Here is a 55,556-nt window from a genome sequence, read left to right as displayed (position 1 = left end):
ACGCCCCCGTTCCTTCGACGATGACCTTTGACTCGAATGGCAAGTTGGTCCAGGTCAGCACCCCGCCTGCGACCATCAACAACGATCTGGTACTCACTGGCTGGGTGCCTGGCACCGTGACCAACGGTGTGTGGACCGCCAACGGCGCCGGTTCGTCGACTATCACCGTCTCCATGGCCAACACCACCCAGTTCAACGCCGACACCGCGCGTTCGATTCCTGCCCAGAACGGCTACGCCACTGGCCAGATCACCAACCTGACCATCGACGGTAGCGGTGTACTGCTGGCCAACTTCAGCAACAACCAGACCAAGCCGATCGGTCAGCTCGCCCTTGCCAGCTTCACCAACGAGCAAGGCCTGCAACCGGTAGGCGGCAGCGGCTGGAAAGAAACCTTCGCCTCGGGTATCCCGGGCTACGATGCTCCGGAAACCGGCACCCTGGGTTCGATCGTCTCCAACTCCCTGGAAGAGTCCAACGTCAACCTGACCAATGAACTGGTCGAGCTGATCAAGGCCCAGAGCAACTACCAGGCGAACGCCAAGACCATCTCCACCCAGAGCACCATCATGCAGACCATCATTCAGATGGCCTGATATCGATGGTTGCCTGAACGCTGCACAAGAAGCCCCTCGCAAGAGGGGCTTTTTTGTGGGTGGGTGTTTTCGGGGTGGCTGTCCCGGCCTCATCGCGAGCAGGCTCGCTCCCACAGGTGGACGCATTCCAATGTGGTCACTGGCTGAACCAAAGCCGCTCCCACAGGGATTTTCAGTGAGCGCAAATCTTGCGAACGAACCGGAACATATGTGGGAGCGAGCCTGCTCGCGATGGGGTCAGCCCAGTCGCTACTTTTCTCAAGGCAAAAGAAAACCCCCGATAAACCAGCGGTCTATCGGGGGCTTCTTTAGCAAGCGCCTTGCAGCGCCCACCCACTCAGCTTATTGGCAAGCTTCGCAATCCGGCTCATCGATCGCGCAGGCCTTTGGCACGGGTGCCGGGCCGGCTGGAGCCGCCAGGACCGAATCGTCACCGTGGTTGCCGCCGCTGGAAACAGCGTTCAGCTTGCCGGTGTTGATGGTCGACTTCTCGGTGCTGGTGGCGGCCAGGGCACGGAGGTAGTAGGTGGTTTTCAGACCACGGTACCAGGCCATGCGGTAGGTCACGTCCAGCTTCTTGCCCGAGGCACCGGCGATGTACAGGTTCAGCGACTGAGCCTGGTCGATCCACTTCTGGCGACGGCTGGCCGCGTCGACGATCCACTTGGTGTCCACTTCGAACGCGGTGGCGTAGAGCTCCTTGAGCTCCTGCGGGATGCGCTCGATCTGCTGCACCGAACCATCGTAGTACTTCAGGTCGTTGATCATGACCGAGTCCCACAGGCCGCGGGCCTTGAGGTCGCGAACCAGGTACGGGTTGATCACGGTGAACTCGCCCGACAGGTTCGATTTCACATACAGGTTCTGGTAGGTCGGTTCGATCGACTGCGACACGCCAGTGATGTTGGCGATGGTGGCGGTCGGTGCGATGGCCATGATGTTGGAGTTACGGATGCCTTTCTGTACACGGGCGCGAACCGGCGCCCAGTCCAGGGATTCGTTCAGGTCAACGTCGATGTACTTCTGGCCACGCTGCTCGATCAGGATCTGTTGCGAGTCCAGCGGCAACACGCCCTTGGACCACAGCGAACCCTGGAACGTCTCGTACGAGCCGCGCTCGTCGGCCAGGTCGCAGGAAGCCTGGATCGCGTAGTAGCTGACCGCTTCCATGGACTTGTCGGCGAACTCGACCGCAGCGTCCGAACCGTACGGGATGTGCTGCAGGTACAAGGCGTCCTGGAAGCCCATGATGCCCAGGCCGACCGGACGGTGCTTGAAGTTGGAGTTCTTCGCCTGCGGCACCGAGTAGTAGTTGATGTCGATCACGTTGTCGAGCATGCGCACAGCGGTGTTCACGGTGCGTTGCAGCTTGGCGGTGTCCAGCTTGCCATCGACGATGTGGTTCGGCAGGTTGATCGAGCCCAGGTTGCAGACGGCGATCTCGTCCTTGTTGGTGTTCAAGGTGATCTCGGTGCACAGGTTCGAGCTGTGGACCACGCCCACGTGCTGCTGCGGGCTGCGCAGGTTGCACGGGTCCTTGAAGGTCAGCCATGGGTGGCCGGTTTCGAACAGCATCGACAGCATCTTGCGCCACAGGTCTTTGGCCTGGACGACTTTGAACAGCTTGATCTTGTTGTACTCGGTCAGGGCTTCGTAGTACTCGTAGCGCTCTTCGAAAGCCTTGCCGGTCAGGTCGTGCAGGTCTGGAACTTCGGATGGCGAGAACAGGGTCCACTTGCCGTCGTCGAAGACGCGCTTCATGAACAGGTCAGGGATCCAGTTGGCGGTGTTCATGTCGTGGGTACGACGACGGTCATCACCGGTGTTCTTGCGCAGCTCGATGAACTCTTCGATGTCCATGTGCCAGGTTTCCAGGTAGGCACACACCGCGCCCTTGCGCTTGCCACCCTGGTTGACCGCGACTGCGGTGTCGTTGACTACCTTGAGGAACGGTACGACGCCCTGGGATTTGCCGTTGGTGCCCTTGATGTACGAGCCCAACGCGCGAACCGGGGTCCAGTCGTTGCCCAGGCCGCCGGCAAATTTGGACAGCATGGCGTTGTCGTGGATGGCGCCGTAGATGCCCGACAGGTCGTCCGGTACGGTGGTCAGGTAGCAGCTCGACAGTTGTGGACGCAGGGTGCCGGCGTTGAACAGCGTCGGGGTCGAGGCCATGTAGTCGAAGGACGACAACAGGTTGTAGAACTCGATGGCACGGTCTTCACGCTGCTTCTCTTCGATCGCCAGGCCCATGGCCACGCGCATGAAGAAAATCTGCGGCAGTTCGAAACGGATACCGTCCTTGTGGATGAAGTAACGGTCGTACAGGGTTTGCAGACCCAGGTAAGTGAACTGCTGGTCGCGCTCGTGGTTGATCGCCTTGCCGAGCTTTTCCAGGTCGAACTCGGCCAGTACCGGGTTCAGCAATTCGAATTCGATACCCTTGGCGACGTAGGCCGGCAAGGCCTTGGCGTACAGGTCGACCATCTCGTGGTGGGTCGCGCTCTCGGCGACTTCCAGAAAGCTCAGGCCTTCGGCACGCAGGGTGTCCATCAGCAGGCGGGCGGTCACGAAGGAGTAGTTCGGCTCGCGTTCCACCAGGGTCCGCGCGGTCATCACCAGCGCGGTGTTGACGTCCTTGAGTGCGACGCCGTCATAGAGGTTTTTCAGGGTTTCGCGCTGGATCAGGTCGCCGTCGACTTCTTCCAGGCCTTCGCAGGCTTCGGTGACGATGGTGTTCAGGCGACCCATGTCCAGCGGCGCGAGGCTGCCGTCGGCGCGTGCGATGCGGATCGAAGGGTGGGCCTGGACCGGTGCGTCGGCCGGGGAGCGGGTGGCACGTTCCTTGGCGCGCGAATCACGGTAGATCACATAGTCGCGGGCCACTTTCTGCTCGCCGGCACGCATCAGGGCCAGTTCGACCTGGTCCTGGATTTCTTCGATGTGGATGGTGCCACCCGACGGCATGCGACGCTTGAAGGTTGCGGTGACTTGCTCGGTCAGGCGGGCCACGGTGTCGTGGATGCGCGACGAAGCGGCGGCGGTGCCGCCCTCAACTGCGAGAAACGCTTTGGTGATGGCGACGGTGATCTTGTCATCGGTGTAAGGAACGACAGTGCCGTTACGCTTGATCACACGCAGCTGGCCAGGCGCGGTAGCGGCCAGATCCGAGTTCGAATCAGCGGCCAGCGGCGCGGTGCCCTGCGGGTTCTCGCGAGTTGTGTCGGTGTGCATGGGTGTCTCCACATTCTCTATGTTTGTTTGGGCACCATCACGGTGCCCACCGTTCCGTCCTGAAGCACTACAACCGACTGGCGCCGGGTATAACAACTTCGGGACAGTAGGAAGCAGGCCTGAATACCGCTTCCTTCCGAAGTTCTGGGCTTCGAGCCTGGGCTCGAAACCGGATTGCAGAGGTGCCTGCAATGGACTGCAACACCCGTACCGTTCTGGTCGTTTTGACCTTGAAACGATGGCCATCCGCAAGGGGCGGTCTGGTCTTGGGGGAATGCGGTGTTTCAGTCGGACAAAGGCAAGAAAAGCGCTTGAATTATCTGTCCGACTTGTGTTTGGTTTTTGGTCGAAAACCCTACATGTAGGGGTTTTTACGCGACGGGCTACAAGATAATGCGTTTTGGGGGATGAATGCAACGTGCTACCTGTGGATAAGCCTGTGCGTAATTTGTGTGCGAAACGTGGAACAGCTCTGTAGGCCGCGACCTTGCTGGAGTGGACCTTTTTTCATCGTTTTAACGATCCGAAAACAGCCCGATGGTTTTTGCGGGCGCGGACGTTACCATACAAGTCCCGCGCGACCGAACGCATTTGTCCGCTTGTTTTATGCAGGGCCGGCGTTTATACAATCGGCCCGTGCATGGGCATGCTTATCCTCCTTTAACATGACAAAAAGATGGGGGAGGTGCATTCGAAGTGGGTACCACCCTGTGGCGAGGGGATTTATCCCCGCTGGGCTGCGGAGCAGCCCTGAAACGGGCGGCTATGGTGTGTCAGACGGAATGCAGGGGCCGCTTCGCGACCCAGCGGGGATAAATCCCCTCGCCACAGGTAAGTGCTCATCTGATAGTGCCCATCTAGATGCCGATCCCTCCTTATTCTCACAACAAGACGAGGCCCCCCGTGGAACAAGAAGCCTGGCAGGTATTGATCGTCGAGGATGACCAGCGGCTGGCCGAGCTGACTCGCGAGTACCTGGAAAGCAACGGCCTGCGCGTGGCCATTGAAGGCAACGGTGCGGTGGCGGCGGCGCGGATCATTGCCGAGCAGCCGGACCTGGTGATCCTCGACCTGATGCTGCCCGGCGAGGACGGCCTGAGCATCTGCCGCAAGGTACGCGAGCATTACGACGGGCCGATCCTGATGCTCACCGCCCGCACCGACGACACCGATCAGATCCAGGGCCTGGACCTGGGCGCCGACGATTACGTCTGCAAACCGGTGCGGCCACGCCTGCTCTTGGCCCGCGTCCAGGCCCTGTTGCGACGCAGCGAACCGGAACCGGCCACGCCGCAAAAACCACGGCGTCTGCAATTCGGCCCGCTGGTGGTGGATAACGCCTTGCGCGAAGCCTGGCTGCAAGACAACGGCATCGAGCTGACCAGTGCCGAGTTCGATCTGTTGTGGCTGCTGGTGTCCAATGCCGGGCGCATCCTGTCCCGGGAAGAAATCTTCACTGCCCTGCGCGGCATCGGTTATGACGGCCAGGACCGCTCCATCGACGTGCGCATCTCGCGCATCCGTCCCAAGATCGGCGACGACCCGGACCATCCACGGCTGATCAAGACCATCCGCAGTAAGGGTTATCTGTTCGTTCCTGAAGCTTGCGTAGACCCGACGCCGTGAACTCGATCTTCCTGCGCATTTACGGCGGCATGTGCGCGGCCCTGGTGCTGGTGGCGGTACTCGGCGTGCTGGCCCTGCATTTGCTCAACCAGACTCGCAGTGAGCAGTACCGCGAGCGTCTGGCCCACGGCACGTTTTCCTTGATGGCCGATAATCTGCGGCCCATGAACGACACCGAGCGACGCCGGGCCCTGGCGGTGTGGGAACGCCTGCTGGGCATTCCCCTGGCGTTGCAGACTTACGCCCAGACCGATCTGGATCTCGGCCAGCGCACCCGTGTCATGCGCGGCCAGGCCCTGGTGGAGCAGACCGGGCCCCATGCGGCGAAAGTTTATCGGCTGGTCAGCGACGCTGAAAAACTGATGCTGGTCGGGGAGGTCCGTCAGATCAGCGAGCAACTGGCCCGGGCAACTATCTACCTGCTGGCCGATGAGTTGGTGCGTTACCCGGTGGCCGAGCAGCCTGAACGCCTGGCGCAACTCAAGCAGGAAAAAGGCTTCGGGTTTGACCTGCGGCTGATGCCCATTACGCAGGCGGACATGGACGAAGACCAGCGTCGGCGCGTGGCCGAGGGCGACACGGTCATGGCGCTGGGCAAGGGCGGTGACTCGATCCGGGTGTTCGCCGGCATGGTCGGTACGCCGTGGGTGCTGGAAATCGGCCCGTTGTACCAGATGAACCCTTATCCGCCTGAGTGGCTGGTGCTGATCGCGGCGCTGGGGTTGAGCCTGATCGGGCTGATCGTTTACCTGTTGGTGCGCCAGTTGGAGCGGCGTCTGCGTGGTCTGGAATCGGCCGCCACCCAGATCGCCCAGGGCAGCCTGGAAACCCGGGTGCCGGCTCGCGGTGCTGACTCGGTAGGGCGATTGGCCGCCGCGTTCAACGGCATGGCCGAACACTTGCAGCAGTTGTTGGCGATTCAGCGGGAGCTGGTGCGTGCGGTGTCCCATGAGTTGCGCACCCCGGTGGCGCGCCTGCGTTTTGGCCTGGAGATGATCGGCAGCGCTACCACGCCCCAGGCCCGGGACAAATACCTGGCGGGCATGGATCACGACATCGAAGACCTGGATCGGCTGGTGGACGAGATGCTGACCTATGCGCGACTGGAGCAGGGATCGCCGGCCTTGAACTTCCAGCGCGTGGATCTGGATGCGCTGGTCAATCAGGTCATTGAAGAGTTGGGACCGCTTCGGGCCGGGATTACGGTCGAGCGCGGCCTGTGCCTGTCTGCCGCTGATTGCGATGGCGCCTGGGTCGAGGCCGAGCCGCGCTTCCTGCATCGGGCCCTGCAGAACCTGGTGAGCAATGCGATGCGTCACGCCAGCTCCCGGGTGACGGTCAGTTACCAGGTGGGTCAGTTGCGTTGTCGGGTGGACGTCGAGGACGACGGGCCCGGCGTGCCGGAGGCGGCGTGGGAGCGGATCTTCAAGCCCTTCCTGCGCCTGGACGACAGCCGTGCCCGTGCTTCAGGTGGTCATGGGTTGGGGTTGTCGATCGTGCGGCGGATCATCCACTGGCACGATGGCCGGGCGTTGATCGGCAAGAGCAAGAGTCTGGGTGGGGCCTGCTTCAGCTTGAGCTGGCCGCGGCATCAGGACAGGTCTTGAAGGTGTGGCGCCTGTGCGGGCCTTATCGCGAGCAGGCTCGCTCCCACATTGAAATGCAGTCTCCTGTGGGAGCGAGCCTGCTCGCGATAAGGGCCTGAAAAACGCGACAAATCTCAGGCCTTGATCCCCACCAGACTCAACAACTGCCCATCCTTCACACCAAACTGCGCCGACAGTTCACTGCCATGACGCCACTCGGCCGACAGGTCGGTGAGCAACTGCAGCCGAACCTGTCCGCTATGGGTCCATTCCAGCACTTGGGCATGTTCGAAATAAAAGCGCTGCCTGACGATCGGGTACAGCGCCTTGAACAGGCTTTCCTTCACGGAAAAGGTCAGGGTCACCAGCAAGGCTCGGTCATCTTGCGCGGTCGCGGCCATGCGCAGCAGTTCCGGCGGGGTGAGGATTTCACCGGCCAGGCGCTCGGCCCGCTCGGGATCGAGCAGGTTTTCCAGGTCCATGCCCAGCCCTTGCCAGTGGTGTTTTCTGGCGACGATGGCCGCGGCCCGGCCGGTGCTGTGGGTGATCGAGCCACTGACATGGGCCGGCCATACCGGGGCGCGGTCGTCACCGATGGCCGGCACACAGGTCTGGCCGTCCAATTGATGAAGGGCCGCTCGGGCGCAGATCCGCCCGGCAAGAAATTCCGCCTGACGCTTGGCCACCGAACGCTGGATGCTCGCGGGCGGCTCGATGGCACTGTTCGGAAAATCATCAGCGCTTAGCAACAACGGATCGAAGCGGGTGCTCAGCAGCAGGGTATCGGGCAGGGCTTGAGGCAACAGCCATTGATCGTCCAGGGGCGTGCAGCAGGCGGGCAGGGCGGGGAGAGCATTCATGCCCGGCATTTTGCCGGGTTGGCTTGAGGCTGGGTAGTGGGGCATAAAGATTGTGAGCGGGTGAGGCTTTTGTGGCGAGGGAGCTTGCTCCCTCGCCACAGGGGGGTGTTTCAGCTGAAGGATGGGGTTCAGCCAAAAATCTTCTTGAAAAACTTCTGCATGTCCGCCCAGGACTTTTCATCGGCTTGCTTGTTGTAGCCAATATCCGGCCCGCCATGTTCGCCGTGGCCCAGGCGGTCGGCGTCGGGGTTGCTGAAGCCGTGCTTGGCGCCTTCAAGGTTGACGAAGGTGTAGTCGGCACCGGCCTTGTCCATTTCGCTCTTGAACGCGGTGACGTTGTCCGGGGTGACCATGCTGTCCAGCGCGCCATGTTCGACCAGGACCTTGGCCTTGACGCTGCCCGGTGTTGCCGGGGTATTGGTGACCAGCGCGCCGTGGAAACTCACCACGCCGGCCAGTGGAACACCCTGGCGCGCCGCATCCAGCACCACTTTGCCGCCGAAACAGTAACCGATGGCGGCGATTTTGTCCGGGTCGGTATGGGGTTGTTTCTTCAACAGGTCGAGGCCGGCCTGGAACCGCGCACTGGCCGCCTTGCCGTCCTTGAGAGCCGCCTGCATGAACGCCATGGCGTCCTTGGGGTGCTCGGTGTTCTTGCCGTCGCCGTACATGTCGATGGCCAGCGCGCTGTAGCCCAGGCCCGCGAGGTCACGGGCGCGGCGCTTGGAATAATCGTTCAGCCCCCACCATTCATGTACCACCACCACGCCCGGGCGCGGGCCTTTGACCGCGTCGTCGTAAGCGTAGTAACCCATCAGTTTGGTGCCGTCGGCACTGGTGTAGGGAATCTCCTGGGTCTGGATGGCGGCGTGGCTCGCGGCGCTAAAGGCCAGAAGTACAACAGCAAGCAACCTGTGCATGACGGATCTCCTTGATAAATGCAGGGGGTGAGACAGAACACTCTAGCCGATTCATTCAGCGCAGGTTCAGAGAACGTTCAAGGGCCATTCAGGGACGGTTGGTTAACGTGGCTGTGACTTCACAAACCACCCACGTTGCACAGGAGCTTGAACATGACTCACATGAAAACTCTGCTGTTGGCTTTCACGGTGCTGGGCGCCAGCGCCATGGCCCACGCCGATGACAACTTCGCCAGCCTGACACTCGGCCAGACCAGCGACAAGGTCAAGAAGTCCGACGCGCTGAACGCTAACCTCAATCACCCGAACGCCGACGGTATCATCGGCAAGGACACCACCTATGGCGTCCGACTGGGCCGGCAAAACGACCAGGGTCGCTACTACGCCACGTACGACAACGTTTCGGGCACTCACAATGGCATTAAATTGCGCCAGGAAAACCTGCTGGGCAGTTACGATATGTTCTATCCGGTCACCGGCAGCACCAAGCTGTTCGGCGGCGGTACGGCGGGCCTGACCAAACTGACCCAGGACTCCCCCGGCTATAGCCGTGACAGCGATATCGGCTACGCCGTGGGTTTGCAGGCCGGCATCCTGCAGAAGGTTTCACAAAACACCTCGCTGGAACTGGGTTACCGTTACCTGCGCAGCAACGCCAGCACCGAGATGAGCCCCCACGCAGGTGGCAAGGTTGGATCGCTGGACCTGACCAGCAGTGCCCAGACTTATCTCTCGGCCAACTACACGTTCTAAGGCTGGAAGGTGAGCGTGGTCAGCCGGATCGGCCCAAGACGATCCGGCGCCGCTTCTCGTAAACCGATGTGCATGACTGGACTGTTCGATTTGCCTGGGAGAGCCCCATGAAATTACTGGTCGTCGAAGACGAAGCCTTGCTGCGCCATCACCTGCAGACCCGTCTGACCGACAGCGGCCATGTGGTGCAGGCCGTGGCCAATGCCGAGGAGGCCTTGTATCAGGTCGCGCAATTCAATCACGACCTGGCGGTGATCGACCTGGGCTTGCCGGGCATCAGCGGGCTGGAGCTGATCCGCCGGTTGCGCTCCCAGGACAAGACCTTCCCGATCCTGATCCTTACTGCCCGCGGCAACTGGCAGGACAAGGTCGAAGGTCTGGCCGCCGGTGCCGACGACTACGTGGTCAAGCCGTTTCAGTTCGAAGAGCTGGAGGCCCGCCTGAACGCGTTGTTGCGCCGTTCCAGTGGTTTCACCCAGTCGACCATCGTGGCCGGTCCGTTGCTGTTGGACCTCAATCGCAAGCAAGCGTCCCTGGGTGAGGAAGCGTTGGCGCTGACGGCCTATGAATACCGCATCCTTGAATACCTGATGCGCCATCATCAGCAGGTGGTCGCCAAGGACCGCTTGATGGAGCAGCTTTACCCGGATGACGACGAGCGTGACCCCAATGTCATCGAAGTGCTGGTGGGGCGTCTGCGGCGCAAACTGGAAGCCCCGGCCGGCTTCAAACCGATCGAAACCGTGCGTGGCCTGGGTTACCTGTTCAACGAGCGTTGCCAGTGATTCGTTCGCTACGGTTGCGGTTGATGCTGGCCGCCATGACCCTGGCGGTGTTGTTCATGCTGGCACTGCTGCCGGCCATGCAAGGCGCGTTCAGCCTGGCCCTGCAGGAGTCCATCGAACAACGCCTGGCGTCGGACGTGACCACGCTCATTTCCGCTGCCCGCGTGGAAAACAACCGCTTGAAGATGCCGGCGCAATTGCCCGATGAGCGCTTTAACCTCGCCGACGCCCGTCTGCTGGGCTACATCTATGATCGCGACGGGCGTCTGGTGTGGCGGTCCAAGGCCACTCGGGAAGAGAACATCAATTACACGCCGCGCTACGACGGCCAGGGCAATCAGTTCGCGCGTATCCGTGAAGACAACGGCCAGGAGTTTTTCGTCTACGACGTCGAAGTCAAACTGCTCGGTGGCCAGAGCGCGGCGTTCAGTTTCGTCACCCTGCAACCGGTGCGCGATTACGAAGTGACGCTCGACGGCCTGCGGGAAAATCTCTACCTGGGCTTCGGTGCTGCGCTGGCAGTGTTGTTGGCCCTGTTGTGGATTGGCCTGAGCTGGGGACTTCGCGCGTTGAGGCGCTTGAGCCAGGAACTGGACGAAATCGAAAGCGGCAGCCGGGAAAGTCTCAGCACCGAGCACCCCCGGGAGCTGCTGCGCTTGACCGGTTCCCTCAACCGGCTGTTGCATGGCGAGCGGGAGCAGCGCAGCCGCTATCGTGACTCCCTCGATGACCTGGCCCATAGCCTGAAAACCCCGCTGGCGGTGCTGCAAGGCGTGAGTGAAGACATGGCCCGGCGCACCGAAGATCGTGGACAGGCCTGGGTGCTGCAAAGCCAGATCGAGCGCATGAGCCAGCAGATCGGCTATCAGTTGCAGCGCGCGAGCCTGCGCAAAAGTGGCCTGGTGCGCCATCAGGTGCGCTTGCGCCCGGTGCTGCAAAGCCTGTGCGATACGCTGGACAAGGTCTATCGCGACAAGCGCGTCCACGTCAGCTTCGATCTGCCGGAGCAGTGCCATGTGCCGATCGAGCAGGGCGCCTTGCTGGAAATGCTCGGCAATCTGTTGGAAAACGCCTATCGGCTGTGCCTGGGCGAGGTGCGCATCAGCGTGCATCAGACCCTCGGCGGTATTGAATTGTGTGTCGAGGATGACGGGCCAGGTGTGCCGCCGGATCAACGCGCGCGGATTCTGCAGCGTGGCGAGCGGCTGGATCGCCAGCATCCGGGGCAGGGCATTGGGCTGGCGGTGGTCAAAGACATCATCGAAAGCTACGGCGCCCGGTTGACCCTGGGGGATTCAGAGTTGGGCGGGGCGGCATTTCGGATTCATTTTCCGGTGGTTTGACTGCTAACGGATACCTGCTGGAATCAGACCTGTGGAAGCATGGCTTGCCCGCGATGGCAGTCTCAAGGGCACCATCGCGGGCAAGCCAAGCTCCCACATTTTGATCTGAGGGGCGCGCGGGTTGTGTGTCCACTGAAAATCAGCAGCCCCTCCATCAACTCTCCTGCTCCCGATAAGCCCCCGGCGTCACCCCCGTCCATTTCTTGAACGCCCGGTGAAACGCCGACGGTTCAGAGAATCCCAGCTGTTCGGCAATCTGCTGCAACGACAGGTCCGCGCGTCCCAGATGGTAGATGGCGATATCCCGCCGCAGCTGATCCTTGAGTTCCTGGAAGCTGGTGCCTTCCTCCCGCAGATGCCGGCGCAACGTCTGCGGACTGATGTGCAGATGGGCGGCGACGGTGTCCAGATCCGGCCAGCGTGCGGCGTCGCGGCTGAGCAGGCGGCGTAGCTGGCTGCTCAGGCTGTTGCCATCGTCAGGGCGTGACAGCAGGTCGGCGGGGGAATGTTCGAGAAAGTGTTTGAGGGTTCGTTCGTCCTGCAACAACGGCATATTCAGGTAACGACTGTGGAACAACAGGCTGCAACGTTGCGCCTGGAACACCAGCGGGCAGGGGAACAACAGATCGTACTCAGCCCCATGGGCGGGCTTGGCATAGCTGAATGTCGCCTGTTCCAGACCGATCCGCTGGCCGATCAGCCAACTGCCGAGGCGATGCCAGATCACCAGCAGGCTTTCGGCCAGGAAATGGTCGGGGTCGCGCAGTGTCGTTTCATCCAGGTTCAAACGCACCCGTTCCCCTTCGGCCTCAAGCGTCAGGCTCGGGGCGTCGGGGAAGAGGCTGTAGAACAACAACCCGCGCTGAAGTGCCTTGCCCAGGGTCCGGCAGTGGATCAACGCGTGACACATCATGGCAAACGTCCCGGGTTTACTGGGGGCCAGACCAAATCCCAGATACTCGTCCCCCAGTGCCAGCCGCAGGGCCTGCAACAGGCTGGCGAACTGCGCTGGTGCTATGCGTGCTCGCGGCTCGTCCAACAGCTCGGGGCTGATGCCCAGCTGTTGCAACAAGGGAACGTAATCGAAACCTTGCCGGCGCGCACCACCCAGGGCGGCGCGGGCGAAGTGGCTGGCGATGGTGCGTTGGCGCATGGCAGGAATCCGTTTATTGAGCTGCCGATGGTAGCAGGGGCCTTGCGCTCGACAAGGCGGATATCCGCCAAATCCCGGAGCGGGAACGGCCTTGTGGGCGGGAATCCGCCATCTGCGTCTGGCTGTTCAGGTCTGTTTACCCGCGTGTAGCCCTTGTAGCTCAAGGGTTGTAGGCATTTTCCTGAAAATGGCATGGGCCTTGCGATAGGCATCCGCAGGTCTGCCGCCGTGCAGCCGCCAAAACAAATCCCTCCAGTGCAGGAGGGTTCGCAATTGAGGTTTCGTGGACGACAGGTGGATGTTGTCACACGGGACGCTTGAGGAAGGTTTGCCATGACGACTCGTCAGCCACTGTACAAATCCCTGTATTTCCAGGTGATCGTAGCCATTGCCATCGGCATTTTGCTCGGCCACTTCTATCCGCAGACCGGCGTTGCCCTCAAACCGCTGGGTGACGGATTCATCAAACTGATCAAAATGGTCATCGCTCCCATCATCTTCTGTACCGTTGTCAGCGGTATTGCCGGCATGCAGAACATGAAGTCGGTGGGCAAGACCGGTGGCTACGCGCTGCTGTACTTCGAAATCGTCTCCACAATCGCCCTGTTGATCGGTCTGGTCGTGGTCAACGTCGTGCAACCGGGCGCTGGCATGCACATCGATGTGACGACCCTGGACACCAGCAAGATCGCCGGTTACATCTCGGCTGGTAAAGACCAGAGCATCGTGGCCTTCATCCTCAACGTGATCCCGAACACCATCGTCGGCGCGTTCGCCAATGGCGATATCCTGCAAGTGCTGATGTTCTCGGTGATCTTCGGTTTCGCCCTGCATCGCCTGGGTGCCTACGGCAAGCCGGTGCTGGACTTCATCGATCGCTTCGCCCACGTGATGTTCAACATCATCAACATGATCATGAAACTGGCGCCCGTCGGTGCGTTCGGTGCCATGGCGTTCACTATCGGCGCCTACGGTGTCGGTTCGCTGGTGCAATTGGGCCAGTTGATGATCTGCTTCTACATCACCTGTGTGGTGTTCGTCCTGGTGGTGCTGGGCGCCATCTGCCGGGCCCACGGCTTCAGTGTCGTCAAGCTGATCCGTTACATCCGTGAAGAACTGCTGATCGTGCTGGGTACTTCCTCGTCGGAATCGGCCCTGCCACGCATGCTGATCAAGATGGAGCGTCTGGGTGCGCAGAAATCCGTGGTGGGTCTGGTGATCCCGACCGGCTACTCGTTCAACCTCGACGGCACTTCGATCTACCTGACCATGGCTGCGGTGTTCATCGCCCAAGCCACCGACACGCCGATGGACCTGACTCACCAGATCACCCTGTTGCTGGTGCTGCTGCTGTCGTCCAAAGGTGCTGCCGGCGTGACCGGTAGCGGCTTCATCGTGCTGGCGGCCACCCTGTCGGCTGTGGGTCATCTGCCGGTAGCTGGCTTGGCTCTGATTCTGGGTATCGACCGCTTCATGTCCGAAGCCCGCGCCCTGACCAACCTGGTGGGCAATGCTGTGGCCACCATCGTGGTTGCCAAGTGGGTCAAGGAACTGGACGTAGACCAGTTGCAGAGCGAACTGGCTTCCGGCGGTCGCGGCATCTCCGACACCCGTGAAGAAGACGACCTGGGCGTGGCCGAAGGCCCAACCCCTGCTGCTGTGAAGTAACCTTTCGCTGCAATAAAAAACCCGCTTCGGCGGGTTTTTTTATTTGAGGGATTTTTCAGTCGAGGATGCTGTTGCTGAGCGCAATGGTCAGCCAGACTGACATCTGCGGTAATTGCTCCACCGCCAACCCCTGCCTAGTCTTGAGGGCATCATCACGCGGAGATCGCCCATGCAAGGCCCACTGGCATCGCTCAAGGTTCTGGACTTCTCGACCCTGCTGCCCGGCCCGTTCGCCTCATTGTTGCTGGCGGACATGGGGGCCGAGGTGTTGCGCATCGAGTCGCCGACCCGCCCGGATCTGTTACGGATACTGCCGCCCCATGATCAGGGCGTCTCGGCCAGCCATGCCTACCTCAACCGCAACAAGCGCAGCCTGGCCCTGGACCTCAAGCAGCCGGCGGCGCTGGAGGTGATCAAGCAGTTGCTGGGCGACCACGACATCCTGCTGGAACAGTTCCGCCCCGGTGTGATGGAGCGGCTGGGCCTGGGGTACGAAGCCTTGAAGGCGATCAATCCCCGATTGATCTACGTGTCCATCACCGGCTACGGCCAGACCGGGCCCTACAAGGACCGCGCCGGCCACGACATCAACTACCTGGCCCTGGCGGGGCTCGCCAGCCACACCGGGCGTGCCGACGCCGGGCCGTTGCCGCTGGGCATTCAGGCGGCGGACATCGCCGGTGGTTCCCTGCACGGGGTGATCGGGCTGTTGGCGGCGGTGATCGCCCGTCAGCAGACCGGGCAGGGCCAGCATCTGGACGTGAGCATGACCGACTGTGTGTTCAGCCTCAACGCTTTGGCCGGTGCCGGTTATCTGGCCTGCGGCGTGGCACCTGAGTGGGAAAACCAGATGCTCAACGGTGGCAGCTTCTATGACTATTACCGCACCCGGGATGGCCGTTGGATGTCGGTGGGCAGCCTGGAGCCGGTCTTCATGCAGGCGTTGTGCGAGACCCTGGGACGGCCGGAGCTGGCGGCCCAGGGGCTGTCGCCCCATCCAGATCAGCAACGGCAGCTAAAGCAGCAACTGCAGGCTGAATTCGAGAAGCATGATTTCGCTGAGCTGTGCCGGTTGTTTGCGGGGGTTGATGCTTGCGTCGAACCGGTGCTGAGCCTGGAAGAAACACTCAGGCATCCCCAGTTAGCGGCCCGGGATGTCGTGACCCAGGTGCCTCGTGGCGATGGCTCGAGCCAGGCGCAGATGGCCTGTCCGTTGAAGTTCTCGCAGGGCTTGCCCGAGCCTCGGCATATTGGCGCGGAGCTGGGAGCGCACACGGATCAGGTGTTGGGGGAGTTGGGGTTTAGTGTTGAGCGGATTGCGCAACTGCGCGATGCCGGGGTGGTTTTGTAGCGTTCTTTCGGGCCTCATCGCGAGCAAGCTCGCTCCCACACTGGACCTATAGCACTCACAGAATCCCTGTGGGAGCGAGCCTGCTCGCGATGGGGCCAGCCCAGACGCAACAAAAACCTGCTACTCCACCCGAGTCTCCCCACTGAACACCAAGGTATTGCGGCAACTGCGGCACAAATAGCGGCGCCCCTGACGTACCAGGCTGTGACGCTGGGCCGAGAAGGGGAAGTCGCTGCCGTCGCAGGGGCATTTGTAGATGTAGCGGGTCACGCTGCGGCGCTTGATCTCGTAGGTATGGCAGCGGTTGGGCGGCAGTTCGTACACGCCGCGCATGATCAGTTGCCACTCTTCACCATGAGGCTGAATGCGTTCGCCGAATAGCTGATGGGCAATCAGGTGCGCAACCTCGTGGGCGACGGTCTGCTTGAGAAAGTCTTCGGCGTTTTCCCGGTACAACTGTGGATTGAAGCGCAGCAGATTCTCATGCAGGTGCGCGACACCGGCCTTCTGGCCACGCAATTTGAAGCTGACCACGGGACGTTTGAAAGGACGTTTGAAAAAGGTTTCGGCTTGTTGGTAACACTCTTCGACGCGGGTATTGAGTTGCTCAAGCATGCTGTACGGGTCTCCAGAGGCTTGAGTATGCCGCAAGCGCCGGCCGTTGCGAATCGCCCAGACGCCCAGTGGTCGTTTCGCCAGCGCCAAACACAGGAAGGCCGCCTTGCGGCGGCCTGTATTGGCAGATATTGCTTTGTTTTCAGAAGGGAACCCTGAGCGGGTTCGAACCCTTCAGTTGGTATACACCGGACCGACGCCCAGCCCCCAGACAATCACCGTAAACGCCATGATAGCCACCAGCACCACCAGGCCCACGGCGAGCACCGAACTGGAAAACAGAAAACCCTCGTCCTGAGGAATATTCATGAAAGTGGGCAGGCCCACATACAGCAGGTAGACGGTGTAGCAGATCGCTGCCGTACCGACGATCATCCCCAGCCACATGTGCGGATAGAGCGCCGCCAGGCCGCCGATGAACAAGGGGGTCGCGGTGTAAGTGGCGAATGCGACGCAGCGCGCCAGGCTCGGGTTGGCGTCATAGGTACGGGCCATCCAGTGCACGAAGGCGCCCATCACCGCCACACCGCCCAACATGGCGAGGTACGACATGATGGTCATCCACAACGCACTTTCCTGGGTCAGCATCACCGGAGGCCGGTTGCCGATGACCCATCCCACCTGCGTGGTGCCGATAAACGCCGATACCGCGGGAATGGCCGCCAGGATCAGCGTGTGGGTGAGGTACATGTGGCTGATGCTTTCCTCCTGATCGCCACGGATTTCTTTCCATTCTTGATCAGGGTGGGTAAAGAGCCCCACGACATGATGGATCATAGTCAGTCACTCCTTTGTTATTGCCATCGCCCCCCAACGGAGCGCCTACGGGCCAAACGGCCGAGTAAGTACAGGTCTGTAAGTGTGTGCGATCTTATGTCGCAGTATAGAAAGGAGTTCTCGCCAGGGGGATGGGGGGCTTAGAGCAAATCGCGCTGTAGGCGACGGTGTTAATCGCCGATGGGTCTGTGTACATCGTCTTTGGCGAACACACTGGCGTTGTGGCGAGGGGATAAATCCCCTCGCCACAAAAGGGCATGTCATCAGCCTTCGCCGACGGCGGATTTTTTGCGTAAAATGCCGGCCTTTCGTCACACCTCACGGATTTCGCGTCATGGGCACTCTTACGGTCAACCAGAACAAACTGCAAAAGCGCCTGCGCCGCCAGGCCGGTGAGGCGGTCGCTGATTTCAATATGATTGAAGACGGCGACAAGGTCATGGTTTGCCTGTCCGGCGGCAAGGACAGCTACACCTTGCTCGATGTGCTGATGCATTTGCAGAAGGTTGCGCCGATCAAGTTCGACATTGTCGCGGTGAACATGGACCAGAAGCAGCCCGGTTTCCCCGAGGATGTGTTGCCGGCCTACCTTCAATCGCTGGGCGTGGAGTATCATATCGTCGAGAAGGACACCTATTCGGTGGTCAAGGAACTGATCCCGGAAGGCAAGACCACCTGCTCGCTGTGCTCACGCCTGCGTCGTGGCACGCTCTACACCTTTGCCGACCAGATCGGCGCGACCAAGATGGCCCTGGGGCACCACCGCGACGACATCGTCGAGACCTTTTTCCTCAACATGTTCTACAACGGCTCGCTCAAAGCCATGCCGCCCAAGCTGCGCGCCGATGACGGGCGCAACGTGGTGATCCGCCCGCTGGCCTACTGCAGCGAGAAAGACATCCAGGCCTATTCGGACTTCAAGCAGTTCCCGATCATCCCTTGCAACCTGTGCGGCTCCCAGGAAAACCTGCAACGCCAGGTGGTCAAGGAGATGCTGCAGGAGTGGGAACGCAAGACCCCGGGCCGTACCGAGAGCATTTTCCGCGGCTTGCAGAACGTCGTTCCGTCGCAACTGGCGGACCGTAACCTGTTCGACTTCACCAACCTGCGCATCGACGAAAGCGCCACGCCGCGATTCGTCAACGTGGTGAACCTCTGACGAACTCAGCGGCTCCTATTCACGGCGCTCGTGGCCAGGTCACTTAGAGCGCCGTTTTCATTTCCGACCCCAGGAGAGGGCATGCGCGATTACAAGTGGCTGCACGAGTATTGTCTGAACCGCTTCGGTTCGGCGGCTGAACTGGAAGCCCACCTGCCTGTTCCCAAGACCCCGGCCCAACTGCGCAAGATCAGCGACGACCGCTACCTCTCGACCATGGCGCTGCGGGTGTTTCGCGCCGGGCTCAAGCACAGCCTGGTGGACGCCAAGTGGCCGGCGTTCGAGGAAGTGTTTTTCAAGTTCGACCCGGAAAAAGTCGTGCTGATGAGCGCCGAGCACCTGGAGCGGCTGATGCAGGACGCGCGGATCATCCGTCACTTGGGCAAGCTCAAGAGCGTGCCGCGCAACGCGCAATTGATACTGGACGTGGCCCATGAAAAAGGCAGCTTTGGCGCGCTGATCGCCGACTGGCCGGTGACCGACATCGTAGGCCTGTGGACCTACCTGAAAAAGCACGGCCATCAACTGGGCGGTCTGTCGGCTCCGCGTTTCCTGCGGATGATGGGCAAGGACACTTTTGTGCCCAGTTATGACGTGGTGGCGGCGCTCAATGCGCAGGACATCATCGACAAAGTTCCCACCAGCCTGCGGGATCTGGCGACGGTGCAGCAGGCCTTCAACCAGTGGCATGAAGAGAGTGGTGGAAGGCCCATGAGCCAGATTTCGATGATGCTGGCGTATACCGTCAATCATTGAGGCCGCATCGCGAGCAGGCTCGCTCCCACAGGGGATCTGTGAACGCCACAAATCTCATGTGGGAGCGAGCCTGCTCGCGATAGCCATCTATCAGGCGACGGAAATCTCGCCTTCTCCAGCCAACCGCCGGTTCAACTGAAACCTCCAACGCACATACAGCAGCGCCGAGCAGAACACCGCCACGCTCGCCGTCATTTCCAGCAAGCCGAACACCTGTCGGTTCGGGTCATAGGCCGCCAGCGCGCCTTTGATGAAGTACAGGTTCACCACAAAGCACATCCACGAATGCCCGCGGGGGCTGCCGCTGATCATGCCTGGCGCCAGTATCAGCAGCGGCACCAGCTCGATCAGCAGAATCACCCAGGGGCGCGCGCCGTGCAGGTCGGCGATCAGCAGGTAATACACACAGAGCAACCCCACCAGCCCGAAAAAGCACAGCAGGCTCAGGACCCGGGCGATGCGTACCCGCGGTTCCAGCCACTGAATGGGCGGCAGGATTTTCGGCTTCTTAGCCACGGCCGTTCTCCAGCAGTAGGGCGGTTTTTGCCAGGCGCAAGCCCAGTGCCCGGCACAGCGCCACTTCATGTTCGTTCAAGCCGCTTTTACCGTCGGCCCCGGCGTGATGGCTCGGGCCGTACGGCGTGCCTCCGCCCTCGGTTTCGATCAAGGCTGACTCGCTGTAGGGCAGGCCGGTGATCAGCATGCCGTGGTGCAACAGCGGCAGCATCATCGACAGCAAAGTGGTTTCCTGGCCGCCATGCAGGCTCGCGGTGGAAGTGAACACACCCGCCGGCTTGCCCACGAGGGCGCCGGTCAGCCACAGGTTGCTGGTGCCATCGAGAAAGTATTTCAGCGGCGCGGCCATGTTGCCGAAACGGGTCGGACTGCCCAGGGCCAGGCCGGCGCAGTTTTTCAGGTCATCGAGGCTGGCGTACAGCGGGCCTTGTTCGGGAATGTCCGGCGATACCGCTTCGCACTCGGCGGAAATCGCCGGCACCGTGCGCAACCGCGCTTCCAGCCCGGCCTGCTCGATGCCCCGGGCGATCTGCCGGGCCATTTCGTTGGTCGAGCCACTGCGGCTGTAATACAACACCAGAATGTACGGTGTGCTCACGGCAGGATCTCCAGGATCTTCTCTGGCGGGCGCCCGATCACGGCCTTGTCAGCGGTTTCCAGAATCGGTCGTTCCATGAGTTTGGGGTGAGCGGCGATGGCGGCGATCAGTTGGGACTGGCTCAGGTTTTCATCGGCCAGGTTCAGGGTCTTGTATTCGTCCTCACCGGTGCGCAGCAGTTGCCGGGCAGTGATGCCGAGCTTGGCCAACAGGCGTTCCAACTGCGCTTCGTCGAGCGGGGTTTCCAGGTAGCGGACCACGGTGGGCGTCAGGCCACGGGCCTCCAACAGTTCCAGCGCACCGCGGGATTTGGAGCAGCGCGGGTTGTGATATAGCGTCAGATCGGTCATGAGCGGGTCGCATCTTGCGTAAGGTGGCGGCTATTCTACTGTGTCGCGAGGTACCAGGCACCTGAGACGGGCGCGTTCGAAAACGGTGGGCCGCGCCGACGTTCACATTCAATACAAGGATTGGCACATGGCAAGGCGATTGACGACGGCACTGGCATTCATGGGGATTTTATTGCTCGCCGGCTGCGGGAATGACTACGGAGTTGACCAGAACGGCCAGGCTATCGCCTCAAAACGGCTGGACAAACAGTGGGTGGTGCTCAACTACTGGGCCGAGTGGTGCGCACCGTGCCGTACCGAAATCCCCGAGTTCAATGCCCTGGCCGAACAGCTCAAGGGCCGTAACGTGGGGGTGTTCGGGGTCAATTTTGATCAGGTGCAAGGTGAGGAGCTCAAGAGCGCGAGCGAGAAAATGGGCATCCGCTTCACCGTGATGGCCCGGGACCCGGCCGACTTTTTTGATATCCCGCGCAGCGAAGGGTTACCGGTGACTTACATCATCGACAACCAGGGCAAGGTGCGCGAGCAGATGCTGGGGGAACAGACGGCGGCGGGGGTGATGGCCAAGCTTGAGGCGTTGCAGGCGTTCAAATAACCACCTGTGGGGCTAGGGTGGATACCTTGTGGCGAGGGGATTTATCCCCGCTGGCGCGCGCAGCGGCCCATACTTCTGTTTGCCACTGCGGTTTATCAGTCAAGGCGCTCGGGGCTGCTGCGCAGCCCAGCGGGGATAAATCCCCTCGCCACAAGGGATCTCGTCGTAGTTCGGGTCTCAACCTTCCTCCAGCCACCACCGCAGGGGCTTGCCCTGGGCCGGCCAGAAGCGCATTTGCTCGATGGGCGAGATGTCCCAGCGTTCGACCTTTTCCAGGGCCTGCAAAAAGCGCGTCTCCTGCTCCATCAGCGCCGGGGCGCAGAGTTTGCGGGTGCTGCCGATCTTGCCGAAGCTCAATCGGTGGCCTTCCAGGGTGTAGGGCGCGAACCAGTGGTTACAGCCGCCGTTGCCGTAGGCCCGACCGTCGTCCCCGAGGGTGATGGTCAGGTTGCTGTAGTCCATCAAGGGCCGTTCGCCAATCCATTCCAGGATGTAGCTGCGGTTTTGCTGCAATTGCACCGGCTCGGCGGCGCAACCCATCAGGCCGGCGCCGATCAGCGCGGTCAGGGCCAGGCGTTTCATCAGGCGGCTTCCTGGCAGGTCGGGCACAGGTGTTTTTCACCGACGGTGGTCCAGCCCAGCTCGGCAATGCGCGCGGTGGCGGCCGGCTTCTGCGCCTTGACGCCGAGCTTGGCGTCGACGGCAAATTCAAAGCTCAGTTGCTTGGCGCAGCGGTCGCAGTTGACCTGCCAGGTGTGGATCGCCAGCTCCCCGAACACCGGGCCGGTGGTCATGGCGGTCCATTGACCCATGGGCTTGAGCAAGTGCCGAACGGTGTCCACGGTCAGGCGCATGGACAAGTCCTTGCTGCCTTTGAGGGTGACGAGCAGTACATCGTTGGCCTGAATCGAACCGCCGTTGCCGGTGACCTGATAACGGCCCGGCGCCAGGGCGCGGACCTCGGTCAGGGTGTGTTGCGGGTTCATCAGGGTGTAGCGGAAATCGTGTTCGGCCATGGGTCCTCCAGATAGGCGCGATATGCTAGCACGGGCCATGGGTTGGGATGATCCAGGCGACGAAATCCCCTGTGGGAGCGAGCCTGCTCGCGATAGCGGGGCGTCAGTCGACGCCATGCTGACAGGCCCATCGTAATCGCGAGCAGGCTCGCTCCCACAAGGGTAATGCTCAGCTGTCCACCAGGTTTTGTGGGGTGCCGGCGGCCCAGGCGCCGATGTTGTCCAGGGTTGTCGCGGCGATGGCGGCCAACGCTTCATGGGTCAGGAAGGCCTGATGCGCGGTGACCACCACGTTGGGGAACGTCAGCAACCGAGCCAGCACATCATCCTGCAAGGGCAGGTCGGAGCGGTCCTCGAAGAACAGTTGCGCTTCTTCCTCATAGACATCCAGCCCCAAATAGCCCAACTGACCGCTTTTCAACGCCTCGATCAAGGCGGGTGTGTCCACCAGGCCGCCGCGTCCGGTGTTGATCAGCATCGCGCCACGTTGCATGGCAGCCAATGAATCGGCGTTGATCAAATGTCGGCTCTGCTCGTTGAGCGGGCAATGCAGGCTGATGATCTGTGCTTGCGCCAGCAGATCGGCCAAGGGCAGGTAGCGAGCGCCCAGGGCTTGGACCTGCGGGTTGGGGGACGGATCGTAGGCCAATAACCGGCAGCCGAAGCCGGCCATGATCCGCGCGAACGTCGCGCCGATCTGCCCGGTGCCGATCACGCCGACCGTCTTGCCCACCAGATCGAAACCGGTCAGCCCATGGAGGCTGAAATTGCCGTCCCGGGTGCGGTTGTAAGCGCGATGCAAGCAGCGATTGAGGGCCATGATCAGCGCCACGGCATGCTCGGCCACGGCATGGGGCGAATACGCCGGCACCCGGACGATGCTCAACCCCAGCCGTTTGGCAGCGGCCAGGTCGACATGGTTATAGCCGGCAGAGCGCAGGGCGATCAGCCGCGTGCCGCCCTGTGCCAGCCGCTCCAGCACCGGGGCACTCAGGTCGTCGTTGATGAAGGCGCACACCACTTCATGGTGTTCGGCCAGGGCCACGGTGTCGAGGTTCAGGCGTGCCGGCTGAAACTGCAGTTCAAGGCCAGCGGGCGCCGGGGTTTTGCTGAAACTGTCGCGGTCGTAGGTCTGGCTGCTGAAAAGAATCGCGCGCATGGCGGCCTCCTGGCACAAAAGATAAGCCTCTAGGCGTTTAGATTTTCCTTGATCCCGGGTTTTGGGCTATTGCCCTGGATCAGGCGCTGATGCGTGCCTCGTTGGCCAAGCGGTCGATGGCACGTTCCAGTTCCTGCAAAGCGGCCTCGGCCTTGGGGTCCTGTTGTTTGAGCAGGGTCTCGCTGCGCTGGCAGGCGGCGCGCAATTGCGGCACCCCGCAGTAGCGAGTGGCGCCATGCAGGCGGTGGACCCGTTCGATCAGGGCGTTGTGATCATTGGCCTCGCTGGCCTGGCGAATCGCTTCGCGGTCGGCTTCCAGGGACGCCAGCAACATCGCCAGCATGTCCGCCGCCAGATCGGCCTTGCCGGCGGCCAGGCGCAGGCCTTCTTCGTGATCGAGCACCAGCAGTTCGCTGCCGCCCTGAGCGTCGGTGCTCCGGTCCGGCGCCTGGTTACGCAGGGCCAGGCCGGTCCATTTAAGCACCACCTGGGCCAGTTGCCGTTCGCTGATGGGCTTGGTCAGGTAGTCATCCATGCCACTTTGCAGCAGGGCGCGTTTTTCGTTGGCCATGGCGTGGGCGGTGAGGGCGACGATTGGCAGCGGCGTGCAATGACGCTCGCTTTCCCATTGGCGGATCGCCTCGGTGCTCTGGCGACCGTCCATGCCGGGCATCTGGACATCCATCAGCACCAGGTCGAAGGTTTCCTTTTGCACGGCCTTGACCGCCGCATAACCGCTTTCCACCGCCAGCACCTTGGCGCCCATGTCTTCGAGCAGCGTTTGCACCAACAGCAGGTTGGCCGGGTTGTCGTCCACGCACAGCACTTTGGGTGCGCGGCTGCCCACCGGTTCGTTGGGTTCGTTGCGGGGCGGGCGCGGGTTGACCAGGTCGGAAAGCGAGCGGCGCAACTTGCGCGTGCAGGCCGGCTTGGCCTGCAATTGGCTGTGGGGGTTGGGCACGGAGAGGTGGTACAGCGTCTGTTCAGTGGTGGGGCACAGCACCAGTACCTTGCAGCCCAGATGCTCAAGATCCCAGATGTGTTGGCTGAGGCGTTCCGGCGGCATGTCGTTGCTGGTGATGCCCAGCACCGCCAGGTCGATCGCCTGATCGGTCTGGTGGGCGACGGTCACACCGTTGGTCAGGTTTTCCAGGGTGTTGAACGGTGTCACCACCAGACCGCAGTCCTCGAGCTGGTGTTGCAGGGCCTGACGGGCCAGTTCATGGTTTTCCAGCACCGCTACGCGCCGACCCAGTAGCGGCGGGCCAGGCAAATCTTCGGCGTCGTCACGGGTCTTGGGCAGGCGCAGGCTGATCCAGAACTCCGAGCCTTCGCCCGGCGTGCTGTCCACGCCGATTTCGCCACCCATCTGCTCCACCAGCCGCTTGGAAATCACCAGGCCCAAGCCGGTGCCACCCGGTTGCCGGGACAAGGAATTGTCGGCCTGGCTGAACGCCTGGAACAGGGCCCGCACGTCCTGGTTCGACAGGCCGATACCGGTGTCCTGAATGCTGATGCGCAGTTGCACGCTGTCTTCGTGTTCGTCTTCCATCATGGCGCGGGCGATGATGGTGCCTTCGCGGGTGAACTTGATGGCATTGCTCACCAGGTTGGTCAGGATCTGCTTGAGGCGCAGCGGATCACCCACCAGCGACAGGGGCGTGTCCCTGTAGACCAGGCTCACCAGCTCCAGTTGTTTGGCGTGGGCGGCGGGGGCGAGGATGGTCAGGGTGTCCTGCAACAAGTCCCGCAGGTTGAACGGAATGTTGTCCAGCACCAGTTTGCCGGCCTCGATCTTCGAGAAGTCGAGGATCTCGTTGATGATGCCCAGCAGGCTGTCGGCGGATTTTTCAATGGTGCCCAGGTAATCGAGCTGACGCGGGGTCAATTCGCTTTTCTGCAGCAGATGGGTGAAGCCGAGGATGCCGTTGAGCGGCGTACGGATTTCATGGCTCATGTTCGCCAGGAATTCGGACTTGATCCGGCTCGCTTCCAGGGCTTCCTTACGGGCCAGGTCCAGCTCGATGTTCTGGATCTCGATGGTTTCCAGATTCTGGCGCACGTCTTCAGTGGCCTGGTCGATGCTGTGCTGCAACTCTTCCTGGGCATTCTGCAAGGTGCTGGCCATGCGATTGATGCCCGACGCCAGCTCATCCAGTTCCTGGCTGCCCAGAGGCGGCAGACGGGTTTCCAGGTGACCGTCCTTGAGTTGCGCCACGGCTTGCTTGATCTGGCTCAGGGGTCGGTTGATCGTGCGACCCATACGCAACGCCAGCAGTGCGGTCAGGCACAGGCCGGCGCTGATCAACAGCAGGCTGGCGAACAGGCTGCGATAGCCGCGCAGCAACATGCCACTGTGGGACAACTCTAGTTCGACCCAACCCAGCAGCCGATCGGCTTCTTCGGGAATCAGCTCGCCGGCCAGGTTGCGGTGCTTGCCGAATACTGGCAGCAGGTAACGCGTGGCATCGTTGCCGGTGCGTTGCAGCAATTGGGCACTGTTGCCCTCCGGGGCTCGGTTGAGCATCGTCGGGCCGGCGTGGGCCAGCGATGTGCGATCGGGAGCCAGGAAGGTCACGGCGCGCACATCCGCTTGCTCGAGAGACTGGGTGGCGATCCGCTCCAGCAGATCGGTGTCCTGGTGGCTCATGGCCGGGGCGACCAGCGGCGCCAGCTGTTCGGCGATCATCTCGCCACGCTGCAGCAACTGGGCATGCAAGTCCGATTGCTGCATCCAGGTGAAGTAGCCGCCCAGGACCAGCGCCATCAGGCTGGTCGGCAACAGGGTCAGCAACAGCACGCGGCCTTTGATTCCCAGTTTCTTGAGCACACTTTTCTCCTGCATCCAGCGGTCTGTTTGAGCTTTGCGCGCATCCGGCACGCAATACCTGCGCAGTGTAGCGACTTGCGGGCAGGCAATCTTCGTAAAATTCATGTCGCCGTGCATCGGTCTCGCCGGTTGCCGTGCCTCGGCGATCCCTTCAATCAGGATTTCTGAGTGGCAGCTTGCAGCCCACTTTCGTTGCTTATTCCCATAAGCCATAACCACCACACTTTGCGTGATATGGCCGGGCAAGGTTTGCCGGTATGATAGGCGCCCCCGCAGTCCGGATTGCGAATACGCCATGACCGTGCAGTACCCCACTATCGCCGATTGCGTCGGCAACACTCCGCTGGTTCGTTTGCAGCGCCTGCCTGGCGTGACCAGCAATACGCTTTTGCTCAAGCTCGAAGGGAATAACCCGGCGGGTTCGGTCAAGGACCGGCCGGCGCTGTCGATGCTCACCCGTGGTGAATTGCGCGGGCAGATCCGCCCCGGCGATACGCTGATCGAGGCGACTTCCGGTAACACCGGCATCGCCCTGGCCATGGCGGCGGCGATCAAGGGCTACAAGATGATCCTGATCATGCCCGACAACTCCAGTGCCGAGCGCAAGGCCGCAATGACCGCTTATGGCGCCGAATTGATCCTGGTGAGCAAAGACGAAGGCATGGAGGGCGCCCGGGACCTGGCCGAGCGGATGCAGGCCGAGGGTCGCGGCAAGGTGCTCGACCAGTTCGCCAATGGTGACAACCCCGAAGCCCACTACACCACCACTGGCCCTGAGATCTGGCGCCAGACCGATGGCACCATCACCCATTTCGTCAGCTCGATGGGCACCACCGGCACCATCATGGGCACCTCGCGCTATTTGAAAGAACAGAACCCGAACGTGCAGATCATCGGCCTGCAACCGATGGAAGGCTCGGCCATCCCCGGCATCCGTCGCTGGCCCGAGGAGTACCTGCCGAAAATCTACCAGGCCGACCGCGTGGACCGCATTATCGACATGGCCCAGAGCGAGGCGGAGGACATCACCCGTCGTCTGGCCCGTGAAGAAGGCATCTTTTGCGGCGTGTCTTCGGGCGGTGCCGTGGCGGGCATGCTGCGCTTGTCCCAGGAAGTCGAAAACGCGGTCATTGTCGCGATCATCTGCGACCGCGGCGACCGCTACTTGTCGACCGGCATTTTCGACGCGCCCAACTGATGGCCAAGCAAGAAAGAGGTCTGCGCTTCCAGCCCAGCGGCGGAAGCCGGGCCCCGCAGGTGCCCACCGGAAAGAAGCAGCGCTTGACCATCGAACGCTTGGCCAACGATGGCCGGGGCATTGCCTTTCTGGACGGGCGCACCTGGTTCGTGATCGGCGCCCTGGCCGGCGAAGAGGTCGAGGCGCGGGTGCTGGGGGCCCATGGCAAAGTGGTCGAGGCCCGCACTGAGCGAGTGTTCCTGTCCAGTGAACTGCGCCGTGCGGCGCCGTGCGTGCATGCCGGTCGCTGCGGCGGTTGCAGCGTCCAGCATTTGCCCCACAACGAACAGCTCGCCCTGAAACAGCGCATGCTCGCCGAGCAGTTGTCGCGGGTCGCCGGCGTGCAGCCGGATGAATGGGCTGCGCCATTGAGCGGGCCGGAACTGGGTTACCGGCGTCGTGCCCGCGTGGCGGTGCGCTGGGATCAGAAGGCAAAAAAACTCGAAGTGGGTTTTCGTGCCGTCGGCAGCCAGGACATCGTGGCCATCGGCGATTGCCCGGTACTGGTACAACCCTTGCAACCGATCATGAGTCGCTTGCCGGACATGCTCCGTCGCCTGAGCAAGCCCCAGGCGCTGGGACATGTGGAATTGTTCGCTGGCTCGTCCCTGGCGGTGTTGCTGCGGCACGTGTCGCCACTGTCGGCGCCTGACCTGACGATTCTCAAGGATTTCTGCGCCGCCCACCAAGCCCAGTTGTGGCTGCAGGGTGAGGGCGAGCCGCAACCGGTCGAACCGGGACAGACGCTGGGTTATCGCCTTGAGGCCTGGGACCTGGAGCTGGCTTACCGGCCGGGGGATTTCATCCAGGTCAATGCCGGGGTCAACGAGGCGATGGTGGCCCAAGCCCTGGAGTGGCTCGCGCCCCGAGCCGAGGAGCGGGTGCTGGACTTGTTCTGCGGCCTGGGCAACTTTGCCTTGCCCCTGGCCAAGGCGGTGCGCCAAGTGGTGGCGGTGGAAGGTGTACAGGCCATGGTTGACCGCGCGGCGGCCAATGCCGTCAGCAACAATTTGAATAACACTGCCTTTTTTCAGGCCGATTTATCCCAGCCGTTGGCGGCTGCCGAGTGGGTCGGTGAAGGCTTTTCTGCGGTACTCTTGGACCCACCCCGCGACGGTGCTTTCGAGGTGGTGCGCAAACTGGCATCCCTGGGCGCCAGGCGGTTGGTATATGTATCGTGCAACCCGGCAACTTTGGCCCGGGACACGGTCGAATTGATCAAGCAGGGCTACCGGTTAAAACGTGCCGGGATTCTCGATATGTTTCCTCAGACGGCACATGTCGAGGCCATGGCGTTATTTGAAGCGAGCCAGGATGGCTTGTCCGACTGACCCGTTCGTGCCAACCGCCACAGCCCTGGGCGGGGACACGGGCAACGAAGGTCAGCGTTATTGACGCATTGAATCTGCGTCATAGGGAAGGTATGTAAAGATGGTACAGGTGAGAGCACACCAGCCGATCAACACCGACGGCAGTATCAATCTCGAGGCTTGGCTCGATCACGCGGTCAGTATCGACACGGCACTGGATCGCGAAGCCTTGAAAGAAGCCTGCGAGTTCGCGCGTGAAGCGGAACAGCAGCACAACGCGGCGAAGAACCTCTGGTCCGAAGGCACCTCGAGTTTTCAGACGGGCCTTGAGATCGCCGAAATCCTTGCCGACCTCAAGCTCGACCAGGACTCCCTGGTGGCTGCGGTGCTATACCGCGGTGTGCGCGAAGGGCAGATCCAATTGCCGGTGGTCAGCCAGCGTTTTGGCACGGTGGTCGCCAAGCTGATTGACGGCGTGCTGCGCATGGCGGCGATCAGTGCCAGTCTCAGTCCGCGCCAGTCCATGGTCCTGGGCACCCAGGGCCAGGTGGAGAACCTGCGCAAGATGCTGGTGGCCATGGTCGACGACGTGCGCGTCGCACTGATCAAACTGGCCGAACGCACCTGCGCGATCCGCGCGGTGAAATCCGCAGACGACGAAAAGCGCAACCGCGTCGCCCGGGAAGTGTTCGACATCTACGCCCCCCTGGCCCATCGCCTTGGCATCGGCCATATCAAGTGGGAGCTGGAGGACCTGTCCTTCCGCTACCTGGAGCCCGACCAGTACAAGCAGATCGCCAAGTTGCTGCATGAGCGGCGCCTGGATCGCGAGCGCTTCATCACGGATGTGATGACCCAGTTGAGGGAAGAATTGCAGGCCACGGGTGTGGAGGCCGACATCAGCGGCCGGGCCAAGCACATCTATTCGATCTGGCGCAAAATGCAGCGCAAAGGCCTGGAGTTCAGCCAGATCTACGACGTTCGCGCCGTTCGCGTACTGGTCCCGGAAATGCGCGACTGCTACACCGCGCTGGGTATCGTGCACACCTTGTGGCGGCACATCCCCAAGGAGTTCGACGACTACATCGCCAACCCGAAGGAAAACGGCTATCGCTCGCTGCACACGGCGGTGATCGGTCCGGAGGGCAAGGTGCTGGAAGTGCAGATTCGCACCCACGCCATGCACGAGGAAGCCGAGCTGGGTGTTTGCGCCCATTGGAAATACAAGGGCACCGACGTCAAGTCGGGCTCCAACCACTACGAAGAGAAAATCTCCTGGCTGCGTCAGGTGCTCGAGTGGCATGAAGAGCTCGGTGATATCGGCGGTCTGGCCGAACAATTGCGGGTCGATATCGAGCCGGATCGGGTCTACATCTTCACCCCCGACGGCCACGCCATCGACCTGCCCAAGGGCGCCACGCCGCTGGACTTTGCCTATCGCGTCCACACCGAGATCGGCCACAACTGCCGTGGCGCCAAGATCAACGGGCGGATCGTGCCGCTCAACTACAGCCTGCAAACCGGTGAGCAGGTCGAGATCATCACCAGTAAACACGGCACGCCGAGCCGCGACTGGCTGAACCCGAACCTGGGCTACATCACCACATCGCGAGCGCGGGCGAAAATCGTTCACTGGTTCAAATTGCAGGCCCGCGACCAGAACGTCGCCGCCGGCAAGACTTTGCTCGAGCGCGAACTCAGTCGCCTGGGCCTGCCGCAGGTGGATTTCGACAAGCTGGCCGAAAAGGCCAACATGAAGACCGCCGAAGACATGTTCGCCGCTCTCGGTGCCGGCGACTTGCGCCTGGCGCAACTGGTCAACCTGGCCCAGCAACTGGTGGAGCCGGAACGCGGCAACGAGCAGTTGGAACTGATCCCGCGCAAAGCCACCGGCTACAAACCGGGCAAGCGCGGCGACATCCAGATCCAGGGCGTGGGCAACCTGATGACCCAGATGGCCGGCTGCTGCCAGCCGTTGCCTGGGGATGCGATCGTCGGCTACATCACCCAGGGCCGTGGGGTGAGCATCCACCGCCAGGACTGTGCTTCGGTGCTGCAACTGGCCGGCCGTGAGCCGGAGCGGATCATCCAGGTCAGTTGGGGCCCGGTGCCGGTGCTCACCTACCCGGTGGACATCATCATCCGCGCCTACGACCGTTCCGGCCTGCTGCGTGACGTGTCTCAGGTGTTGTTGAACGAGCGGATCAACGTGTTGGCGGTCAACACCCGTTCGAACAAGGAAGACAACACGGCGCTGATGTCCCTGACCATCGAGATTCCGGGATTGGATGCGCTGGGGCGGTTGCTGGGGCGGATTTCCCAACTGCCGAACATCATCGAGACCCGGCGTAATCGCACGCCGGGTTAAGCGCGGTCCAAATGTGGGAGCGAGCCTGTGGGAGCAAAGCTTGCTCGCGATAGCGGTGGATCAGTTCCGACATACGTTGGGGCCACCACCTCAATCGCGAGCAAGCTGCTCCCACAGGCATACTCCCAGTGGATTATTTCCCACAGGGTGATTTGTGATGAGTTGGATTGATGTACAGCCTTGAAGACCTGCTCCATCTGATGAACCGTCTGCGCGACCCGCAGTACGGGTGCCCGTGGGACATCAAGCAGACCTACGCGACCATCGTCCCCCATACCCTGGAAGAAGCCTACGAAGTGGCCGATGCCATTGAGCGTGGCGACTTCGATCACTTGCAGGGTGAGCTGGGCGACCTGTTGTTTCAGGTGGTGTATTACAGCCAGTTGGCGCGGGAGGAAAACCGCTTCGAATTCGCCGGCGTGGTCGATAGCATCACCCGCAAGCTGATCCGCCGCCATCCCCATGTATTTCCTACCGGTGACCTCTACGCGCCCGTGGACATCCCGCGCCTGAGCGAAGAACAGGTCAAGCAGCGCTGGGAAGAAATCAAGGCCGAGGAGCGGGCCGAGAAGGCCTCGGCACCGGAGCAGCTGTCGTTGCTTGACGATGTACCCGTTGCCTTGCCGGCGTTGTCCCGCTCGGCGAAGTTGCAAAAACGTGCGGCTCAGGTCGGTTTCGACTGGCCAGGCCCGTTGCCGGTGCTCGACAAGGTCCGGGAGGAGCTGGACGAAGTCCTCGAAGCGATGGCTGACAACGATTCGGTGGCCATCAGCGATGAGATCGGCGACCTGCTGTTCAGCGTAGTGAACCTGGCCCGGCACCTGAAAATCGACCCGGAAACGGCCCTGCGTGACGCCAATGGGAAATTCGAGCGACGTTTCCGATTTATCGAACAGGCATTGCGCGACACCCACCGTCCCATGGAAGATTGCACCCTCGAAGAGTTGGACGCCTTATGGGGCGAAGCCAAACGTCAGGAAAAGAATTTGCCCAGCTGTGGCTGAGGCTGTTGCCTAAGTGAGTAAGCACCATGAGCCTTTCCCTTCGCGACCAGTTGCTCAAAGCAGGGCTGGTCAACCAAAAGCAGGCCAAGCAGGTCGGCAAAGAGAAACAGAAACAGCAGCGCCTGGCCCACAAGGGCCAGATCGAACTGGATGACTCCCAGCAGCGCGCCGCCCAAGAGGCCATGGCCGAGAAGGTCAAGCGCGATCAGGAGCTCAACCGTCAGCAGCAGGAAAAAGCCGAGCAGAAAGCTCGGGCCGCGCAGATCAAGCAATTGATCGAAGTCTCGCGTTTGCCGAAGCTGACCACTGAGGATTATTACAACTTTGTCGACGACAAGAAGGTCAAGCGCATCTCGGTCAACACGCTGATGCGCAACAAGTTGAGCAGCGGCTCGCTGGCGATCGTCCATCATGCCGGCGGCTACGAAGTGATCCCGCGCGAAGCGGCCCTGAAGATCCAGGAGCGCGATCCCAAGCGCATCGTGCAGCTCAATACCCAGACCGAAGAAGTGGATGCTGATGATCCGTATGCGGCGTATCAGATCCCTGATGATTTGATGTGGTAAGGATGAACTGAACACTAAACTGTGGGAGCGAGCCTGCTCGCGATGGCGGTCTGTCAGCCAACATTGATGTCGCTGATCCACCGCTATCGCGAGCAGGCTCGCTCCCACAGAGATTCTTATCGTTCAGGATTCTGTCATTTCAGCCGAGCGCTGCCTTTCCTGGCATTCCAGCTCGGCTTTGTAGTTATGGGCATCCGTCTCGGAGTGGAACATCCCCACCAGCAGGTCCTGTTGGTGTACATCCCAGATGCGGATACCGGCGGCAATACCTTCGTGGGACATGTGAGCGTCATCGCGTTCAGTTACTTTCACAGTCATCTTGCAAGCTCCAATCTCTGTTATCTGCAGCAAGGCGTGTGCAGGACTTTGTTATAGATTTGGGTAGCCGGCTAAGTAAATGCCTGGGCCTGTTAAGAAAATTTCATGAAAAACTCAGCGATCCCGCAGGTCAGGCAATGCGCGGCATTCGGTCGCAGGGTGTTTTTCATGAAGAAGTTTTCATGTTTCGGGGGGGTGAAATGTCGGGCAGTCACCTTGTGGGAGCGAGCCTGCTCGCGATAACGGTGTATCAGTCAATACCGATGCCGGCTGACCTAGCGCTATCGCGAGCAGGCTCGCTCCCACCGATTCATCTTCCACAGGCTGACTTTGCGCGGGTGCAGTTTTAGTGTTCAGGAAATCCGCGCATAAAAAAGCCCCGCACTGGGCGGGGCTTCTCTTGATATCGGTGTGGATCAGCTGCCTTTGACAGCCTTGCCGTTGACCGTACCGTCCTGGAGCATGATGTTGTACTCCTTGCCGTCGGTCTCGACCTGTTGCAGGCGTACCAGCAGGTAATCCCAATCCTTGGCGAACCAGAGCACCGTGATGCGTTTGCTTTTTGTCGGGTCGCGCACGCGCTCGACCTTGATCGCGTCGATCTGGCCGGCTTTGGTATCGACCTTCTCCGGGCCCAGTACGCGGAAGTCGTAGGTGTCGATCTCGCCATCATCGACAACCTGATAACTCATGCTTTTCTTGCCGGCCGCCACGTCGTGCTGCAGGGCCAACTGATAAGTGGATTTATCGACCATGCCACGGTTGAGTGGCAGTTTGACCGGATCGCCGCGATCGGTGCCGGTGACCATCTTCGTGTTCCAGTCGAAATCCAGGTCGGCTTTCTTGGCCTTGCCCAAGCCGCCACGTTCAAAGTGGTAGGACTGTGGCAGCAGTGTGTCCTTGTCCAGGGTCAGGGTGCTTTCTTCCGTCAGGCTGGCGATCATCATCGAAGCCTTGAAGCTCAGCTTCCAGGTGCCGTTGGCCTCTTTGGTCAGGCTGCGCTCGGCGGTGCCGCTCATGGGCAACTGTTTCCAGTCGGCGGTGTAGCTGGCGGAGAACGGTTGAAGGTCTGCGGCCTGTGCCAGGGGCAGGGCAAGCAGAGCGCAAGCGAAGAGCAGGGCGCGACGCATAAAATCTCCTAGTATCGAATCAAATGGCCGCTGGCGGCGAGCAACTGGCCGTCCAGTGAGGCACCGCGATCGTCGAGGGTCAGCCGGCCTTCGGCAAACCAACGCACGGCCATCGGGTAGATCTGGTGTTCCCGGGCGTGAACCCGTTGGGCCAGGCTTTGCGGCGTGTCGTGCAACTCTACCGGTATTACTGCCTGTACGACCAGTGGTCCGCCATCGAGTTCCTCGGTGACGAAGTGCACCGAGCAGCCATGCTCCGTGTCTCCGGCCTCCAGCGCGCGCTGGTGAGTGTGTAACCCTTTGTATTTGGGCAGCAGCGATGGATGGATATTGAACAGGCGGCCCTGGTAGTGACGCACGAAGCCGGCGCTGAGGATGCGCATGAAGCCGGCCAGGACCACCAGTTGCGGATTGAACGTGTCGATCTGTTCGATCAGCGCGGCATCGAAGGCTTCGCGGCCATCAAACGCTTTGTGATCCAGGACGCGGGTGTCGATACCCGCATCCCTGGCGCGTTGCAGGCCGTAGGCATCGGCGCGGTTGGAAATCACCGCGCGGATGCGGACCGGGCTATCGCCGGTCCGCGTGCTGTCGATCAGGGCCTGCAAGTTGCTGCCGGTGCCGGACAACAGCACCACGACATCACAGGTTGCAGACTTCTGTTCTTGCATCAGTGAGCCTTAAGGTTTTTCAGCTCGACCTGGGCAGCGCCTTCGGCGGCGGTACTGATCTGGCCGATGACCCAAGGTTGCTCGCCGGCTTCACGCAGTACATTCAAGGCCGTTTCAACGTGCTCCTGGGCCACGCAGATCACCATGCCTACGCCGCAGTTCAGCACGCGGTGCATTTCGGTTTCATCGACGTTGCCTTTCTCTTGCAGCCAGTCGAACACGGCCGGACGGGTCCAGCTCGCCACGTCAACCACCGCCTGGGCGCCTTTTGGCAGTACGCGCGGGATGTTGTCCAGCAGGCCGCCACCGGTGATGTGGGCCATGGCCTTGACGGCGCCGGTGTCCTTGATCAGCTTGAGCAGCGGCTTGACGTAGATGCGGGTCGGGGCCATCAGCAGGTCGGCCAGTGGCTTGCCGTCGAGCTGGGTGTTTTCGATGTCGGCACCCGAGACTTCGATGATCTTGCGGATCAGCGAGTAACCGTTGGAGTGCGGGCCGGACGATGGCAGGGCGAGCAGGGCATCGCCAGTGGCGACTTTCGAACCGTCGATGATTTCGGATTTTTCCACGACACCGACGCAGAAGCCGGCCAGGTCGTAGTCTTCGCCTTCGTACATGCCTGGCATTTCAGCGGTTTCGCCGCCGACCAGGGAGCAGCCGGACAGCTCGCAGCCGGCGCCAATGCCGGTTACCACCTGGGCGGCGGTGTCGACGTTCAGTTTGCCGGTGGCGTAGTAGTCGAGGAAGAACAGCGGCTCGGCGCCGCACACCACCAGGTCGTTCACGCACATGGCCACCAGGTCGATGCCGATGCTGTCGTGCTTGTTCAGGTTCAGGGCCAGACGCAGCTTGGTGCCGACGCCGTCAGTGCCCGAAACCAGCACCGGTTGCTTGTAGCCGGCCGGGATCTCGCAGAGGGCGCCGAAACCGCCCAGGCCGCCCATGACTTCCGGGCGCGCAGTGCGCTTGGCGACGCTCTTGATGCGTTCGACCAATGCTTCACCGGCGTCGATGTCTACACCGGCGTCCTTGTAGCTCAGGGAGGGTTGCTTGCTCATGATCCAGGCCTTTAGGGGGGATTTCTGGGTAACGACCGACCGCCGGGGCCATTGAATAACCGTTGTACGAATTATTCCGGGTGCCCAGCCATTGCCGGTCTGCGAAGGCGCGCGATTTTATCAGGCTTGAGGGGCAGCGGCCATCCTCGCGCCGACGGGCAGGGACATATCCTTGGAAAAAAACCGATATTTCTCCTATTGGTGCTGCGCGATGCGTCTGTATAAGGTGTAGCGGTAACCGGCTATGGTTATGACAGTGCGAAACTTCCAGCGGGTGTGTGAATGTTTTGCCAGGTGCTGTGGTCACAGCCATGCTCAATTTTCTTCACACGGCCTGTTCCAGCCGTTATGTCCGGGAATCTTCCATGCGTTTTTTCAAACTCTTGTCTGTGGGCTGCCTGTCGTTGATCAGCGTGGCGAGCCATGCCGAAAACCTCAATAGCCTCTATCAGGTGCTCGAGCCGGTCAGCAGCCAGGCCCCGCAAGAGCGTGACCAGGCGACTTTGCGCGCCCTCGACACGCTGGTGCTGCGCCTGACCGGCGATGCCAAGGCCGCGCAGAATCCCGGTCTGGCGGCGATCCGCAAGGACCCCCAGCAGATCATTCTTCAATATGGTTACGACGCCGGCCCGCCGGAAAGCCTCAAGGTGGATTTCGATCCAGCGAGCACTGACCGGGCCTTGCGCTCGGCGGGCTTGTCGCTGTGGGGCGCGAATCGGCCTGCGATCCTGGGCTGGTGGCTGAACGACTCGGCTGAAGGTTCCAACCTGGTAGGCGATGGCCAGGGCAGTGCCGAGCCACTGCGCCGCGCCGCCCAGCACCGCGGCCTGCCGCTGCACCTGCCCCTGGCGGATTTGAGCGAGCAGATCGTTGCTACCGCACCAAACCTGGAAGGCAGTGATCCGGCCCCGCTGCGCGAGGCATCGCAGCGTTATGGTGCAGACGCCTTGCTGGCGGTCCATGCCAAGGAAGAGGGCGGCCAATGGCAGGCGACCTGGCGCTTGTGGCAGGGTGACCAGCGCGAGCAGGGCAATGCCCAGGGCGCCGACCCTGCCGCCCTGGCTGATGCGGTGATGCTGGCGGTGAGTCAACGCTTGGCGCCGCGTTTCGTTACCAAGCCGGGCGTGGCCACCGAGCAGCTGCTGGAAGTGCAGGGCATGAACCTGGAGCGTTATGCGGCGCTTGGGCGTTTGCTCGAGCCGTTCGGTGGGCAGTTGCAGCGGGTTGAAGGGGACCGGATCATTTATCGGGTCAACGGCAGCGCCGAACAGTTGAAAGCGCAATTGGCCCTGGCGAAACTGCAGGAAATTCCTGCCGGCGAAGCCGTCGCGCCAGTGCCAGTACCCCAGCCAGCCGCTGATGGCTCCATTCCGGCTGCCGCGCCAGCGCCAGCGCCGACCGCCAACCTGCGGTTTCGCTGGTAGTTTTTCTTTCTTATATAGCTAGGAGTGGTTCATGGGCGATACGCGGCGTTGGTTCTGGTTGGGTGGGGTCGCCCTGCTGTTTGTGTTCATCTATTTGCTGCATCCGATCCTCACGCCGTTCCTGGTTGCGTTGCTCCTGGCCTATCTGTTCGACCCACTGGTAGATCGCCTGGAAAAACTCGGCCTGTCCAGGACCTGGGGCGTGGTGTCGGTGTTTGGGCTGATCATCTTGATTGTCATTGCTCTGATGCTGGTGCTGATACCGATGCTGGCCAAGCAACTGATGCGCCTGTACGAGCTGGCGCCGCAGATGCTCGACTGGTTACAGCACACTGCCGTGCCGTGGGTGCAGTCGAGGCTGGGGTTGGCTGAAGGCTTCTGGAAGTTCGACAAGGTCAAGGCGGCCATCAGCGAGCATATGGGCCAGACCTCTGACATCGTCGGTGTGGTGTTGAGCCAGGCCACAGCCTCGGGGCTGGCGTTGATCGGTTGGCTGGCGAACCTGGTGTTGATTCCGGTGGTGGCTTTTTATCTGCTTCGCGACTGGGACTTGATGATGGCCAAGATTCGCAGCCTGCTGCCACGCCATCGTGAAGAACGCATCATGACCCTGACCGGCGAATGCCATGAAGTGTTGGGGGCGTTTGTGCGAGGGCAATTGTTGGTGATGGTGGCGCTGGGCTTCATCTATGCGGCGGGATTGATGCTGGTGGGCCTGGAGCTGGGGCTATTGATCGGCTTGATCGCCGGGCTGGCGGCCATCGTGCCCTATATGGGCTTCGTCATCGGTATCGGCGCGGCGTTGATTGCCGGCTTGTTCCAGTTTGGCGGTGATCTGTACCCGATGGTCGGCATCGTGGCGGTGTTCATGGTCGGGCAAGCGCTGGAAGGCATGGTGCTGACACCGTTGCTGGTGGGTGATCGCATCGGCCTGCATCCAGTGGCGGTGATCTTTGCGATCCTGGCAGGGGGTGAGTTGTTCGGTTTTACCGGGGTCCTGCTGGCGCTGCCGGTGGCGGCGGTGATCATGGTGCTGGTGCGTCATATGCACGATCTGTACAAGGATTCAGACATCTACAGTGGCGTCGAAGACCCCGAGCTATAGCGCCAATGGCGGGCGCGGCGGTTGTCCCAGCGTCAGGGAAACCGTCGCTCCATCGTTCTGTCGCTGCAAACCTTTGATTTTGCTCGTGGTCCGGCGCATTGTGCGGTCCGCGTCACGGGTATAAACTTTGCGCACTTTACACAGAGGCCACTAACGGTTCTTTTGGAACTGTTCAGTCAGCATGAAACCGATTCAGCTGCCCCTAGGTGTGCGTCTGCGTGATGACGCCACCTTTATCAACTACTACCCAGGCGCCAATGCCGCTGCACTCGGCTATGTCGAGCGGCTTTGCGAAGCCGACGCCGGCTGGACCGAGAGCCTGATTTATCTGTGGGGCAAGGACGGGGTGGGGCGCACGCATCTGTTGCAGGCCGCTTGCCTGCGGTTCGAGCAATTGGGTGAGCCGGCGGTGTATCTGCCATTGGCCGAGTTGCTGGATCGCGGCGTAGAGATCCTCGACAATCTTGAACAGTACGAACTGGTCTGCCTGGATGATCTTCAGGCGGTGGCCGGCAAGGCTGATTGGGAAGAAGCGCTGTTTCACCTGTTCAACCGGTTACGCGACAGCGGCCGGCGTTTGCTGATTGCTGCATCGACGTCGCCGCGGGAGCTGCCGGTGAAGCTGGCCGATCTCAAGTCCCGTCTCACCCTGGCGCTGATTTTCCAGATGCGCCCGCTCTCCGATGAAGACAAGCTCCGTGCATTGCAGTTGCGCGCTTCCCGGCGTGGCCTGCACCTGACCGATGAGGTCGGGCACTTCATCCTTACCCGCGGCACCCGCAGCATGAGCGCGTTGTTCGAACTGCTCGAACGTCTCGACCAGGCGTCGCTTCAGGCTCAGCGCAAGCTGACCATCCCTTTTTTGAAAGAAACCCTTGGCTGGTAGAAGTCGCAGCAATAGTGGCTTATAGCCTGTTTCTACCACGGCACAGCCCGCGTCCCTTCTGGGCTGCAGGCTGCAGAGGGTTGAAAACGGTTGGGGCGCTTAGATGTAAACCTAAAACCGAGAAGTCACATTTGCATCGATTGAATTTGCAAATGAGCTTGATAGTGGGCATAGTCTCGCCATCTTTACAACTTCAGCCACGGTCGTGCCCATGCTAAGTCGCTTCGCACCCCTGGTGCCTCTCGCACTCGTTACCCTGTTGTTCGGTTGTGCTGCCCACTCTCCAGTGTCCCAGCAAGCGCAACAACCACAGGTTCAAAATTCCGTTACTGCCCAGTCTTCCTCTGTTGCACTTGAGGAAGAAATGGCCACCGACAAAGAGCTGGCAGACTTCGCCGGCAGCAAGCCTTATCAGCTTCCGGTGCTGGCTGACAGCATCCTGGAGCGGGGCATGTCCTTGATCGGTACCCGTTATCGTTTTGGCGGTTCCTCCGAGGCCGGCTTCGATTGCAGCGGTTTCATCGGGTATCTGTTTCGCGAAGAGGCTGGCATGAGCCTGCCGCGCTCCACTCGCGAAATGATCAACGTGAAGGCCCCGCTGGTTGCTCGTAACGAGCTTGAGCCGGGCGACCTGCTGTTCTTCGCTACCAACGGTCGTCGTGGTCGCGTCAGTCACGCCGGTATCTACCTGGGTGACAACCAGTTCATCCATTCCAGCAGCCGTCGCAGCGGTGGCGTGCGAATCGACAGCCTGGGCGACAGCTACTGGAGCAAGACCTTCATCGAAGCCAAGCGCGCACTCGCGATGGCACCGACCGTGGTCACTGCTCGCAAGTAAGCTCACAGTTTGTAAGGCAAACTTAAAGTCTTACTTGAAGTTTGCCTCATAGCCGCTAGAATCCATGATCATTGATTGATGGCAATCCGCCTGCGTACTCCGCAGGCGGCTTTGTTTTCATGCCCACGGCAGAAAAGCCGCATCCAGATCAGGATTGTTCTGCATATGTCGACGTCGGCCCGCCTCGCTCTCATGCTCCTTGCCGCGCTGCTCAGCGCTTGCGCCAGCCGTACTCCGCCACCTGCGCCAGCGCGGGCTCCGGTGGTATTCGCTCCCGCGCAAAGCTTTTCCCCGGTTGCCGAAGACGTGCTATTCCGGGCGCTGGGGTTGGTGGGGACACCCTATCGGTGGGGCGGCAATACGCCGGATTCAGGCTTTGATTGCAGTGGCCTGATCGGCTATGTGTATCGCGATGCGGCCGGTATCTCCCTGCCGCGCTCCACCCGCGAGATGATTGGCATGCGCGCCCAGAGTGTCGGTAAGGACGCATTGCAGACCGGTGATTTGATTTTCTTCGCCACCAACGGTGGCTCTCAGGTCAGCCATGCGGGGATCTATGTCGGGGAGGGGCGTTTCGTCCATGCACCAGCGACCGGGGGTACGGTCAAGCTCGACAGCCTGTCCAAGGCTTATTGGCAGAAAGCCTATCTGAGTGCCAAGCGTGTGCTGCAACCGGCGCATCTGGCGCGTAATCCCTGACGATTCAAGTTCGCTTTTTGCGCCGGCTCAGCAGAGCTCTTGTGGCGAGAGAACAATCCCTCGCCACAGGTTCCAGTGTTCAGGTCAGCTTCTTCAGCGGTTATTTAGCCCAAACCCGCCAAATCTTGTTCCCCACATCATCTGCCACCAACAGCCCGCCCTGTTTGTCGATCACCACACCCACTGGTCGGCCTTGGGCTTTTTCATCTGCATTCAGGAAACCGGTCAGCACATCCACCGGTTGCCCCACCGGCTTGCCGGCGTTGAAGGGGACGAAAATCACTTTATAGCCGCTGTGGGGTTTACGGTTCCATGAGCCGTGCTGCCCGATGAAAGCCCCTTCGGTAAACGGCGCTGGCAAGGTGCTGCCTTCGGCGAACGTCAGGCCCAGTGACGCGGTGTGGGGGCCGACGGCGTAATCCGGGGCGATGGCCTTGGCCACCAGTTCCGGTTTTTGTGGCTCGACCCGCTTATCGACGTGCTGCCCGTAATAGCTGTAGGGCCAGCCATAGAAGGCGCCGTCCTTGACTGAAGTGATGTAGTCCGGCACCAGGTCGCTGCCGATCTCATCGCGCTCATTCACCGCGGTCCATAGCGCGCCACTGCGCGGCTCCCAGGCCAGGCCGTTGGGGTTGCGCAGGCCCGAGGCGAAGATGCGGTGATTGCCGCTGGCACGGTCCACTTCCCAGATGGCCGCGCGGCCTTCCTCGGCCTCCATGCCGTTTTCCCCGACATTGCTGTTCGAACCGGTAGTGACGTACAGCTTGCTGCCGTCCTGGCTGGCGATCACGTTTTTGGTCCAGTGGTGATTGAGCGTGCCACCCGGCAGGTCGACGACCTTGGTCGGCTGCGCCTTGATTTGCGTATCGCCCTCTTTATAAGGGAAGCGAATCAGTCGGTCGGTGTCGGCCACGTACAGATCATTGCCCACCAGTGTCATGCCGAACGGTGAATTGAGGTTTTCCAGAAAGACCGTACGGGTTTCGGCGATGCCGTCATGATTGGCATCACGCAACAGGGTAATGCGATTGGGGCTGGGCACCCCCGCACCGGCGCGGCCCATGACTTTCTCCATGACCCAGCCACGAATGCCTTTGGAGTCGTCCGGTTTGGGCGGTGCGTTGGTTTCTGCCACCAGCACGTCACCGTTGGGTAGCACGTAGAGCCAGCGTGGATGATCCAGCCCTTCGGCGAATGCGCCCACTTGCAGGCCCTGGGCCGGGGTAGGTTTGGCGCCATCCGGCCAGCCGATAGCCTCGGCAATGTTGACGGTGGGGATCAGGGTCTTGTTCGGTTCCGGCAGTTTTGGCGAGGGGCCAGTGCCGTCGGAAACCTGAAGTGTGGAGGACTCGCCGCAAGCAACAAGCCCTGCGGCCAATGCGACGATCAGAAGGTGTGGTGGCTTGAGCATGCGGGCTTCCCTATGAGTGCATGGTGGTTATTCATAGAGAAGCTTAGACCCGCGATGGTTCAACCGGTCAGCCGTGGGCCTGCTTGAACAGCACGGCGATGCCCGGATGATACTGCCCGGCCTCATTGCGCAACTTGCGATAGGCATAAGGGAAGTACCAGGCCACGGCGCAGGTATTTTCCTTCTGCAGTTCATCGATCATGTCCTGCAGTTCTTCCGGCGTGGCGCTCTGCTGGGCCTTTTGCGGTGCGACGAACAGGCAGCCCAATCGCAGGTCACTGGAATAGCTGATACGTTTGGCGTCGCTGGTGATGTCGAGCAGCGGCTGGGTGAGATTGAGGTTCTTGACCTTCGGCCAGCGTTGAGTGGCCTGGATGAAAGCACGCTCCTCGGTGCCGGCGATGAACAGATCGGCGCTGACGTTGCGTTCGCCTTCTTCATTCTGTTTGCGAGTGGGGGTGTTCTGCAGCGTGACCATCTCGGCCATCCAGGCTGCGGCCGAGAGCAAGCCAAGATTGGCTTTTTCATCGAACCAGTAAGGTGTGTCGTTATCGCCGCGCACGGCGTTGTAACGGTCGATACAGTCAAACCAGCGTTCCAGCACCGGGCGCAGGAATTCCAGTTTTGGATTGCTGATGATCATGCCTTGCATGCTTTTGCCCTCTTGTTATTGTGATATCGGGTCGTGATGCCTATTTGATATCACTTGCCGCAGCATGGCACAAGATTGGCGTCATTTTATTGATCAGGGCCAATGTCCGCTGTTGAACCTGTGCCGGCTTTAATTGACGCTCCACCCCCAACCCTCTAACCTTCGCGGCTTGTTTCAGGTGCTCTGTGACCGGGCGATCGTTGGGTCGACAGAGTGAAACAGGGAAGCCGGTGAGTGCATACGAACCCGGCGCTGCCCCCGCAACGGTAAATGAGTCAACGCTGCGCCTGGCACTACACAGGCCACCAGCCACTGTGTCCGTACGACATGGGAAGGCGCGCAGCCCGGCATCACGCCGCTCATGAGCCCGGAGACCGGCCTGATTCATCCAACGGCATCACGGTGGGCGATGCCAGGCTTGTTGCCGTCTTTTTTGTGCCCGCCCGCCGTTATCCAATCCCAACGGAGAGCTCCCATGACCCACACCCCCGATCGCGACGAACGCCACCTGGCGCGCATGCTGCGCAAGAAAGCCGTGATCGACGAGCGCATCGCCAACTCGCCAAACGAATGTGGCCTGCTGCTGGTGCTGACCGGCAACGGCAAGGGTAAGAGCAGTTCTGCGTTCGGCATGCTGGCCCGGTCCATGGGCCATGGCATGCAATGCGGCGTGGTGCAGTTCATCAAGGGGCGTAACAGCACCGGTGAAGAGCTGTTTTTCCGTCGCTTCCCGGAGCAGGTGCGCTTTCATGTCATGGGCGAAGGCTTCACTTGGGAAACCCAGGATCGCCAGCGCGACATCGCCGCGGCTGAAGCGGCCTGGGCAGTTTCGCGTCAATTGTTGAGCGACCCGTCCATAGGCCTGGTGGTGCTCGATGAACTCAACATTGCCCTCAAGCACGGTTACCTTGACCTGGACCAGGTGTTGAGCGACTTGCAGGCCCGTCCGCCGATGCAGCATGTGGTGGTGACCGGTCGCGGCGCCAAGCCGGAATTGATTGAACTGGCCGACACCGTCACCGAAATGGGCATGATCAAGCACGCGTTCCAAGCGGGTATCAAGGCGCAGAAGGGCGTCGAACTGTGAGCGATGTTCCCTTGGCGAGTCGTCACTGCCCGGCGGTGCTGATCGCCGCTCCTGCTTCCGGGCAGGGCAAAACCACGGTCACCGCCGCCCTGGCCCGCTTGCACCGTAAGCAGGGGCGCAGGGTGCGGGTCTTCAAGTGCGGGCCTGATTTCCTCGACCCGATGATCCTGGAGCGGGCCAGCGGCGCGCCGGTCTACCAACTGGACATGTGGATGGTCGGCGAGCAGGAGAGTCGTCGATTGTTGTGGGAAGCTGCTGCCGAAGCCGACTTGATTCTGATCGAAGGGGTGATGGGGCTGTTCGATGGCACGCCATCGAGTGCCGATCTGGCCCGGCACTTCGGCGTGCCGGTGCTGGCGGTGATCGATGGCACGGCCATGGCCCAGACCTTCGGTGCCCTGGCCCTGGGCCTGGCGCGGTATCAGCCGGACTTGCCTTTCGCCGGGGTACTGGCCAATCGGGTCGGCACCTTGCGTCATGCGCAGTTGCTCGAAGGCAGCCTGACCGAAGGCCTGCGCTGGTACGGCGCCCTGTCACGGGAAACCGGTATCGAGCTGCCAAGTCGCCACCTTGGGTTGGTCCAGGCCAGTGAATTGAATGATCTGGACCTGCGCCTCGACGCCGCCGCCGATGCCTTGGCTGGCAGTTGTGAAGTGGCGTTGCCGCCGGCTGTGGAGTTCGTCGCGCCAGCGGTGATTGCCGCGCAGCCGTGGCTGGAAGGTGTGCACATCGCCGTGGCCCGGGACGAAGCGTTCGCCTTCACCTATGGCGCCAGCCTTGATTTGTTGCGAGCCATGGGCGCGCAACTGAGCTTCTTTTCACCTATTCATGACAGCGAACTGCCGGCGGCGGACAGCCTGTATCTGCCCGGTGGCTATCCGGAATTGCACCATGTTGCGCTGGCGCAAAACGCGCCGATGCTGGCGGCGATCCGCGCGCACCATCAAGCAGGCAAACCCTTGCTGGCTGAATGCGGCGGCATGCTTTATCTGTTGGACTCGTTGACGGATGTGGACGGCACCCGCGCCGAGCTGCTTGGGTTGCTGGCCGGTGACGCGCAGATGCAAAAGCGTCTGGCGGCCCTGGCGCTGCAATCGGTGGAGTTGCCGGAGGGCACTTTGCGCGGGCATACCTATCATCATTCCCTCACCAGCACCGGGCTGGAGCCGATTGCCCGAGGCCATAGCCCCAATGGCGGGCGTGGCGCGGAGGCGGTTTTCCGGCAGGGTCGGATGACGGCTTCCTATGTGCACTTCTATTTTCCGTCGAATCCAAGGGCGATTGCCGCGCTGTTTGCGCCTGATCCTGAGGCCGCTATCGCCAACAGGCTCGCCCCCACCTCCGATCACCTGACCCCTGTGGGAGCGAGCCTGCTCGCGAAGCGGCCATGACAGACACCGCTTTCTCTCAGGCCGAACGCGATGCCGTCTACCGGGCCATCGCCGAACGCCGCGACATGCGCCACTTCACCGGCGGCACCGTTGAGCCAGCGTTGCTGCGCCGCCTGCTGGAAGCCGCGCATCAAGCCCCCAGTGTGGGTCTGATGCAGCCGTGGCGGTTCATTCGCATCAGCGACCGCGCCTTGCGTGGGCAACTCCGTCAACTGGTGGAACAGGAACGCATCCGCACCGCCGAGGCCCTGGGCGAGCGCAGCGATGAATTCATGAAGCTCAAGGTCGAAGGCCTCAACGACTGCGCCGAAGTGCTGGTGGCGGCGTTGATGGATGATCGCGAGCGCTATGTCTTCGGTCGACGAACCCTGCCGGAAATGGACCTGGCCTCGCTGTCTTGCGCGATTCAGAATCTGTGGCTGGCTTCTCGCGCCGAAGGGCTGGGGATGGGCTGGGTTTCTCTGTTCGAGCCCCTGGCCCTGGCCGAGCTGTTGGGCCTGCCCGCAGGCGCCAAACCGCTGGCAATATTGTGCCTCGGGCCGGTCGAGGGGTTTTACCCGGCACCGATGCTCGCTCTGGAAGGCTGGGCGCAGCCGCGTGCGCTGGATGAATTGCTCTACGAAAACCATTGGGGAGTAAGCCCATGAGTGTGGCGTTGCTCAGTGCTGCCGCGGTGGCGCTGGATGCGCTGTTGGGCGAACCCCGACGCTGGCATCCGCTGGTGGCGTTCGGTCGCTTTGCCGATCGTATCGAACAGCGTTTCAACTCCGGCGGGCGTGGCTGGCGCAGCCATGGCGTGACGGCGTGGATCATCGCCGTGGTGCCGTTGACCCTGCTCGCGACGGCGCTGTCCTGGGCGCCGTTGGTGGGCTGGCTGGTGGAAATCCTGGCGCTGTACCTCGCCCTTGGCCTGCGCAGTCTCGGGGAGCATGTCGAGCCAGTGGCCCGGGCTCTGCGCGGCGGGGATCTGGATGAAGCGCGCCGGCGGGTCGGCTATCTGGTCAGTCGCGAAACCGCTGAACTGGATGAGACTGCCGTTGCCCGTGCCGCCACTGAGTCGGTGCTGGAGAACGGCAGCGACGCGGTGTTCGCCGCGCTGTTCTGGTTCGCCGTCGCGGGCGCGCCAGGTGTGGTGTTGTACCGCCTGAGCAATACCCTCGACGCCATGTGGGGCTATCGCAACGAGCGCTTTGAGCGCTTCGGCTGGGCGGCGGCCAAGATCGATGATGGGCTCAACTACATTCCGGCGCGCCTGGTGGCGCTGACTTACGCCGTGCTTGGAAAAACCCGCCTGGCGCTCAAGTGCTGGCGCACCCAGGGCCCGACCTGGGACAGTCCCAATGCCGGGCCCGTGATGGCCGCCGGCGCGGGTGCGCTGGGGGTCGAACTGGGTGGCGCGGCGGTGTATCACGGCCAATTGCATCAACGTCCGCCCTTGGGCGAAGGCGCGCCGGCGAACGCCGACGCCATTGATCGCGGCTGGCAACTGGTCCAGCGTGGCGTATGGTTGTGGTTGCTGATTCTCTGCCTGGGAGCTGAGTTTTATGCTTGAGCACGGTGGGCGCCTGCGCAACGCGGCCCGGCAATACGCGATTGCCGAGGCGCACTGGCTGGATCTGTCCAGCGGCCTGGCGCCCTGGCCGTTCGACGTGCCGGCGATTGCACCGCGGGCCTGGGCACGCCTGCCTGAGACCGATGACGGGTTGGAACAGGCCGCCTGCGATTATTACGGCGCCATGCATGTGCTGCCGGTGGCGGGTTCGCAGATGGCCATCCAACTCTTGCCGCGCCTGCGTCGGGCCGGCAAGGTCGGCGTCCTCTCACCCTGTTACGCCGAACACGCCGAAGCCTGGCGCCGCAGTGGTTACATCGTGCGTGAAGTGCTGGAGCCGGAGGTGGACTTCTTCCTCGACAGCCTTGACGTGCTGGTGGTGGTCAACCCCAACAACCCCACGGGCTTGCTGTTGAGCCCCGAGCGCTTGCTGGACTGGCATGCCCGATTGGCCCAGCGCGGTGGCTGGCTGGTGGTGGATGAGGCGTTCATGGATGTCACGCCACAACTGAGCCTGGCCGCCCATGCCCATCAGGTCGGATTGATCGTGCTGCGTTCGTTCGGCAAGTTTTTTGGCCTGGCCGGGGCTCGCCTGGGATTTGTATTGGCCGAGCGCCACTTGCTCAAGTTGCTCGCCGAACAAGTCGGGCCGTGGGCCGTCAGCGGGCCGACCCGGGTGGTGGGCCAGGCGTGCCTGCTGGACACCGACGCCCAGGCCCGCCAGCGCCAACGCTGCGAAGACACCAGTCAGCGCCTGGCGCTGACGCTCGAACGCCACGGCTTCAAGCCTCAGGGCGGCTGCGGGTTGTTCCAATGGCTGGTCACTGAGCACGCCCAGGCACTTTACGATTTCATGGCCCAGCGCGGCATTCTTCTGCGGTTGTTTACCCATACCAGCAGCCTGCGCTTCGGGTTGCCGGCCGATGACGGTGAATTCCTGCGCCTGGAACAAGCTTTCGAGGCCTACGCCAAGGACATCCAATGACCACTGTAATGGTGCAGGGCACCACGTCCGATGCCGGCAAAAGCACTCTCGTCACGGCGTTGTGCCGCTGGGTCAGGCGTCAGGGGGTGAGCGTGGTGCCGTTCAAACCACAGAACATGGCACTCAACAGCGCGGTAACGGCCGATGGCGGTGAAATCGGCCGTGCCCAGGCCGTGCAGGCCCAGGCGGCCGGTCTCCAACCGCATACCGACATGAACCCGGTGCTGCTCAAGCCCAACAGCGACACCGGCGCCCAGGTCATTATCCATGGCCGCGCCGTCACCACCATGAATGCCGTGGCCTATCACGATTACAAAGCCATCGCGATGCAAGCGGTGCTGGCCTCCCACGAACGTTTGAGCGCGGCGTATCCGGTGGTGATGGTGGAGGGCGCGGGTTCCCCGGCGGAGATCAATCTGCGCGCCGGTGACATTGCCAACATGGGCTTTGCCGAGGCGGTGGACTGTCCGGTGCTGCTGATTGCCGATATCAACCGCGGCGGCGTCTTCGCCCACCTTGTGGGTACCCTGGAGCTGCTTTCGCCCAGCGAACAGGCGCGGGTCAAGGGCTTCATCATCAACCGTTTTCGCGGCGACATCGCCCTGCTGCAACCGGGCCTGGACTGGCTTGAGGCGCGCACCGGCAAACCGGTGATTGGCGTGTTGCCGTACGTGATGGACCTGCATCTGGAAGCCGAGGACGGTCTCGATCAACGGCAGTCCGACAAGGCCGAGCAGGTGCTCAAGGTAGTGGTGCCGGTATTGCCGCGCATCAGCAACCACACCGATTTCGATCCGCTGCGCCTGCATCCGCAGGTCGATCTGCAATTCATCGGCCCAGGCCAGCCCATTCCCGCAGCTGACTTGATCATCCTGCCGGGTTCAAAGAGCGTGCGCAGTGACCTGGCCTACCTGCGCGCCAACGGTTGGGAGACGGCCATCCATCGTCACCTGCGTTATGGAGGCAAGTTGCTAGGCATCTGCGGTGGTCTGCAGATGCTCGGCCAGCAGGTCCACGATCCGCTGGGGCTGGAAGGGGCCGCGGGCTCCAGCACCGGGCTGGGCTTGCTGGCTTTCGAAACGACCCTGGAACACGAGAAGCAGTTGCGCAATGTGCGCGGTCGACTGGCCCTGGAAGAGGCCGAGGTCAGCGGGTATGAAATCCATGCCGGTGTAACCTCAGGCCCGGCATTGGAAAACCCGGCGGTGCAGTTGGATGACGGGCGTTGTGATGGCGCCCAGAGTCTGGATGGACAGATTTTCGGCACCTATCTGCATGGGCTGTTCGAGTCAGCGGCGGCCAGCAGCGCCTTGCTGCGTTGGGCCGGGTTGCAGAATGTGCAGGCGGTGGACTACCACGGGTTGCGCGAGCGGGACATCGAGCGGTTGGCGGATCTGGTGGAGCGGCATTTGGATACCGGGCTGTTGCGTGAGCTGTGTGGGATCTAGGGTGGCTGCACTGGCCTCATCGCGAGCAGGCTCGCTCCCACAAGGGACTTGTATGCATCGCATAACCACTGTGGGGGCGAGCCTGTTCGCGATGAAGCCGGCAGCAACACCGCCAATTTGAAAGGTAAAAAACATGCTGCAACTGATCCTCGGCGGCGCCCGCTCCGGTAAGAGTCGCCTGGCCGAAAAGCTCGCCACAGACAGCCGATTGCCCGTTACCTACATCGCCACCAGCCAACCCCTGGACGGCGAGATGAACGAACGGGTCGCCCAACACCGCGCTCGCCGTCCGGCCGAATGGGCGCTGGTGGAGGAGCCGTTGGCCCTGGCGCGGGTGCTGCGCGATAACGCCGGTTCAGGGCAATGCCTGTTGGTGGATTGCCTGACCCTGTGGCTGACCAATCTGCTGATGCTCGACAACCTCGAGCAGTTGAACGCCGAGCGTGACGCTCTACTGGAATGCGTTGGCGCGCTGCCGGGCGAAATCATTTTTGTCAGCAACGAGACCGGAATGGGTGTCGTGCCGCTGGGCGAGTTGACTCGCCGTTATGTCGATGAAGCCGGTTGGCTGCATCAAGCTTTGGCCGAACGTTGCCAGCGCGTCGTGCTGACCGTTGCCGGCTTGCCCCTGACTCTCAAAGGTACTGCGTTATGAATCATCGCTGGTGGCTGGACCCGTGCAAGCCCCTCGACACCCAGGCCCTGGAGCAGGCCGCGGTTCGTCAGCAACAACTGACCAAACCGGCCGGTTCCCTGGGGCGACTCGAGGCAGTGGCGGTGCAACTGGCGGGTTTGCAAGGGCAGGTCAAGCCGAGCCTGGATCAACTCTGGATCGCAATTTTCGCAGGTGATCATGGTGTGGTGGCCGAAGGCGTATCGGCCTATCCCCAGGAAGTCACCGGGCAGATGCTCCTCAATTTCGTCAGCGGTGGCGCGGCGATCAGTGTATTGGCGCGGCAACTGGGCGCCTCGTTGGAAGTGGTTGACCTGGGCACTGTGACGCCTTCGCTGGCGCTACCCGGTGTGCGGCATCTGAACGTGGGGCCAGGTACCGCGAATTTCGTGCAGGGGCCGGCGATGACCGTGACCCAAGGCGAGCAGGCATTGCTGGCCGGACGTGACAGTGTGTTGCGTGCTGTCGCCGCCGGAACGCAGCTGTTCATCGGCGGCGAAATGGGCATCGGCAACACCACGGCGGCCAGTGCCCTGGCCTGTGCCTTGCTTGACTGCCCGGTGACTCACCTGGTCGGGCCGGGCACCGGGCTGGACGCCGCGGGTGTCAGCCGCAAGGCTCAAGTCATCGAGCGCGCCCTGGCGTTGCACGGTGCACAGCGTAACGATCCACTGCAAACACTGTTCAACCTGGGCGGGTTTGAAATCGCAGCGTTGGCTGGCGCGTATCTGGCCTGCGCCCAGCAGGGCGTTGCGGTGCTGGTGGATGGTTTCATCTGCAGCGTCGCAGCACTGGTGGCGGTGCGTCTCAATCCTCAATGCAGGCAATGGCTGTTGTTCGGCCATCGCGGTGCCGAGCCGGGGCATCGGCACGTTCTGGAAACCCTCGGCGCTGAGCCGCTCATTGACCTGGGCCTGCGCTTGGGTGAGGGCAGTGGTGCGGCGTTGGCGGTGCCGCTGTTGCGCCTGGCGTGTGATCTTCACGGGCAGATGGCGACGTTTGCCGAAGCGGCTGTGGCGGATCGCCCGGCATGACTTTGCACCTGGACCTGCTGCGCCACGGCGAGACCGAACTGGGCGGCGGGCTGCGTGGCAGCCTCGACGATGCCTTGACGGACAGGGGCTGGGAGCAGATGCGCGAGGCGGTCGCGGCGCGCGGGCCCTGGGATCGGCTGGTGAGTTCGCCGTTGCAGCGTTGCGCCCGTTTCACTGAGCAACTCGGCGTCCAGCTCGATGTGCCGGTGCACCTGGACAAGGGTCTGCAGGAGCTGCATTTCGGCGCCTGGGAAGGCTGCAGCGCGGCGGCGTTGATGGACACCGACGCCGAGGCGCTGGGCCGCTTTTGGACCGATCCCTACGCATTCACTCCGCCAGACGGCGAGCCGGTGCTGGAGTTTTCGAAGCGAGTCCTGGCGGCGGTTGAACGCCTGAGGACCGCGTATGCAGGGCAGCGCGTATTGCTGGTCAGCCATGGCGGGGTGATGCGCTTGCTGCTGGCGCGAGCCCGCGGTCTGCCTCGGGAGCAGTTGCTCAATGTAGAAGTGGCTCATGGCGCGCTGTTTTCTCTTCGGGTGTCGCCTGGTTCGGTGTTGAAGGAAGAGGGCTGAAGATGCTGGCGTTCTGGATCGCCTTGCAGTTCCTGAGCAGCCTGCCGGTTCGCTTGCCGGGCATGCCTGAGCCTGCGCAGTTGGGGCGTTCGTTGCTGTTTTATCCGCTCATAGGTCTGTTGTTCGGAGGCTTGTTGTGGGGGCTTGATGCCCTGTTGCTTGGCACGCCGCTGCTGCTCCATGGAGCCCTGTTGCTCACCGCTTGGGTGCTGCTTAGCGGCGGCCTGCACCTGGACGGGCTGGCCGACAGCGCGGATGCCTGGCTCGGCGGTTTTGGCGATCGCGAGCGTACGCTGCTGATCATGAAAGACCCCCGCAGCGGGCCGATTGCGGTGATTACGCTGGTGTTGGTGCTGCTGCTCAAATTCGCCGCATTGCTGGCGCTGATCGAGCAGCGACAAACCCTGGCATTGATCATCGTGCCGGTGTTGGGGCGTGGCGCGTTGCTGGGGTTGTTCCTGACCACCCCATACGTGCGTGCCGGCGGGTTAGGGCAGGCGCTCGCCGACCATCTGCCGCGCCACAGCGGCTGGCAGGTATTGCTGGCCTGTGCGCTGGGGGGCGTGCTGGTGGCGGGCTGGGTCGGGGTATCGGCGCTGGTCATCGCTCTAACGGTATTTATCGGGTTGCGCCAGATGATGTTGCGCAGGCTGGGAGGGTGTACCGGGGATACGGCAGGCGCCTTGCTGGAGCTGCTTGAAATGGTGGTGTTGGTGGGGCTGGTGCTGATCTGGAATTGAGCGCTACCTGTCTGGCTGGGGATTCAGTTTGAAATTTCCTGAATTAAAATTTGCATTCACTTAATCGCGGGTATATACACGCACTATGCTTGCCTCCCAATGTTTGTGCATCAACCTGCGTCGCGCTGCTCGGGGCGTCAGCAGGTATTACGACGGCGCCCTCGACGGCTTCGGGATCAACGTCGCCCAGTATTCCTTGCTGAGCAACCTGGCGCGCCTGGACCAACCGAGTATCTCTTCCCTGGCCGAGGCCATGGGCCTGGACCGCAGCACCCTGGGGCGCAACCTGCGGGTACTGGAAGGTGAGGGGCTGGTGGCGCTGGCCGAAGGTGAAGACTTGCGCAATCGCATTGTCGAACTCACTGAAGCCGGGCATGCCCGGCTGGCGGCGGCGTTGCCGGCCTGGGAAGCGGCGCAACAACGATTGATCGATAAGCTGGGCGCCGAAAAGCGCGCAACGTTGCTGGCCTTGCTGGATGAACTGGCGTGAAGCCGGTTCGTTCGAAGATAAGCGGGTATATACCCGTGACCGGAGAATAATAATGACATCGATGTGGCGTACCTGTGGTTGGGTTCTGGTGGGCGGCGCGCTGATCCTGGCGTTGTCCCTGGGTGTACGGCATGGCTTCGGGCTGTTTCTGGCGCCGATGAGTGCCGAGTTTGGCTGGGGTCGTGAGGTGTTTGCCTTCGCCATTGCCTTGCAGAACTTGATCTGGGGCTTGGCGCAACCTTTTACCGGGGCGCTGGCCGACCGCTTCGGTGCCGCGAAAGTCGTGCTCATCGGTGGTGTGCTGTATGCCCTCGGCCTGGTCTTCATGGGCATGGCCGACTCGCCATGGTCGCTTTCATTGAGCGCGGGTCTGTTGATTGGTATCGGTCTGTCCGGCACGTCGTTTTCGGTGATCCTCGGCGTGGTCGGGCGTGCTGTGCCGCCGGAAAAACGCAGCATGGGCATGGGGATCGCCAGCGCTGCCGGCTCCTTCGGCCAATTCGCCATGTTGCCGGGCACGCTGGGGCTGATTGGCTGGCTCGGCTGGTCTGCCGCGCTGTTGGCGCTGGGGCTGCTGGTGGCGCTGATCGTGCCGCTGGTGAGCATGCTCAAGGACACCCCTGCGCCGCTGACCGGTCATGAGCAAACCTTGTCCGAAGCGCTGCGCGAGGCCTGCAGCCACTCCGGCTTCTGGCTGCTGGCGGTTGGCTTTTTTGTCTGTGGGTTCCAAGTGGTATTCATTGGCGTGCATTTGCCGGCCTATCTGGTGGACCAGCACCTGGCGGCCAGCGTCGGCACGACCGTGCTGGCCCTGGTCGGCCTGTTCAATATCTTCGGCACCTACACCGCAGGCTGGTTGGGCGGTCGGATGTCCAAGCCGCGCTTGCTGACCGGGTTGTACCTGTTGCGGGCGGTGGTGATTGGCTTGTTCCTGTGGTTGCCGGTGACGACTACCACGGCTTACCTGTTCGGGATGGCGATGGGCTTTTTGTGGCTGTCGACGGTGCCTTTGACCAACGGCACGGTAGCGACGTTGTTTGGTGTACGAAATCTCTCAATGTTGGGTGGGATCGTGTTCCTGTTCCACCAGTTAGGTTCGTTCCTGGGGGGCTGGCTGGGTGGGGTGGTATACGACCGAACCGGCAGTTATGACTTGATCTGGCAGGTGTCGATCCTGCTCAGTCTGCTGGCGGCGGCGTTGAACTGGCCGGTGCGTGAGCGTCCGGTGGCGCGGCTGCAAGTTCAGGCAGGTGCGGCATGAGCCGCGTAGGCCCGTGGTTGATTGCTGCCGGTGCCGGCCTGCTGCTGGTGGTCGCCTGGTGGGGGTGGCATCAGGGCGGGCTGGCGTTGATGCAACTGGGTATGGGCACCTGCTGAGCGGTGGACGGCGCCGGGCAGGGGGGAGTAACGTCGGGGTCTGACGTGCTTTCAAGGAGATTGCGACATGCTGATGCGCAGGTTTGCTGTACCCGCTCTGCTGCTGGCTTTGACCGGGCACGTATGGGCCGCTGACTGCCCACCCATGCTGGAGGGCTCGCTGCCCAAGTTGCGGGCCAAGGAAAACATCGATCTGTGCCAGCGTTTCGCCGGCCAGCCGCTGGTGGTGGTCAACACTGCCAGCTTCTGCGGTTTCGCCCCGCAGTTCAAAGGTCTGGAGGCACTCAACCAGCGCTATAAAGGTGACGGTCTGCAAGTGCTGGGGGTACCGTCCAATGACTTCAAACAGGAATCCAAGGACGGCGAAGAGACCGCCAAGGTCTGCTACGTCAATTATGGCGTGACCTTCACCATGACCGAGCCCCAACCGGTACGCGGCGCGGACGCCATCCCGTTGTTCAAGCATCTGGCCGAACAGTCCGGGGCACCGAAATGGAACTTCTATAAGTATGTCGTGGACCGCCAGGGTAAAGTCGTCGCCAGCTTCTCCAGTCGGACCAAACCCGACGATCCTGAATTCATCCAGGCGGTAGAAGCGGCCATCGCGTCCCGCCCCTGATCGCTAGTCACGAAAAAGCCCCGCCTCTTTGCAGAGTGCGGGGCTTTTTTTCGCTTCAGATGGCGAGGGGTTCAGGCCCGCCATGAATCATCAGAAACGGTAGGTTGCACCGACACCGAAGCCATTTGCGCTGTTTTCGTATTCAGCGTTGTAGGACTGGCCCAGAGCGTTGCTGTGATTGACGCTGACTTTCTCTTCCTTGAGATAGGAATACGCCACGTCGATGGTCAGGTCTTCGGTCGGGCTCCAACCTGCACCCAGGCTGAAGATGGTCCGGTCGCCGGTAGGGATGCGTGGCGAGCGGTCGATGTTGTTGGTAGGTGACTGGTCGAAAGTCAGGCCGGTACGCAGCACCCACTGTTTGTTCAACTGGTAGGACGTACCGATGGCGTAGGCCCAGGTGTCATGCCAGTTCTGTTCCTCGGTAATGGTGCCAAGGAACGCAGGGGCCAGTGCACCACCGTTTGCAGGCGTGACGCCTTGGTTGTCCACGGTGATTTCTTTCAAGCGGCTCCAGCGAGTCCAGGTGCTGCCGGCATAAAGGGTCCAGGCATCGTTGAGCTTCTGGGTGACCGAAAAGTCCACCGATTCAGGTGTCGTGATGTCCAGCGAAGCGTCATAACGCGCCCCGCTCAGGAACCCGGCAGGAGTGCCGGCACCCGGGC

Annotated in this window: 54 protein-coding genes and 1 riboswitch (2 of these 55 running past the window's edge); of the genes, 34 read left to right on the top strand and 20 right to left on the bottom strand. The window is 61.7% G+C overall.

Translation table 11 applies throughout. The features are described from left to right. Positions 1–596, top strand: the 3' portion of a protein-coding gene (flgE, locus tag PSH91_RS20115) for a flagellar hook protein FlgE (RefSeq protein WP_047228756.1). The gene continues 706 nt to the left of window position 1, outside the view; the window shows 596 of its 1,302 coding nt (coding positions 707–1,302); its start codon lies beyond the left edge, outside the window; it ends in the stop codon at positions 594–596. A 342-nt stretch (positions 597–938) separates the two neighbouring features. On the opposite strand, the gene PSH91_RS20110 is transcribed toward flgE, so the two are convergent. Further along, entirely contained in the window at positions 939–3,830 is a 2,892-nt protein-coding gene (locus PSH91_RS20110) for a ribonucleoside-diphosphate reductase subunit alpha (RefSeq protein WP_047228755.1), read from the bottom strand. Between the two features lie 903 nt (positions 3,831–4,733). Here PSH91_RS20110 and PSH91_RS20105 point away from each other — a divergent pair. Beyond that, positions 4,734–5,456 (top strand): response regulator, encoded by a 723-nt coding sequence (locus PSH91_RS20105; protein ID WP_173406651.1) that lies wholly within the window; start codon positions 4,734–4,736, stop codon positions 5,454–5,456. Then, positions 5,453–7,063 carry an ATP-binding protein gene (locus PSH91_RS20100; protein WP_047228753.1) on the top strand — a complete coding sequence of 537 codons (1,611 nt, stop codon included), beginning with the start codon at positions 5,453–5,455 and terminating at the stop codon, positions 7,061–7,063. Before PSH91_RS20105 ends, PSH91_RS20100 begins: the two co-directional genes overlap by 4 nt. A gap of 113 nt (positions 7,064–7,176) precedes the next feature. Here the strand turns inward: PSH91_RS20100 and PSH91_RS20095 are convergent, their stop codons facing one another. After that, positions 7,177–7,902, bottom strand: a complete 726-nt coding sequence (locus PSH91_RS20095; RefSeq protein WP_305466579.1) for a 4'-phosphopantetheinyl transferase — start codon at positions 7,900–7,902, stop codon at positions 7,177–7,179. A 128-nt stretch (positions 7,903–8,030) separates the two neighbouring features. Then, complete coding sequence (locus tag PSH91_RS20090; protein ID WP_047228751.1) at positions 8,031–8,822, bottom strand: dienelactone hydrolase family protein; 792 nt, start codon at positions 8,820–8,822, stop codon at positions 8,031–8,033. Between the two features lie 153 nt (positions 8,823–8,975). Between PSH91_RS20090 and PSH91_RS20085 the strand changes: the two genes are divergently transcribed. From PSH91_RS20085 to PSH91_RS20075, 3 genes are all read left to right on the top strand, one after another. Beyond that, positions 8,976–9,575 (top strand): hypothetical protein, encoded by a 600-nt coding sequence (locus PSH91_RS20085; protein ID WP_107321731.1) that lies wholly within the window; start codon positions 8,976–8,978, stop codon positions 9,573–9,575. 107 nt (positions 9,576–9,682) lie between these two features. Beyond that, positions 9,683–10,360, top strand: a complete 678-nt coding sequence (locus PSH91_RS20080; RefSeq protein ID WP_047228749.1) for a response regulator — start codon at positions 9,683–9,685, stop codon at positions 10,358–10,360. Then, positions 10,357–11,703, top strand: a complete 1,347-nt coding sequence (locus tag PSH91_RS20075) for an ATP-binding protein (RefSeq protein ID WP_305466578.1) — start codon at positions 10,357–10,359, stop codon at positions 11,701–11,703. The genes PSH91_RS20080 and PSH91_RS20075 overlap by 4 nt, the downstream gene beginning before the upstream one ends. Positions 11,704–11,857: 154 nt before the next feature. On the opposite strand, the gene PSH91_RS20070 is transcribed toward PSH91_RS20075, so the two are convergent. After that, positions 11,858–12,856, bottom strand: a complete 999-nt coding sequence (locus PSH91_RS20070; protein WP_305466577.1) for an AraC family transcriptional regulator — start codon at positions 12,854–12,856, stop codon at positions 11,858–11,860. Positions 12,857–13,189: 333 nt separating this feature from the next. Here PSH91_RS20070 and PSH91_RS20065 point away from each other — a divergent pair, with 333 nt between their 5' ends. Both PSH91_RS20065 and PSH91_RS20060 read left to right on the top strand, forming a co-directional pair. Continuing rightward, the gene (locus PSH91_RS20065) at positions 13,190–14,524 is read left to right on the top strand and encodes a dicarboxylate/amino acid:cation symporter (RefSeq protein WP_047228746.1); all 1,335 of its coding nucleotides are present in this window, start codon (positions 13,190–13,192) and stop codon (positions 14,522–14,524) included. A 169-nt stretch (positions 14,525–14,693) separates the two neighbouring features. Further along, on the top strand, positions 14,694–15,875 hold the full coding sequence (locus PSH91_RS20060) for a CaiB/BaiF CoA-transferase family protein (RefSeq protein ID WP_160893167.1): 1,182 nt from the start codon (positions 14,694–14,696) through the stop codon (positions 15,873–15,875). Between the two features lie 120 nt (positions 15,876–15,995). On the opposite strand, the gene PSH91_RS20055 is transcribed toward PSH91_RS20060, so the two are convergent. Together PSH91_RS20055 and PSH91_RS20050 are read right to left on the bottom strand one after the other, a co-directional pair. After that, the gene (locus tag PSH91_RS20055; RefSeq protein ID WP_047228744.1) at positions 15,996–16,490 is read right to left on the bottom strand and encodes a SprT family zinc-dependent metalloprotease; all 495 of its coding nucleotides are present in this window, start codon (positions 16,488–16,490) and stop codon (positions 15,996–15,998) included. 174 nt (positions 16,491–16,664) lie between these two features. Further along, positions 16,665–17,267, bottom strand: coding sequence for a Yip1 family protein (locus PSH91_RS20050; RefSeq protein ID WP_047228743.1), 603 nt, complete (start codon positions 17,265–17,267; stop codon positions 16,665–16,667). A gap of 334 nt (positions 17,268–17,601) precedes the next feature. On the opposite strand from PSH91_RS20050, the gene ttcA reads away from it, so the two are divergent. Together ttcA and PSH91_RS20040 are read left to right on the top strand one after the other, a co-directional pair. Continuing rightward, complete coding sequence (gene ttcA / locus PSH91_RS20045; protein WP_047228742.1) at positions 17,602–18,426, top strand: tRNA 2-thiocytidine(32) synthetase TtcA; 825 nt, start codon at positions 17,602–17,604, stop codon at positions 18,424–18,426. Positions 18,427–18,507: 81 nt separating this feature from the next. Beyond that, the gene (locus tag PSH91_RS20040; RefSeq protein WP_076383753.1) at positions 18,508–19,182 is read left to right on the top strand and encodes a DNA-3-methyladenine glycosylase I; all 675 of its coding nucleotides are present in this window, start codon (positions 18,508–18,510) and stop codon (positions 19,180–19,182) included. Between the two features lie 90 nt (positions 19,183–19,272). Here PSH91_RS20040 and PSH91_RS20035 read toward each other — a convergent pair whose 3' ends face one another. Genes PSH91_RS20035 through arsC form a run of 3 tightly spaced genes read right to left on the bottom strand, consistent with a single transcriptional unit; the run spans position 19,273 to position 20,646 of the window. Next, positions 19,273–19,698 carry a DUF2069 domain-containing protein gene (locus tag PSH91_RS20035; protein WP_047228740.1) on the bottom strand — a complete coding sequence of 142 codons (426 nt, stop codon included), beginning with the start codon at positions 19,696–19,698 and terminating at the stop codon, positions 19,273–19,275. Continuing rightward, positions 19,691–20,296 (bottom strand): NAD(P)H:quinone oxidoreductase, encoded by a 606-nt coding sequence (gene wrbA, locus PSH91_RS20030; protein WP_047228739.1) that lies wholly within the window; start codon positions 20,294–20,296, stop codon positions 19,691–19,693. The genes PSH91_RS20035 and wrbA overlap by 8 nt, the downstream gene beginning before the upstream one ends. Further along, complete coding sequence (gene arsC, locus PSH91_RS20025; RefSeq protein ID WP_107321733.1) at positions 20,293–20,646, bottom strand: arsenate reductase (glutaredoxin); 354 nt, start codon at positions 20,644–20,646, stop codon at positions 20,293–20,295. The genes wrbA and arsC overlap by 4 nt, the downstream gene beginning before the upstream one ends. 127 nt (positions 20,647–20,773) lie before the next feature. On the opposite strand from arsC, the gene PSH91_RS20020 reads away from it, so the two are divergent. Next, positions 20,774–21,241, top strand: a complete 468-nt coding sequence (locus PSH91_RS20020; protein ID WP_076383756.1) for a TlpA disulfide reductase family protein — start codon at positions 20,774–20,776, stop codon at positions 21,239–21,241. A gap of 177 nt (positions 21,242–21,418) precedes the next feature. On the opposite strand, the gene PSH91_RS20015 is transcribed toward PSH91_RS20020, so the two are convergent. The 4 genes from PSH91_RS20015 to PSH91_RS20000 form a co-directional block, all read right to left on the bottom strand. After that, positions 21,419–21,823, bottom strand: a complete 405-nt coding sequence (locus PSH91_RS20015) for an META domain-containing protein (RefSeq protein ID WP_047228736.1) — start codon at positions 21,821–21,823, stop codon at positions 21,419–21,421. Next, positions 21,823–22,257, bottom strand: coding sequence for a hypothetical protein (locus PSH91_RS20010; protein WP_047228735.1), 435 nt, complete (start codon positions 22,255–22,257; stop codon positions 21,823–21,825). The genes PSH91_RS20015 and PSH91_RS20010 overlap by 1 nt, the downstream gene beginning before the upstream one ends. Before the next feature lie 169 nt (positions 22,258–22,426). Beyond that, on the bottom strand, positions 22,427–23,416 hold the full coding sequence (locus PSH91_RS20005) for a 2-hydroxyacid dehydrogenase (protein WP_107321736.1): 990 nt from the start codon (positions 23,414–23,416) through the stop codon (positions 22,427–22,429). Positions 23,417–23,495: 79 nt separating this feature from the next. Further along, the gene (locus PSH91_RS20000; protein ID WP_076386570.1) at positions 23,496–26,246 is read right to left on the bottom strand and encodes a response regulator; all 2,751 of its coding nucleotides are present in this window, start codon (positions 26,244–26,246) and stop codon (positions 23,496–23,498) included. Positions 26,247–26,541: 295 nt separating this feature from the next. On the opposite strand from PSH91_RS20000, the gene cysM reads away from it, so the two are divergent. From cysM to PSH91_RS19975, 5 genes are all read left to right on the top strand, one after another. Beyond that, a complete protein-coding gene (gene cysM / locus PSH91_RS19995; protein WP_047228733.1) occupies positions 26,542–27,444 on the top strand; it encodes a cysteine synthase CysM in 903 nt (300 codons plus the stop codon). After that, positions 27,444–28,814, top strand: a complete 1,371-nt coding sequence (gene rlmD / locus PSH91_RS19990) for a 23S rRNA (uracil(1939)-C(5))-methyltransferase RlmD (protein ID WP_305466568.1) — start codon at positions 27,444–27,446, stop codon at positions 28,812–28,814. Before cysM ends, rlmD begins: the two co-directional genes overlap by 1 nt. A gap of 100 nt (positions 28,815–28,914) precedes the next feature. Beyond that, on the top strand, positions 28,915–31,161 hold the full coding sequence (gene relA, locus PSH91_RS19985) for a GTP diphosphokinase (protein ID WP_047228731.1): 2,247 nt from the start codon (positions 28,915–28,917) through the stop codon (positions 31,159–31,161). Positions 31,162–31,331: 170 nt separating this feature from the next. Further along, positions 31,332–32,165: a nucleoside triphosphate pyrophosphohydrolase gene (mazG, locus tag PSH91_RS19980; protein WP_047228730.1), complete on the top strand. Its 834-nt coding sequence runs from the start codon at positions 31,332–31,334 to the stop codon at positions 32,163–32,165. 26 nt (positions 32,166–32,191) lie between these two features. After that, positions 32,192–32,731 carry a DUF2058 domain-containing protein gene (locus PSH91_RS19975; protein ID WP_030142404.1) on the top strand — a complete coding sequence of 180 codons (540 nt, stop codon included), beginning with the start codon at positions 32,192–32,194 and terminating at the stop codon, positions 32,729–32,731. A gap of 123 nt (positions 32,732–32,854) precedes the next feature. Here PSH91_RS19975 and PSH91_RS19970 read toward each other — a convergent pair whose 3' ends face one another. The 4 genes from PSH91_RS19970 to purM form a co-directional block, all read right to left on the bottom strand. After that, on the bottom strand, positions 32,855–33,049 hold the full coding sequence (locus PSH91_RS19970) for a hypothetical protein (protein WP_047228729.1): 195 nt from the start codon (positions 33,047–33,049) through the stop codon (positions 32,855–32,857). A 416-nt stretch (positions 33,050–33,465) separates the two neighbouring features. Further along, entirely contained in the window at positions 33,466–34,179 is a 714-nt protein-coding gene (locus tag PSH91_RS19965) for a DUF3108 domain-containing protein (RefSeq protein ID WP_047228728.1), read from the bottom strand. Positions 34,180–34,187: 8 nt separating this feature from the next. Beyond that, positions 34,188–34,850: a phosphoribosylglycinamide formyltransferase gene (gene purN, locus PSH91_RS19960; RefSeq protein ID WP_047228727.1), complete on the bottom strand. Its 663-nt coding sequence runs from the start codon at positions 34,848–34,850 to the stop codon at positions 34,188–34,190. After that, positions 34,850–35,908 carry a phosphoribosylformylglycinamidine cyclo-ligase gene (purM, locus tag PSH91_RS19955; protein ID WP_092457205.1) on the bottom strand — a complete coding sequence of 353 codons (1,059 nt, stop codon included), beginning with the start codon at positions 35,906–35,908 and terminating at the stop codon, positions 34,850–34,852. Before purM ends, purN begins: the two co-directional genes overlap by 1 nt. A gap of 365 nt (positions 35,909–36,273) precedes the next feature. Here purM and PSH91_RS19950 point away from each other — a divergent pair, with 365 nt between their 5' ends. From PSH91_RS19950 to PSH91_RS19930, 5 genes are all read left to right on the top strand, one after another. Next, positions 36,274–37,332 carry a DUF2066 domain-containing protein gene (locus PSH91_RS19950; protein ID WP_107321738.1) on the top strand — a complete coding sequence of 353 codons (1,059 nt, stop codon included), beginning with the start codon at positions 36,274–36,276 and terminating at the stop codon, positions 37,330–37,332. A gap of 31 nt (positions 37,333–37,363) precedes the next feature. Beyond that, a complete protein-coding gene (locus PSH91_RS19945; protein ID WP_047228724.1) occupies positions 37,364–38,437 on the top strand; it encodes an AI-2E family transporter in 1,074 nt (357 codons plus the stop codon). Between the two features lie 181 nt (positions 38,438–38,618). Then, positions 38,619–39,323 (top strand): DnaA regulatory inactivator Hda, encoded by a 705-nt coding sequence (gene hda / locus PSH91_RS19940; RefSeq protein ID WP_003178999.1) that lies wholly within the window; start codon positions 38,619–38,621, stop codon positions 39,321–39,323. A 211-nt stretch (positions 39,324–39,534) separates the two neighbouring features. Next, positions 39,535–40,161 (top strand): C40 family peptidase, encoded by a 627-nt coding sequence (locus tag PSH91_RS19935; protein WP_047228723.1) that lies wholly within the window; start codon positions 39,535–39,537, stop codon positions 40,159–40,161. Between the two features lie 165 nt (positions 40,162–40,326). Continuing rightward, a complete protein-coding gene (locus PSH91_RS19930) occupies positions 40,327–40,860 on the top strand; it encodes a C40 family peptidase (RefSeq protein ID WP_160894105.1) in 534 nt (177 codons plus the stop codon). A 100-nt stretch (positions 40,861–40,960) separates the two neighbouring features. Here the strand turns inward: PSH91_RS19930 and PSH91_RS19925 are convergent, their stop codons facing one another. Together PSH91_RS19925 and PSH91_RS19920 are read right to left on the bottom strand one after the other, a co-directional pair. Then, positions 40,961–42,271, bottom strand: a complete 1,311-nt coding sequence (locus PSH91_RS19925; protein ID WP_047228721.1) for a sorbosone dehydrogenase family protein — start codon at positions 42,269–42,271, stop codon at positions 40,961–40,963. Between the two features lie 67 nt (positions 42,272–42,338). Beyond that, positions 42,339–42,923, bottom strand: coding sequence for a hypothetical protein (locus PSH91_RS19920; RefSeq protein ID WP_047228720.1), 585 nt, complete (start codon positions 42,921–42,923; stop codon positions 42,339–42,341). 159 nt (positions 42,924–43,082) lie between these two features. Beyond that, positions 43,083–43,321, top strand: a riboswitch (cobalamin riboswitch). A gap of 77 nt (positions 43,322–43,398) precedes the next feature. Between PSH91_RS19920 and cobO the strand changes: the two genes are divergently transcribed. From cobO to PSH91_RS19855, 13 genes are all read left to right on the top strand, one after another. Continuing rightward, complete coding sequence (gene cobO / locus PSH91_RS19915; RefSeq protein WP_047228719.1) at positions 43,399–44,010, top strand: cob(I)yrinic acid a,c-diamide adenosyltransferase; 612 nt, start codon at positions 43,399–43,401, stop codon at positions 44,008–44,010. Beyond that, on the top strand, positions 44,007–45,401 hold the full coding sequence (locus PSH91_RS19910) for a cobyrinate a,c-diamide synthase (RefSeq protein WP_188252296.1): 1,395 nt from the start codon (positions 44,007–44,009) through the stop codon (positions 45,399–45,401). Before cobO ends, PSH91_RS19910 begins: the two co-directional genes overlap by 4 nt. Beyond that, complete coding sequence (gene bluB, locus PSH91_RS19905; RefSeq protein ID WP_305466562.1) at positions 45,398–46,048, top strand: 5,6-dimethylbenzimidazole synthase; 651 nt, start codon at positions 45,398–45,400, stop codon at positions 46,046–46,048. The genes PSH91_RS19910 and bluB overlap by 4 nt, the downstream gene beginning before the upstream one ends. Continuing rightward, complete coding sequence (cbiB, locus tag PSH91_RS19900; RefSeq protein ID WP_076383759.1) at positions 46,045–46,953, top strand: adenosylcobinamide-phosphate synthase CbiB; 909 nt, start codon at positions 46,045–46,047, stop codon at positions 46,951–46,953. Before bluB ends, cbiB begins: the two co-directional genes overlap by 4 nt. Then, positions 46,946–47,938, top strand: coding sequence for a threonine-phosphate decarboxylase CobD (gene cobD / locus PSH91_RS19895; protein ID WP_047228715.1), 993 nt, complete (start codon positions 46,946–46,948; stop codon positions 47,936–47,938). Before cbiB ends, cobD begins: the two co-directional genes overlap by 8 nt. Continuing rightward, positions 47,935–49,386 carry a cobyric acid synthase gene (locus PSH91_RS19890; RefSeq protein WP_305466561.1) on the top strand — a complete coding sequence of 484 codons (1,452 nt, stop codon included), beginning with the start codon at positions 47,935–47,937 and terminating at the stop codon, positions 49,384–49,386. Before cobD ends, PSH91_RS19890 begins: the two co-directional genes overlap by 4 nt. Before the next feature lie 133 nt (positions 49,387–49,519). Further along, positions 49,520–50,041: a bifunctional adenosylcobinamide kinase/adenosylcobinamide-phosphate guanylyltransferase gene (cobU, locus tag PSH91_RS19885; protein ID WP_047228713.1), complete on the top strand. Its 522-nt coding sequence runs from the start codon at positions 49,520–49,522 to the stop codon at positions 50,039–50,041. Continuing rightward, on the top strand, positions 50,038–51,093 hold the full coding sequence (gene cobT / locus PSH91_RS19880; protein ID WP_076383762.1) for a nicotinate-nucleotide--dimethylbenzimidazole phosphoribosyltransferase: 1,056 nt from the start codon (positions 50,038–50,040) through the stop codon (positions 51,091–51,093). The genes cobU and cobT overlap by 4 nt, the downstream gene beginning before the upstream one ends. Next, on the top strand, positions 51,090–51,665 hold the full coding sequence (gene cobC, locus PSH91_RS19875) for an alpha-ribazole phosphatase family protein (RefSeq protein ID WP_305466559.1): 576 nt from the start codon (positions 51,090–51,092) through the stop codon (positions 51,663–51,665). Before cobT ends, cobC begins: the two co-directional genes overlap by 4 nt. A 2-nt stretch (positions 51,666–51,667) precedes the next feature. Then, positions 51,668–52,405 carry an adenosylcobinamide-GDP ribazoletransferase gene (locus tag PSH91_RS19870; RefSeq protein WP_305466557.1) on the top strand — a complete coding sequence of 246 codons (738 nt, stop codon included), beginning with the start codon at positions 51,668–51,670 and terminating at the stop codon, positions 52,403–52,405. 85 nt (positions 52,406–52,490) lie between these two features. Beyond that, positions 52,491–52,895: a MarR family winged helix-turn-helix transcriptional regulator gene (locus PSH91_RS19865; RefSeq protein WP_047228709.1), complete on the top strand. Its 405-nt coding sequence runs from the start codon at positions 52,491–52,493 to the stop codon at positions 52,893–52,895. 52 nt (positions 52,896–52,947) lie between these two features. Continuing rightward, the gene (locus tag PSH91_RS19860) at positions 52,948–54,156 is read left to right on the top strand and encodes an MFS transporter (protein WP_076383765.1); all 1,209 of its coding nucleotides are present in this window, start codon (positions 52,948–52,950) and stop codon (positions 54,154–54,156) included. Positions 54,157–54,339: 183 nt separating this feature from the next. Next, the gene (locus tag PSH91_RS19855) at positions 54,340–54,891 is read left to right on the top strand and encodes a glutathione peroxidase (protein WP_047228707.1); all 552 of its coding nucleotides are present in this window, start codon (positions 54,340–54,342) and stop codon (positions 54,889–54,891) included. Positions 54,892–54,981: 90 nt separating this feature from the next. On the opposite strand, the gene PSH91_RS19850 is transcribed toward PSH91_RS19855, so the two are convergent. After that, positions 54,982–55,556, bottom strand: partial view of an OmpP1/FadL family transporter gene (locus PSH91_RS19850; RefSeq protein WP_305466555.1) — the end only. 709 nt of this gene lie beyond the right edge of the window; only the last 575 of its 1,284 coding nucleotides appear in the window; its start codon lies beyond the right edge, outside the window — the gene reads right to left on this strand; it ends in the stop codon at positions 54,982–54,984.

Origin of the sequence: Pseudomonas sp. FP1154, assembly GCF_030687245.1 — a bacterium.
GTDB classification, from domain to species: Bacteria; Pseudomonadota; Gammaproteobacteria; order Pseudomonadales; family Pseudomonadaceae; genus Aquipseudomonas; species Aquipseudomonas rhizophila.
The sequence above is the reverse complement of the archived record's forward strand: the minus strand, read 5'-3'. Positions and strand labels throughout refer to the sequence as shown.

Coding starts and splice junctions, on each gene's coding strand:
- PSH91_RS20110 (WP_047228755.1), bottom strand. CDS start 3,830: ATGCACACCGACACAACTCGCGAGAACCCGCAGGGCACCGCGCCGCTG.
- PSH91_RS20095 (WP_305466579.1), bottom strand. CDS start 7,902: ATGAATGCTCTCCCCGCCCTGCCCGCCTGCTGCACGCCCCTGGACGAT.
- PSH91_RS20090 (WP_047228751.1), bottom strand. CDS start 8,822: ATGCACAGGTTGCTTGCTGTTGTACTTCTGGCCTTTAGCGCCGCGAGC.
- PSH91_RS20085 (WP_107321731.1), top strand. CDS start 8,976: ATGACTCACATGAAAACTCTGCTGTTGGCTTTCACGGTGCTGGGCGCC.
- PSH91_RS20080 (WP_047228749.1), top strand. CDS start 9,683: ATGAAATTACTGGTCGTCGAAGACGAAGCCTTGCTGCGCCATCACCTG.
- PSH91_RS20070 (WP_305466577.1), bottom strand. CDS start 12,856: ATGCGCCAACGCACCATCGCCAGCCACTTCGCCCGCGCCGCCCTGGGT.
- PSH91_RS20065 (WP_047228746.1), top strand. CDS start 13,190: ATGACGACTCGTCAGCCACTGTACAAATCCCTGTATTTCCAGGTGATC.
- PSH91_RS20060 (WP_160893167.1), top strand. CDS start 14,694: ATGCAAGGCCCACTGGCATCGCTCAAGGTTCTGGACTTCTCGACCCTG.
- PSH91_RS20055 (WP_047228744.1), bottom strand. CDS start 16,490: ATGCTTGAGCAACTCAATACCCGCGTCGAAGAGTGTTACCAACAAGCC.
- PSH91_RS20050 (WP_047228743.1), bottom strand. CDS start 17,267: ATGATCCATCATGTCGTGGGGCTCTTTACCCACCCTGATCAAGAATGG.
- ttcA (WP_047228742.1), top strand. CDS start 17,602: ATGGGCACTCTTACGGTCAACCAGAACAAACTGCAAAAGCGCCTGCGC.
- PSH91_RS20040 (WP_076383753.1), top strand. CDS start 18,508: ATGCGCGATTACAAGTGGCTGCACGAGTATTGTCTGAACCGCTTCGGT.
- arsC (WP_107321733.1), bottom strand. CDS start 20,646: ATGACCGATCTGACGCTATATCACAACCCGCGCTGCTCCAAATCCCGC.
- PSH91_RS20020 (WP_076383756.1), top strand. CDS start 20,774: ATGGCAAGGCGATTGACGACGGCACTGGCATTCATGGGGATTTTATTG.
- PSH91_RS20015 (WP_047228736.1), bottom strand. CDS start 21,823: ATGAAACGCCTGGCCCTGACCGCGCTGATCGGCGCCGGCCTGATGGGT.
- PSH91_RS20010 (WP_047228735.1), bottom strand. CDS start 22,257: ATGGCCGAACACGATTTCCGCTACACCCTGATGAACCCGCAACACACC.
- PSH91_RS20005 (WP_107321736.1), bottom strand. CDS start 23,416: ATGCGCGCGATTCTTTTCAGCAGCCAGACCTACGACCGCGACAGTTTC.
- cysM (WP_047228733.1), top strand. CDS start 26,542: ATGACCGTGCAGTACCCCACTATCGCCGATTGCGTCGGCAACACTCCG.
- rlmD (WP_305466568.1), top strand. CDS start 27,444: ATGGCCAAGCAAGAAAGAGGTCTGCGCTTCCAGCCCAGCGGCGGAAGC.
- relA (WP_047228731.1), top strand. CDS start 28,915: ATGGTACAGGTGAGAGCACACCAGCCGATCAACACCGACGGCAGTATC.
- mazG (WP_047228730.1), top strand. CDS start 31,332: ATGTACAGCCTTGAAGACCTGCTCCATCTGATGAACCGTCTGCGCGAC.
- PSH91_RS19975 (WP_030142404.1), top strand. CDS start 32,192: ATGAGCCTTTCCCTTCGCGACCAGTTGCTCAAAGCAGGGCTGGTCAAC.
- PSH91_RS19970 (WP_047228729.1), bottom strand. CDS start 33,049: ATGACTGTGAAAGTAACTGAACGCGATGACGCTCACATGTCCCACGAA.
- PSH91_RS19965 (WP_047228728.1), bottom strand. CDS start 34,179: ATGCGTCGCGCCCTGCTCTTCGCTTGCGCTCTGCTTGCCCTGCCCCTG.
- purN (WP_047228727.1), bottom strand. CDS start 34,850: ATGCAAGAACAGAAGTCTGCAACCTGTGATGTCGTGGTGCTGTTGTCC.
- purM (WP_092457205.1), bottom strand. CDS start 35,908: ATGAGCAAGCAACCCTCCCTGAGCTACAAGGACGCCGGTGTAGACATC.
- PSH91_RS19950 (WP_107321738.1), top strand. CDS start 36,274: ATGCGTTTTTTCAAACTCTTGTCTGTGGGCTGCCTGTCGTTGATCAGC.
- PSH91_RS19945 (WP_047228724.1), top strand. CDS start 37,364: ATGGGCGATACGCGGCGTTGGTTCTGGTTGGGTGGGGTCGCCCTGCTG.
- hda (WP_003178999.1), top strand. CDS start 38,619: ATGAAACCGATTCAGCTGCCCCTAGGTGTGCGTCTGCGTGATGACGCC.
- PSH91_RS19935 (WP_047228723.1), top strand. CDS start 39,535: ATGCTAAGTCGCTTCGCACCCCTGGTGCCTCTCGCACTCGTTACCCTG.
- PSH91_RS19930 (WP_160894105.1), top strand. CDS start 40,327: ATGTCGACGTCGGCCCGCCTCGCTCTCATGCTCCTTGCCGCGCTGCTC.
- PSH91_RS19925 (WP_047228721.1), bottom strand. CDS start 42,271: ATGCTCAAGCCACCACACCTTCTGATCGTCGCATTGGCCGCAGGGCTT.
- PSH91_RS19920 (WP_047228720.1), bottom strand. CDS start 42,923: ATGCAAGGCATGATCATCAGCAATCCAAAACTGGAATTCCTGCGCCCG.
- cobO (WP_047228719.1), top strand. CDS start 43,399: ATGACCCACACCCCCGATCGCGACGAACGCCACCTGGCGCGCATGCTG.
- bluB (WP_305466562.1), top strand. CDS start 45,398: ATGACAGACACCGCTTTCTCTCAGGCCGAACGCGATGCCGTCTACCGG.
- cbiB (WP_076383759.1), top strand. CDS start 46,045: ATGAGTGTGGCGTTGCTCAGTGCTGCCGCGGTGGCGCTGGATGCGCTG.
- cobD (WP_047228715.1), top strand. CDS start 46,946: ATGCTTGAGCACGGTGGGCGCCTGCGCAACGCGGCCCGGCAATACGCG.
- PSH91_RS19890 (WP_305466561.1), top strand. CDS start 47,935: ATGACCACTGTAATGGTGCAGGGCACCACGTCCGATGCCGGCAAAAGC.
- cobU (WP_047228713.1), top strand. CDS start 49,520: ATGCTGCAACTGATCCTCGGCGGCGCCCGCTCCGGTAAGAGTCGCCTG.
- cobT (WP_076383762.1), top strand. CDS start 50,038: ATGAATCATCGCTGGTGGCTGGACCCGTGCAAGCCCCTCGACACCCAG.
- cobC (WP_305466559.1), top strand. CDS start 51,090: ATGACTTTGCACCTGGACCTGCTGCGCCACGGCGAGACCGAACTGGGC.
- PSH91_RS19870 (WP_305466557.1), top strand. CDS start 51,668: ATGCTGGCGTTCTGGATCGCCTTGCAGTTCCTGAGCAGCCTGCCGGTT.
- PSH91_RS19865 (WP_047228709.1), top strand. CDS start 52,491: ATGCTTGCCTCCCAATGTTTGTGCATCAACCTGCGTCGCGCTGCTCGG.
- PSH91_RS19860 (WP_076383765.1), top strand. CDS start 52,948: ATGACATCGATGTGGCGTACCTGTGGTTGGGTTCTGGTGGGCGGCGCG.
- PSH91_RS19855 (WP_047228707.1), top strand. CDS start 54,340: ATGCTGATGCGCAGGTTTGCTGTACCCGCTCTGCTGCTGGCTTTGACC.